This window comes from Alicyclobacillus sp. CIJ1, from assembly GCF_057538885.1.
Genome location: NZ_BAAJPH010000061.1, coordinates 1 through 53,296, shown reverse-complemented (window position 1 = coordinate 53,296; position 53,296 = coordinate 1). Strand labels below are relative to the sequence as shown.

Genomic DNA, 53,296 nt, shown 5'->3' with positions numbered 1-53,296 from the left:
AGTATGCGGATTGTCCGCACCATGGGCAGCCCGACACACGTCGGGCGGCCTAGCTACGGACAAGGCACTCAGAACTCGAACCAGACGAGCTCAAGCTCATCTGGCAGAGCCCGCGCGTCCATACCATCCGACGTACGGATGGTACGGAACAGAACCGCTGCGCCGTGGTCGTCTCGATAGACGACCGTGGCTCTTTCGTCCACAACTCCACGAATGCAATTGGAGTTGTGGTCGACGTAGAATTCCGTCCCGACGGGAGCCTCCAACAGCTCCCGCCAGGATACCTCCCGCTGCACGGTAGGCGTGTTGTAATCACTGTAACCGACCGCAAACGCAATACCATAAATAACATTCGTTTTCATAAAATTACCTCCCAGGCCGCACAATGGCGGCTTATTGTGTGCGTCATCCGCACCACGGGAGCCGGGACTACAGTCCCGACGCCTAGCTACGGACGACATGCAATCACGCGAATGTCTGGAAACCGTTGCAACCGACGATATTCCCGTCGGAGTCGCGCACCGTCTGCGGGCTCAAGACGTCCTTGCGACCCGCCTTGGCTGCGGCCTGCGCGACGAGGGTGCTAGCGACAAACACCGTGCCATCCTGTGGCTCAGGCAACCCCGTGATGTCGCCAAAGGCGACGGCGAAAACGGGGATGCCATCCACGTCACCGACCTGCACCGACTGACTAGCGACACGTGCAACCGTGCCGCTTGGCGGAATGTCCATGGTGCTCCCGTCCGGTAGAATCACGTTGATCGTGTGCGGCGTCACATTAACAAGCATTTGAGTTACCTACCTTTCTCCGAATTTTAGCGGGCTGCCTCATCAGCGCCGGGAGGCCATCTCCGGCGGACCATCGCGGGCCGGCTCAATCTTCGAATGGTGCAGGCGGCTCATCGATGCTCACCCATGGGTCCGGGAACTGTTCGAAGAGTTCCTGGATTTCCTGTGCGCACTTGTCGCACAGGTGGAACGTCTCGCGGCCCATCGTCTCATTTCGGGCCGCCTGTGCTGACCGGCGGAGATGATCGGGGGTCCAGTAGAGCGTGTGAGATGCTGGGTTCTGACAGGTCTCTGGCTCCCAATCAACCAAAAGCAACGCCTCGCGAACCGCCTCAATCTCGCAAACCTTCGCCATTTTTCATCCCTCCAGAACTCGGTCGAGGAACGACTCGACCTTGTTGTGCCACTCCAACTGATACTGGAACTGACCCTGCTCCTCGCTCAAGTCCCACTCCGATTCGAGGATTTGAGCGAGCGTCCAACGATAGTCATCTGCTTTGCGAATCTGATCAGCGAAGCGTTGCTCGACGTCCTCCAGGATTTCGTCGAGCGAGTGCCCGAGGAACCGAAACAACCCGGTCTCCTCAATCGGCGTCACCCGCACAATCTCTCGGGGAATCACGAGCACCGCGCCAGCGTCTGCGTCAAAGTCCTCGTCATCACTCAAGTCTGCCTCCATCTCAATGAGCACCGTGCCCTCAAGGTCGGCTCCCCGCGAGAGGAAGTACGCTTTGAGGTCATCGAGCGTCAGGCAGGCGCTGACCCCGCGGCGCACATCCTCGACCCAACCTGTCCCGTCGCACGCCTCACAACGAACCTCTTCTCCCCGGTGCCACCATTGACCTTCACCATTGCACTCCGGGCACGGGCGCTCAGTGTACGTCCAGCACCGAGAAACTTGGTTCTCAGGCTGGAGCAAGAGGTTCGGGTCACGGTCGACAGGTTGGATGCGGTAAGCCTTCACCTTCATCGTCCTCCTCATCGCCCCGTCCGTCGGGGTTTTGTTTGTTCCTTCTGATTCTTAGTATACTCGTTTCGTCGACGTTTGCAATAGTTTCGTCGACGTTTCCGAGAAAAATTTTTAGGCCCGATGCTGTTAAGCACCGGGCCTTGACCTCCACAACGTTGGGAGGGCGTGGATAGCCTCGCACGATACGTAGCGGGGCCAATTTCAAGCACGGCAAGTCATCCATCACGCAATGGTCTCGTCGTGCATGTCCATTATAGCACATATCCATATCGGTTACGCTTTGCTCTTTGCCACCGCCTGCTCAATGAGCGTCGAGACAAGCTCCGGCACGTCGCCGACAACCTTCTCCGCCAGCTTCACAAGGTTCGCGCTCTGCGAGAGGACGGCGTTCACCGCATCCTGCTTGACCTTGGCCGCGAGTGCGGCGTTCCAGACGCCGTTCGCCTTAGCGTCGGCCACGATGGTCTGGTTGAACTGCGCCACGACGCTCTCGGCAATGGACGCGAGCCCGTCGATGGCGTTCTGCGCGGTCTGCGAATGGATGTACTTCGGCACAACTTTGGTCGTCAGATACGTCAGCGCGCCGCCGACAGCAAGGCCGAATGCGCTCAGTACGTCCTCAAGGATTTGGATTTCCACACTGGTGATGGGTGCAGCCATCAGCAATCCCTCCCGAAAATGATGAAGGCCCCACGCTCATCTGCGTGAGGCCTGAAATATTTGTGCATAATGCCACGAAGTCCAGGCCTGAATTCCAGACCTGGACTTTCGGTGGCGTCAATGCAGTTCTTTCAATTTTTCATGTGCCTTCATCGTAAACGATCACCATGCCGATGTCAAGTGTGCGTCAATAAAAAGTTAGAGCAGCGCCTTCGCCGCGTTTAGCGCCGACTCTAGCGCATTGATAAGCGCCTGCACCTTGGCCTTGTCCACGGTGACGGTGCTGCCTTTGTTCGCGAGCGCCAACAGCGCCTCGTACATGGCCTGTGCGGTCTGCGGGCCGTAGATACCGTCTACCGTGAGACCGTGCTGCAACTGGAACGACTTGACCGCCGCTTGTGTGGCCGGGCCGAAGATACCGTCCACAGCGAGATGGAGTCCAAGGACTTTGTTCAAGTCCTCCTGCAATTGCTTCACGGCAGGCCCTGTGCTCCCAAGTTGGAGAATCGTCACGGTGTCACCTCCGTTGTTCGGTGATGGCGATGGCGACGGGTTAGGTGCGGGCGTTGCAGACGGCGCCCAGAATCCAGGGTCTGCGTATACGTCGCTCACGTCCACCTGCACGCCTCCGACCACGACATCGTAGGTGTGCTGGTACATGGACTTGTTCGCGTTCGTCTGGCCATTGCTCCACGCGCTCGTCTGCCAGTACCAGAGCTTGTTCCCGTAGGTGTTATATAGCGCGTCGATGACAATCACGTCGCCATACGCGCCGACTTTGTAGTCTGTGACCTTACTCAGCAGGACGCCGAAGTACGCAATGATAGCGTCCATGTCCGCGATGGCGGCGTCATAATCGACCGTGAAGGCGATAGCCGTTCCCTTGGGCGCGCCGATGGCTTGTGCGCTTGCAACAGCCGCTTGAGCATCATTCGCCGCCTGCGTCGGCGTAAAGTAGCCCACATAGGTCGGGTCACTCTCCCAGATGAGGCCGAGTTTCAGGCCGCTCGCACGGATAGCCGCCACTTCTTCATTTGTGAGAGACTTCGCCCAGTTCCCGAGATACCGCATGACGGCCTTGTACCCGGCGTCATAGATGGCTTTAGCCGTGGTCGCCGTGAGCCTCGTCGCGCAGTCCACGGCTTGATACAGGACCTTGTTCGACGGTTTCGGTGTCGGCTTAGGCGAGGGCGTCGGTTGAGGCGACGGTTTTGGAGTAGGCTGCGGCGTTGGTCTAGGCGTAGGAGTAGGTGTGGGCTGCGGTTGTGCCTGCTCCACGGTGATGGTCGTGCTGGCCGACAAGTTTGCCCACGTCGCCGTAAACGTGTATGTCCCCGGATTTGACGCCGACCAAGGGAATCCGTTCCATCCGTCGAACGAGATGGGGATGGATGAGGGCTGTTCACCGTTGATGGCGATGTCCACGTACTGGTTCAGGAGCGTTTGTCCGTTGTTGGTCAGGCTCACGCCAATGCCAATGGTCTCGTTCGTCGAGAACGTGGACTTAACGTTGCCATTCTCGTCCGTGGCGCGAATCTGGAGGGACAAACTCGGTGGAACGGCCCCTGCTGGATGAGGGGGGATGTCCATAACAGCGGCGTCGAGAAGATAGTTCTTCAGGAACGACTCACTGAAGTACCCGAATCCATTATTCCCGTATTCCGTCCCCCACGAGTTCTGGAACTTGTACAAGTAGCCATATGTGGGGTCAGGCTGATACCCCACCACGAGGATTTCGTGACCTACGCCCTGCTCAATTGTACCACCGTCCACCACGTACAGGCCGTCGTACACGGTGGGTTGATAGAGCGCGCTCGTAACCTGGATGGCTATGCCGACAGGCTTACCGCTATCAAGCGTGGCACGCAACGAGGCGGTCGTCGGGCTGATGACCGTGCAGGACGACGCCTGCATCACAACGTCCGACCATTGTGGCTGGACGTAGAGTGTGTTTTCGCTGAGCGGGTCAACACTCGAAGGCACGACGCCCCAGACCATCGCACCCGTTGCCACGGCCTCGAAGGTCGAGCCTTTGTCCGCCGTCAGGTCGCCTGTGATGAGGCGGCCCCAGTAGTACAGGCCATTCACGGACGGGTCCACGGGTTGCGGATAGCCGTACTTGTTCTGCAACCACCAAATGTAGTCTCGCACGGTACAGGCCGTGCAGGAGCCTTCCGCAAACTGGTTGACTACAGGGCCACAATACTGCGACAGGTCAACGCCGTTGCCAGATGACTCGGGTTGCGCTGTGACTGCAATGAGCTTCTGGCGTCGCTTGATGCGCTTGAGGTAGTCGTCTGTCAAGCGAAACGTGTTGTACTTGAGTGCCGCTTCAGGCATGATACGCCTGCGCCTCCTTCATGATGAGCTTGCCGTCGTCGCCGAGTTCCGCTTGGCCGCTTACGAGCAGTCGCCACTCCTCATCCGTGAGCAAGATGTCCACGCCGTCTTTCGCTACGAGGTCAGACAACCACTCAGGTGCCGTGGAGTGATGGACACCGACATGGCCGTCGCGGTGATGGCGTTCGCAGAGCACGATGAGGTTGCGGATGTCGTCAGGCGACTCGAAGGGTTGCCCCTTCATCTGCGCCGAGAATCCGTAGGCATCAAAAAAGCCGTTGTCCAGCAGGTATTGCACCTTAACTTGGTCAACAGCATTCCATGCGGCCCACTCGACGAGCCAGTGATGGACTTCACGGTTCTGATATGCTTCGGGCGGAGGATGATTCGGATACGCCTTCATCGCGCACTTGAAACACGGGAGGTTGAGTTCGTGGACGAGCTTATGCTTGTTTGCGCGGAACAGTTCGCTCTCCGCCCTCTGCGAGTGCTCCGGGAACACGACGTATTCCGTGACCTTTTCCGTCTGTTCATGCTCCTCCACGACGCGCTTATCGCTCATGCGCACGCCTCCCCAGTTTCGCTTCGATTTCGCGATGGATGGCTTTGAGTTCTGCGATTTCGGCTTTCTGCTCCTCGTGCATCCGCCGAAGTTCCGCGAGCTCGCTCATCACGGCGTCATGCGTCTCGTTCATCACTCGTTCCATTCGGTCGCCTTGCTTGGCTGTGGTGAGGTTAATCACAGGGAGCGCAACGGCTTGAAAAAATATGGATACTAGAAAGAGGTCCCATCCTTGCGCTCCATTCGGGCGCTGAAGCAGGATGGAACCCCACGTCATGACGCACAGGACCCAGAACAGCCACATCGAAGAGAGGATAATGGATAGGCGCTCAGCAAGCCATTCGTTGAATCGACGTATCACTTCCCACCACCCGCAATCCACTGGTGCAGATACTCGAACCCGAGAATAAACAGGCCCACAAGCGTCCCGACCGCGCCCGTGAGCCATGACCGCCAATGCGTGAGCTTATCCACCTTGCGGACAAGCTCCTCGTGTTCTTCCCTCGTCACGAACTTGTCCATCGTTCGGTCCTGCCTTTTGAGGTGATCCGATATGTCCTCGATTTTGTCCTTGATTTCGACGAGCGCCGCCTTAATCCACTCGTTGTCCGTCTCCAGAGAAGCGAGTTTCGCTTCATTCTCGCCCATTCGGATCACCCCTTGCCAACAACCTCGATATGGATGCGTGGGTCAAGCGCAAGCGTCGATGGCGTCTCGTCGTTGACCACAATCCCCGCCTGCCTCAGCGCCCATCCCACATACGTGGAGCAGTACCGCGTCTTGTGCTCCTCGTACTTTTTGCTGTAGCCAGTCAAGGCTTTCACGGCCAGCCAGAAGATACCGACCCAGTCGTAAGGAAAGCCATTCTCCTGCGTGAGCGCGTGAAGGAACTGCTGGCGCTGGTCGTAGGTCATGTCCACAACATGGCCGATGTCGTACTCGCCCGCATATGCGCCTATTCGCCCGGTTCCCGATACGCGCAGGCCCTGAGCTTCGGCGATGTTATTTCCTCCGAGATAGACCGCGACGTGCGTGTAGAGACGAGCGAGAGGAAATTTTTCCTCGCGATTGATTAGGAGTTCGCCGAATTTGATGGCGTCTGCAATCGGGTCCCACCAACGCCCGCGCACAAAGATGAGGTCTCCCGGCTCCAGCATTAGGCCACCTTCTTTGTCTCCGCCAAGTCGTCGATGACATATGCCTCGCTCACGAAATCCTGCCAATACTCAAACGGCATCCAGAAGTATCCGCCAATGCCCCAGTCCGTGCCCCACGAGTTTCGGATGAGGAACAGGCGCTTACCAACGTCCATGCCGACCGCCACCATCGCATGACCGCCGATTGGTTGCTCATAAGGAGCAGGCACGGAGAGGTAGCCTGTCTCTGCTGTGACTTCGGATTCGAGTTCGGAGAACACCGCTGCACCGAACAGGATGGGCATGTCGTTGCTGAGTGCGTCCATGGCGTAGTCCACGAGGCGAGAGAGCGGAAGACGACGGACGAGGTGAAGTGGCAACTGTGAGCCGGGTAGGAAGTCCTGCTCAGGCGGCTGATTCGCGAAGTCTGCTGGATTGTATGGGTCATCCTGCTCAGGCATAACGCCATACTCGGCGAGCACCTGCACTGCGTCCCAGATGGTCGCACCGGAGTCCTGGAATACGGTGTCCTCCAGTTTGCGTTCCTCGTAATACTGAGCCAATTCGCTGTACTCCACCCACTTGTGCCCGTGCTTTACACGCCACGCGGCGTACCAAGCGGTCGCGGCAAAGGCCGAACATGCGCCGAGGTCGCCCTGGTTGTACACTGGCCCGAAATACTTCCGCAGGTCCACTTCGACCTTGCCGTTGCCATGCGGATGATAGTACGGCACAGTCGCGGTCTGGAGATAGCGGTACTTCGGCATGTTGGCACTCTCCTTTCAGGATGAAGCCATAAAAAAGCGCCCCATGAAGGAGCGCTGAGGAAACGGGATATGCGGTTACTCAAGCCCTGGAATCGTATCAAGGTCTTGCGCGTAACTCTCGTAAGCTTTGAATGTACTCGATAGGCCAGCGAGATAATCTGCGTACTGCAATTGTTTAGTGCCGCCGGATGGATAGGCATTGTTGAGTGTCGTGTACAGGTTCGGCAACGCGTTGGCCTTGATGTCGTTGTAGGCGTTCTGCTGATTAGCATTCAACGTTGGATTGACCGCCGGGAATAGGACATTGAATACGGCGTCGGTCAGCAAGCTGATGACCGTTCCGATGTCGGCCAGATAAGTTTCGAGCGAGCCAGCGGAAAGCGAGTAATACGCCGCCAGGAAACTCTTTGACCCAGGGCCGACAGGCGCAATCATCGGCGTACTAGAACCGGATGGCGTGAACACTTGGATTCCGATGGGCAACGGTTGTGTCCCACCAATCGTCGTGGACGTCCCCACGCACCCGTCTGCGGACACGGACACAGGCACCGCATACGACGCGAGCGACGGATGAAGTTGAACCGTAATGCTGGCTTGGTTGTTGGCGAGCGTAGCGGTCTGCGTCCACGAACCGATGGTAAATGTGACACTGGATGGGGGCGAAGATGGCGGGTTGTTGAGGGTTGCGGTTAGTGTACCATTCACACTCGTAACAGTAATATATGGCAGTATTGTGATCGTTCCGTTTTGATAGACAGCGTATTGCCACTGGCTTGGCAGTTCCGGATAATCGCTGTCGTCGAGATAGACATAGTTCGGCGGAAGATACTCTGGCGGTGATGTTGCCACCGCAAGATTCGTTACTCGTCCTGTGGATGGGTCGTATTCAAGGATCACCACGTTCACCTCCAGTCACCATATGACATATACGCATCCGTTTTGACCGTTGGAGCCGCTAGCCCCGTTGGTGCTGAAGTTGGTTGAGTAATAATTTCCACCTGCTCCTCCGTTTCCATATGCACTTAGAACATATGGGGCAGTTCCTGCCACTCCTCCAGTCCCTTTACTCGATGAACTTCCGTTTCCTCCGTTTTGCCCGGCAACGCCGAACAAAATACTGTTACTTGCTACAGAAAAATTTCCGCCATTACCCCCGGTTCCTGGACTACTTCCGCTTCCTGTACCTCCTTGACCTCCTTGCGCTGTTGCAATGGTGTTGGAACCAATGGAGATGGACGTGTTCCCGCCGTTTCCTCCGTTACTCCCCTGAGTAATGCCTTGCGAACTCGCTGTATTAGGTCCGCCCGCTCCACCTGCACCGCCCGCTCCAACTGTGATGTTCAGCGTGGGTCCTCCCGATACAGGGAACCATCCGAATACAATTGCGGCACCACCGCCTCCGCCTGCTCCAGGAACGCCGTAGTACTGGCTCGTTCCAGATGGTTCATACACTCCTCCACTTCCTCCGCCACCACCTCCTCCGCCGACTAAAATGACGTATAAACGTGTGACATAGGTAGGTATAGTCAGGGATGTGCTTGATGTAAATTGGTAACAAGAACCTCCTATAGGTAAACTATTGAGAACGCTTTGCAAACTGGTCCATGTCCCAGGACTTCCTCCAGAGGTACATACCCAGACGTATCCTTGCTTGTCCAGTATGACGTCATTCGTGTTGTATGTTCCGCTCGATGGAGGCCCAGACGATATGATTCCGACGAACCGAAGCGCAGACAAGGACGAATTTAACCCGAGCACGCTCACTGTGTTCTGCAGAAGTGACGACCCAGTTGTGTTTGACGTAGGTGGCGCAGCCCCTGTGTTTACGTTGTTGTCCAGATAACTGGTTGTCGCGTTATCGTTGAGCGTAGCCACGAGTCCCGCGTTTCCAGACGTCGCAGTGTTCGTGGTTGGCATAGCAGGGCCGTTATATGCTGGGGTACCTTCGATGTCGATCGTAAGAGTGTTTCCGCTGACGCTGACGTATAGGCTTATTCCGGTATCAATTCTCGTAATTGTTCCACTTGACGATATTGTGGCGACTTGCTTTTCTGCTCCGCTTGCCGTGCCTACACCAAGCAAGATACCCGTTGCCCCCTGCGGCAAAGTGACCTGAAACGTGATCCAGTACTGATTTGCGGAACTGACCGTGATACTTGCTTCTGAACTTCCCGGAGATGTCGTTCCTGTCGGATACGTGTACGCATAGTTCACGTAATAAGTCCCTGCGCCAAGAGACGAGCCTGCGCTCGTAAGCGACAACGACAATGGTTGTGCTGGAGACGAATAAAACGGTGTCCTATAGATATTTCTTGCGACCACAGTTGACGGCCCAGTAGGGATGTTATTCAACAAGGACGCTTGGTTCGAAAGTTGCACAACGTTCGACATCGGTCCCGCTGTCGTCTCACCGGTTTTGTTGATAGTGCCGTTTGCATTCACGATGCCCGTGACAAACGTGACCTGATAGCCGAATGCTCCGCTCAAGTTTCCGTTCGTGACACCACTTGCAACAGAAACTGTTGGGGCCGCGGATGGAGAAGCAGTCGGCGCAGCAAGCTGCATCGTACCCGCATCCAAAGTCGCAGACAACGCACCTACGATTTGGTTAACATCCGATGCGTGCGGCAATCCGCCTTTCGGGACCTGGTAGAACGAATTTCCCATCTTGTCTCACCTCACACCGCCTGCAAATACACCGTCCACTGAATCACAAGCTGCTCGCCTTGGCCCTTCGTCACCGCCTGCGGAAACGTCACGTGGCCCCACAGGTTACCGCTGAAGAGCACCACCTGCGTACCGGCATTGTGCGCGTACTGGAGGCCGTTCTGGAGCGTCAGCGTCGTCGCGCCTGCGGATACCGTCTGCGCGATACTCGCGTATTCCGGATTCGTGCTGTCGTTGATGTAGAGCGTGTTGTACTGGCCAGGGACCGTTGAGCCGTACAGAGCTGGCGTGCCATTCGCCAGCGTGATGGACGTAGCGCCTGCTGTGACCGCGCTCGCAAGCGTTGTCGTCGTCACGTTGGCGTCCCAAAGCCCCGCCTCGGTATAGGTTCCGCTCGGGTCCGTCGTCTGGTACGCAACCGTCATCTGCGCCGCAAAGCCCTGGAACGGGCTCGAATACGTGAACGCCCGGCGCGTGTTGTAGACCTCTGCGAACATCGCGAGGTCGGTATGGCTTGCGGTGCCTGTCCCTGTTCCAAGTGAGATGTAGAGAGGCCTGCTGGTGAGTACCGACCCCGACTCCTGATTCGGCGGGGTCATGATGAGTTGAGCCAGCACCGCGCGCGCCCAATCTGTTGCGGTGTTGTGATACGTCTCATCGGACAGCACGCGACCACGCGCGTCCATGCGAATGACGCGGACCTCGCCCTTGATGCCAAGGCCGCTATTGCTCGCTCCACTCATCCGACCACCACCTCCGAGAACTGCACAGGCGCTGATGTTGCGGGCGCAGGTGCCATGCTAGCTAAGTCATACTGGCCGCCGTAGTCCCAGTTCCACGGCGCGACCGTATACCACCAGATGCCGTTCACCTGCGGGGATTGCCCGCTGCTGTTGGATGTGACGCTCACCTGAAGCTGCACGTTTTGGCTTGTGATTTGCGAGCCAGGTATCATCCACCACGAGTACCGCATGTCGTCCTCCGTCGTGACCGTGGTCCATACCGGGTTGATATACCCGCTCGTCTGCCACTGCGTGCCGATGAGCGGGTTGTACGCGCCGTTCTCGATGATGTTGCCCGTGTTGTCCTGGATGGAGAGCACAACGCCCGTAGGACTTGCCGTTGCGCCCTGGTTGATGCACGAGACGGAAACGAGGTGCCAGCCTTCGGTGAGGGTCACGGTATTCGACACCGGGAGCGATACGGATGCGCTCGTGATGACCGTAGCGCCGTCGATGAATAGGTTCGCGTAGCTATCGCCCGCGAGATACACGGTGTACGTTCCGTTCGCGGGAAACCACACCCACTTTCGCAGGAGCCATTCGCCAACAGGTGCAGACGACGCAGCGCCTGTGATAGGTCCCATCCACACTGCCGTTGAGTCCGTCCACGACGAAACGACCGTTCCTGTCGGCTCGATTTGCAGTGGCCACACGCTGTTGTTTCCGTAGGCCGTCGCAGGCGTTGGCATGACGTTGGATTGGACCTGTCCCAAAGGAACGGCCTTGGACCACGTAAAGAGGTCCGGTGCATACACGAGCGTCTGCGACGGGTCCAAGCGCGTGATGGGTGTCATCGCACCGCTCCCGACAGCCGCTGATAGCGAGACCGTGGTGTTCGGCGGCTTCTGTGCGTCCATACGCAGGAGCCAACACGAGCCGTAAGGCTCCGTGAGAAAATACGTCCCCGGCCCGTTCGTCGCCACGTACTCGCCCCAACCGTAGGAATACCCGAGTTGCACTAAAGTCGCTTGCACCACATCGTGCATGTCCACGTTGTCGTAGGGCATGCCGAACTGGACAAGCACCTGATTCGACGGCAATCCAGACGGATAGGCGCGGTTAAGGGTGGACTGCATGATTTGATAGAGGACACTATCATGCAGCGGCATGACAGCACCTCCTCAGAACGTCTCGACGACGTAGACTTGGAGCGCGCCAGATGTGGGAGCAGTCAAACCCGTGGTGATTCCAACCACAAGGCTATCAATGTGTGCTCCTAAGACCTGATACTGTTCGCTGGTTGCAATCCATAGGCCGTGACTTGCTGGAAGCCCAGAGTAGGCTTGCGCAGACTGGAGCGAGGCGTTGTCGTTGATGGCGCTATCCGACATGAACAGAGACACGTTCACTTGCTGGTTCAATGTGTTGTACACGAGGAACGTCCTTGCGCGCGCATTGCGTGTGAGTTTCCCCATCGCCGAGAAGTAGTACGTATTCGACGCTCCAAGCGATGAATATCCTGCGTTGATGATTTGTGTTGGCCCGTTGTACGTCGAACCAGCCGATGTGACGCGAAGGTTTCCTGATGCGTCCACCTGAGCAGGCTGAAATGACCCACTCGTATTCAAAAACCACGGCGTGACAACCGTGGCATAGCTTCCGTTGTTGTCTTGTACGGCAAGCGCCGCGTGGTTTAATTGCCCGGATGGTCCGGGGATAATCGTGTATTGCTTCGGTGCGGATATCGTCATGTCCGGCACCCTCCTCAAATCTCGAACGGAATCGACGAGAAGTTGACCGTGGTCTCAAACAGCCAGTCCTGTCCCGGCGTGGCCTGCACAATCTTGCGCTGGATGCGCGTCACGTAGAACGTCTTCCCGTCGTAGTCGCCCTGCATGCGCCGCTGTGACCGGAACGTGAAGTACTGTCCCACGCGCCAACCGCCGATGTAGGAGCGGAATTGGCCCTGAATGATGGGCATCGCGTACTTGTTGAGTGTCATCTGCGCGCGCTCCTGCGCAAGCGTCGGGAGTTCCGCGGACAGCGACGGGTCCATGCGATTGTACATGTAGATGCCGTCCGTCCCGTCGATGGACGCCATGTACGCCTGAGACTGCGGGTCGGATACGCCCACCACGGTCTGGGTCATCGGGTAGTACGTGACCTTGATGACCGCGCCGTTCGGCGGGGCCGTCCCGAACCGAATCGTCTGCTGCGAGAAGTTGACGTACACGGTGTTCGGTTGCGAGGGTCCGCCAGGCGTACCGTCGATGAGGTCGAGCGCAATCTGCTGCTGTACGCCGTTCACGCTCACCGTGATGTTGCTCACGTCGTTTGGCGGCTGATACCCGAGCGTGAATACCGTCGTGTTCCCGTCGCCCGTGAAGCTCTCCGTGTACAGTTGCTGCTGTGCGACGTAGATGCCCGTGATGTACACGACGTTCTTGATTTGGCTCGTGTCCTCGCTCAATTGGAGGTCTACCCATTCCGCGACCTGTTGCGGTGCGAGCGCAGGGTTCTCGATGAGGTCGTCTGCGTTCAGCGTGTTGTTCGTAAGCGGCGATGTGAAGTACTCCGTCTGGTAGAAGTTCACGTCGCGATAGAAGTCGATGTACCATCCCCATCCGGTCATGTCCGCAAGCTGAGAGATGACCTGCGACGGCGGGATGTAGACGAACTGCAGGATGGGCAGCGGAATCTGCGGGAACTGCTGGACGTTGTTCGTCGTGAACGTGCGCGTGTTGCCGGGTGTGTTGACGTACTGCTGGACGATTTGCTGGATGAGTTGTTGGACGGTGATGCCCTCGCTGTACGTCGAGTTCACCAAGTGGCGGTCGAACCACTGCGTGTAGTCGGAGCAGTTGCAGTGGTAGACCATCAGGTTCGGCTCCAGTTCCTCTTCCTCCGGGTTCTGCAGGATACCGCCGAACTCCCGCGTTCCATCGGCATTCAGGAACACGACCTCTTGCCCGGCTCTCGGTCTCGCAATCGGCCAGTACCACGTGCCGTTCTGGTACGTGCCGCGGATGTAGACGTCGAACCGGGCCGTGGTCTGTTGCACGCCGATGTCCTGGTCAATCTCGACGGAATCAAGCTCCACCCACCATGAGCCGTACTGGTTCGTTCCGCCGATGTACGAGACGCCTTCGATTTGGATGTCGACGCCCATCACCCATCACGTCCAATCGAAGTTCGCCCGCCGCTTGAGGTTCTGCACAAGCTCATTAGCCACCACCTGCGCGAGTTTTCTCGCCGTCGCGGAGTCCGTCAACTGCGGACCGTTCACGTTGACGTTGATGGTCATGGACCCACCTCCGCTGCCTCCGCCTAAACCACCCAGAGAACCGATAGCGCCGGGGTTAATGGGATACTGGTTCAGCGGCAAGACAACCTCCGGTCCCGCCTCGCCGATTAGCGCAAGCGTCGGAGACGTCACAAGACCGCCAGATGCCATCTTCGGCACATTCACTTTTGATGCGGCCTTCCCGCTGGACGCCGAAGGTGCCGCAGCCGCTGCCGCCGCATAAGCCGCGGACTGCGCTTGTGCGATGAGTTGTGCCATCTCCTGCTGCACCCGCTGGACCCACTCAGAGAAGATGCCCTCAGTTTCTTTGCTCCAGTTCTCTAGCGCCTTCTCCACCGTGCTCGCCCACTTGGTCAGTGTCGATGTGAGCGAGTTCAGCGCCTTGGACCACGCATCCTCGACCTGCTTAGCCCACGTGCTGATTTGCTTCTCCGTGTCGGTCGCCCACGTCTTAAACTGCGTCACTTGGTTGCTCGACCAGGTTTTCAAGGTCGTCTCCGACTGCGACGCGGCCTGCGTCACGTACTTCGAGGCCGTCGTCGACGTTGTCCCCGTGTTCTGCACGCTCTTGGCATATGTGTCGAGCGACTTCTGAGCAGTCGAGGCGGCTTCGGAGACCTTCTTAGACTCCGCGGATGTGGTTGATGTCTTCGAGGTGGTCTTTTCAGATGACGGCAGTTCCGACGGCAGGAATGGACCGTAGATAAGGTGAGTGCCGGTTGAAGACGCGAATGCGCGGTAGACGGCTTCCGCATAATTTTCGCGGTTCGCTAAGGCAGCTCCAGACCCGGCCTTCTCGTAGTTCTCCTCGAAGTAGACCGCGGCTTGTGCAGGGTTCATGGAGTTCAGTTTCGAGATGTTGACGTACTGGCCGGATTTGATTTCCGACCACAGGAACCCGAGCTGAGCGGCCAGATTGCTCGCAGACGTGTGATTCTTGCTCGCATACTGCACGAGTTCGGTGTACCTCGGTCCAAGCCACTGTGCGATGCCAAACGCTCCGCTCGATGGATTTACCGCAGTCGGGTTAAGGTCCGACTCCTGCATGAGGTTGCCCATGACGCCTGCGGCTGCACTTGCCGTCAGACCCTGCGACCGAAGGTAGTTCCAGATTTCCTGTGCAGTCGAATTTCCCTTCAGGTTTGGGAGCGGGACATTCGACGAACTCCCACCGCCTCCAAACAGATGGCCGAAGAATCCGCTGACGGACTTCCACAGGTTCGACGCCCAGTTCGACAAATTTTGCGTAAAGCTATCGAAGTCCGACGAAACGGCTCCCCACAGATTGCTGGCCCAAGATTGTAGGTTGGATGTCCACGAACTAAAGTCCTTTGACACGTCACCCCAGAGGCCAGCGGCCCATGCTCCAAGATTCTTCGACCACGCGAGAAAGTGCTGTGAAACGTCTCCCCACAGGCTTGCAGCCCACTGTTCAAGGTGCTGCGCCCACCCGGTAAACTGCTGAATGGTGTTATTGGCCCATGAAAGGATGCTCTGCGATGTACTGTTGACCCAGTTGGATATATTCGTTACCGTTTGGCTGACCCACGAAGATATGCTCTGCCCCGTAGAGGACGCCCACCGCAAGAGGTCTTGCGTGTGCACACTCACCCAATTCGCGATCTGATTACCTGTGGTAGACGCCCACTGTGCAATCTCTTGGACTCTCGATGATACCCACGAGGCGAATTCCGAAGCAGTCCAGCTCACCCATGAACTGATGGAAGACCATGTTTCGCTGGACCATTGGCCAATAGCATTCCACGTGCGCCCGGACCAATCCGAAATGGTTTGCCACGTTTGGGATGACCATGTGGCGATGCTCGTCAGCGTCCTACCCGACCAGTCGGAGATGGCGTTCCATGTTCGCTCAGACCAATCCGCAAACGACGACCATGTGCGCTCCGCCCAGTCTCCGATAGCCCCAATCGTTTGGGACACCCACTGAGACACTGCTTGCCAAGCTCGTTCCATCGCTGGACCAATCTGATTCCAGTGGTCCACAAGCTCATAGATGCCGACGCCAAGTGCAGCAATGGCGGCGATAACTGCCTCAATGGGTGCACCTATGGCCCCGAGCGCAGCAGCCAATGCGCCGCCAATGGCCTCCGCCACATCCGCCAAGGGACCCATCACGGCACCGAGACCGTCCATGAGTGACCCAAACAGCGCTCCGATTCGACTGAGTGGTTCGGCCAGCGATGAGAGAATGCTCCCCAAGCGGCTGAATAGGCTCACGGATTGCTCCGCCCCGGCCACTGCAGCTTCAGCGCCTGTTGCCGCCGCTTCACCCCCAAGTGCCACAGCACCTTCTTCGCCGCCACGACTCAGCAGGTTGAAGATGCCGCGCCCGGCCTTACCGACGAGTTTGCCGACGGACATGCCCTTTCCGACTTCGCCGATGAGTCCAGCACCAGACATCACGTCCGCCGCAAACGAAGCGGCTTTGAGCGCCGCAATTGCCCCGAGGATGGCTGCAGGCAGTGCGCCGAGGTCCTTCACCACGGCGTTCACGATGTTCCCCATCGCCTGGAACGGGTTCTTCGACTGGGTGATGGCGTTTGCCACGTCCGTCAGCGCCTTCGTGATTTTCTCCACCAACGGCGCTAGGGCGACGGCAAGCTGCGTGAACGCCAGCGAGAGCTTCTGCAAACTCGCTTGCAGCGTGAGGTTCTGCTGGACCGCCGCATTCAGTTGTTGCGGCGTCATGTTCATGTTGATGCCAGACGTCTGCTTTTGGAGCGTGCTCCAGTTCTGGAGCATTGGGGCAAGCTCACTTGTCCCCGTTAGGTTGAGCAATTCAGCCGCCTGCTGGCCGCGTCCCTGTGACAGTAGCTGCCGATAGCGGACGCCGATGGTGTTCAGGAGCATCCATGGGCTTGTCGTGAGGTCTTGGCGGGTGATGCCAAGGCTCTCAAGCAAGATGGCCTGCTGTGACAACGCGCCTGAGCCGACTTCAGGGGTGAACAACTTCTGCAGGTTGCCCTCAAGGTTCTGCAGGAACTGGACGCCGCTTGTCCCTGTCATACCCATGCTTGCGAGCATTGCATAGGACTGCGCGGCCTCGTTCACTGTCTGGTTGTTCAGTTGCATCATCTCTTGGATAGCCTGCAGGTTGTTCGTGCTGTTCGCGATGGACTGGATACCGTAGTATCCCATCATCGCGTTCATACCCCAGGTCAAGGTCTTCATGGGGAGTTCGCTGAGCGTTTCGTTGATTTCGCTCGCGGTTTTTGCCCACGCGGGAACAAGCAGTTCTTCAGGCGTGGTCGACCTTGCTGGCGTCTCCTCCTGCACTTGTGCCGTGCTTCCCTGCGCCTGTTGCGCCTGCCACTGCGCGTACTTCTGGAACTGCTCGTAGAACGCGGCTGGCGCTTGGAGGTCGCGGGCTTCTGGATTGGTTGCGCCCCACCCCAGATACGACTCCATCGCGGCCTGATAGTCCTCACGCAGGGCCTCGGGGATTTGGTCTTCCTGCAGGCCAAGGAACCACTTCTCGGCCTCTTCGGGCGAGAGATTCGGCAGGTTGACCGCCGCTGACGTGCTGCGCCTTCTGCTAGAAGACGACGACACGCCCGTCATGGCGCGCGTGATTTCCGCGATGGCGCTTGACTTCGCCATGTCCGTGATGTCTCGGAGTTCCGCGGCAATGGCGCTCAACTCCGACTGCACACCAGACAGCGCGTCTGACCAGTTCACGAACAGGTCTGTATTCGCAAGGTCACGAACGGACGCGACAGATTCCTGCACGTCCTGGAGTTCCGCATCCGTTGTCTCTGCGCCTTCTGTCCACTTGCTGAACGGGTTTGTGGTGTCCTTGGCTTCGTCATTCAGCGCCTGAAGCGTGTCCTTGAGCGTGTTGCCAGCATCCTGCGCCGCCTTGATGTCACCTGCAAGGTCCTTGAACCCTTTCGCCATCTCCAGAACGGCTTCCATGGGTCCTTGCAGACCCTCAAGGTCATCGGACAGCGTGCGCACGGAATCGGAAAGGCTCTTAACTGCGTCTACCAAGGCTTCGGCAGAATCCTGGAGCGCGGCAAGGGGGTCAATGTCCTCGAGAGAGGCAAGCGACGACTTCAAAACGTCCAGTACCGCAGCCAAGTCCTTGAGGACGGAACTTGCCTCGTCATCGGCGATGAGGTTCATTTTCAGGTCATATTGATTGACTTCGGCCACGTTCACTCACCACCCTTTCGCCGCGCTCGTTCTGCCAATTTCTCACGCGCAATGGCCTCTGCTGACAAGTAGATGAGCCATCTCTGCACCGTCTCGCCGTCAATCTCCTCGAGTTCTCGTGGCGTCAGGCCCATCTCCCGGCACAGCCGGAACTCGTTGTACTCACGAACCATCGCTTGCAGCGCCTGATTCTCCTGCGCCTGCTCCGTCTGTAGGTCCAGTTTCCCCGTCAGGATGTCGACGAGGCGGTCCCGGAGTTTGGGTCGAGGTTCACGCCCGCGAGGATGTCGCGGACCTTGTTCAGGATGCGGACGATGATGCGCCCGTCCACCATGTCGATTTGCTCCTGCGACGCCTGCGACGGAATCGGGACCGCACGCCCGTCCTCGTCCTGCACGTTCCAGTCCGACACCATGTGCGAGAGCATCGCCGTCGAGAGTGCGTCTTGCTCGTCCGGCGACAAGTCCTCACGCCCCGCATATCGTGCGACCTTTTTCATCAGCCCCCAAGGCGCACGGTCTCGAATCGTTGCATAGGCTCCTGGTTGCAGGTCACTCAGGTCAATGTGCATGCTATCCCTCCATTAGCTTACCGCCTGTGTCGTGTACGCCGTGCTCACGCTGTTGATGAGTTTCGCCACCATGACCGACCCGTCCGTGGCGTTGTAGATGGCGCTACCCGAGAGCGATACGCTCACATATTCGTCGCCGCGGTCAATGGTCGGCTTCGTGAACTGCACGGCACTCGACTGGAAGACCAATTGTGCTCCCGTTCCAGGTTGTGTGATGGTCAGAATGACCGGCACCGGTTGCTGAGACAACGCCAGCACGTACTCCGTGTCTGCGGTCATGTAGAACTCCAGTTCCCACGTCGCGCCAAACGGGCCGACGAAGATATCCCACGGCTTCTGGCTGTTTTGCGCCGAGAAGAGCGGATTCGACCCCTTGCGCTCAAGGTCAATCGACACCGACCGGAGCGTCGCGTCTGCGCTGCCGTTGAGGCTCAGTGACGCCTCCCAACCGAGGAAGTACGGGTTTACGCCAAACGTCTGCGAACTCGGCGCAGTGCCCGTCACCGACGGGAAGCCGATGAAGTGCGCCGTGTAACTGAGGCCAGCATCCGGCGTGAACTTGAGCGACAGCTTGTCGCACTTTGCCCCGGCCCACTGCCGATAACCGGCCACGTAGTAGTCGGAGATGGTGTAACTCGGCACCGTAGCCTGTGGAACGAACGTATGGGTGTAGGGAGCGGCACTCCCCGTCACCGTGTCCTGCCCGAAGATGGCGGCGAGGAAGTTGCCAAACGAGGACGGATAGGCGTAGCCATCCATCTCGTACTCCGCCGAGATGACGCCAAGGTATTCACCGAACAGGTCTACGGGCTGGCCGCGATACCCGGTATCAGCGACGAACTTCGGGTTATCCTGCGGCTTAAACGACCGAATCGGCACAAATCCCGTGGGTGCCACGGGTGTACCAAGCGTTGATTCCACGGCGAGGCCCAGATAGCTTAGTGACGTCAGTTTGGCTGGCATCGATTACTCCCCTTTCTTCGTCGACGCCTTGTCGTCTGGTCCTGCGACCTTCACGGCCTTGAACCCCGGATACTCCGGCACGAATGGCAGGTCGAGTTCGTCACCGGGCTCGAACTTCCACACCTGTCCCTCGTACATCAGGAGAACCGGATGTCCGCCTTCGTACTTGATGCGCATGTCCTCACGCTCCTTGCGCTTAGGCGTGTACCTGCTCCACCGACTCGATGTTGAACCGTGCGATGAGCCACACGGCGTCTTCAATGCGCTCATGTGTCTCCTCAATCGTGAAGTTCTCGCCGAACTTGATAGCCGCGCCCTGCGGATAACTCGGCGTCTGGAGTATCTTGTTCGTGCGGATTTTGTCCGCGATTTGGTCCATCCAGGCGTAGAACGTGTTGATGGCGACCTCGCCGATGTCACCCGTTGGCGAGCCAGGGATGACCGACGTCAAAACCGCCGTGATGGTGTATGTGATGAGCTTTTCCTGCGCGAACTGGCGGCGCTCCTGTGACCTCGGCGTCAGGATGAAGAGCAACGGCTGCTGATAGTCCTCAGCCGTGATAGGCTCGCCCATGACCACCGTCTGCACGAACGGAAACACGCTGGACGGGCTCGTGCTGAGCGGTGCCACCGAACACCCCGACGCATGCGCGTAGAGCGTCGGGCTTGCGAGCGTGCTCACGTACTGGCCGTTTGACGGGATGCAGTTGACGACCTGCACAACTTCGCTCGCCGTGCCGACGTCAAGCAGTGCCGCGCCTTGCGGCAGTGCGCCGCTCGTCGTGATTTGGTTGACGCCCGCATTGGCGCTGGCCGATAGCGTGGTCGAGTAGCCGCCGAAAAACTCGTAGGTCGCAAGCTGTTGGTCGATACGCCCCATGGCGACTACACCCCGCTTCCCGTGATCCAGCCGCTGATGACGCGCTCGAACACCTGCTGCAGGGCCATCTCATCGACGGCCTGCTGCAACGCAGCCTGTCGGAAGTCATTTGGCTGCGTCCCAGGATGACTGACGCGACCGAAGACGACGCCATGACCGACTTTCGGCCAGAAGAACGCTAGGGCCTTGGCTCGCCGCGGGAAGATGGGGTGCGGCCTCGTCCCGCCGATGACGTAGATGCCTTGCTTCGCCCCGAGCAAGCGCGCGCCGTACATCCCTATCTCGAACCGAAGGCTGTCCCGAAGCTGGCCGCCTGGGAGCATGGTCCCGTCGAACCGATAGTGCTTTCCGACTGGTGCGTTCTCCTTCAGGAACGGCGTCAGCGTCTCCGCCGTCTGCTCCACGAGGTCCTGCATCACGTTCCCTACGGTGTCGGCCATGAACTGGATGCGCTCGGTTACTTGGTCGTCGATTTCAATCTTCAGGAACACGTCAAATCACCCGCCTGAAGGGCCACAGGAGCTCGCGCACAAGCTGCATGTCTTCCGACTCCACCACGTTCATCGGCTGGACGCGACCGTTCATCATGATGCTCGAACCCGCACGCCGCTCCTTGATGAGATACGCCGTGTACAGGATGCAGGCCGTTGTTACGGCGTCCGGCAACTCCGACACGCGAACACCTGCGTTGTGCGCGTACTGCAAGGGTGACGCAAGCGCGATGGTATTGCCGTTGACGTCTGCCACCGTCGCTTCCTCGTACTGCACGCCGTCGTAAATCTTCAGCGTGTCACCGGGGTTCACGCCGAGCGCCGAGTCCACCGTGATGCTCGTGGCACCTGCGGAGACCGCTTGAGCGAGTTGCATGTTCGGGTAGCCTGCGACATAGGTCGTTTGGACGGTGATGGGTGGTTGTCCCCATCCGTAGTTGCCGCCATACGGGAAGTCATAGGCGATGTACTTGTGACCCATGCCAAGTGTCCCGAACAGGTCAATCAGTTGCAGGTTGATGGTGTGCCACGTGTCCAGTGCCGTTTGCCGCCACTGCGCCGACACGACTTGCTGAACCGGGAAGTGGCTTAGACGCACCTCAAGCCCCACTTGATTGGGCCGCGCCAGCGTCGTCTCCGTCCGCTGATGCGCATAGAGCGGCTGGAAACACCACTGGTCGATGGCCGAGGACGCCATCTGGATGAGGAGCGTAAGCTCCGACGTGTCCTGCGAGGCGTTCCCCGTCGGGACAATCGTCGTGATGTTTACGCCCGTCGGATGCGCCATGAACTCCTGTGCGGTCGTATAGAGGCGCATGGTCACTCAGCCGCCTTCGCGCTCGCACGGCCCTTCGTTGTCGGTTTGGTATCCGAGGTCGTCTCGGTTGCCTTTTCTGCTGGCGCATTGAACTGAATAGTCACGCCCAGTTCCTCGGCGAGCCTGCGCAACTCCTCTTCCTTCTGCCTGCGTTTGAGTTCGCGCATAGCTTCCGGCTCTGCGCAAGGCTCGAACCGATTGTGCACAGGCACTCCGTCCGGCCAGTCCACGACACCCTCAATAATGGGCACCGTCTTCACCGTTCCGTCCGGCATGGTGATGCTCATCTCACCGTCGCCGTCGATTACCGGGTGCTTGTAGTAGGCCATGATTCACGCTTCCTTTCCCACTCTTTTGCGCGTTCCTCAAGTTCCTTCATGTTCACGCCGCCCCAGTACTTGCGGTACGTCGAAATCATCGGATGGCCCGTTCCAAGCAGTTTCTCGGCCTCCGCGCGCGGAACCTCGACGATGTGGTCCTTCGCGTCGTACCGCACCCTCCCGTCGGCCGACGTGACGCCCCAACAGTTCTTGTCCTCGATGGCAAGCTGCACAGGCTCCATCGGATGATTGCCCATCGTCGTCTCTCCCTCCCTCGTCGCATGCGCAAAAAGAGAGACGCCCTAGCAACCATGTGCCAAGGCGTCTCCTGTGCGCTTAGTAGACTATGCGATTACGCCGAGATACCCGTGATGGCGAGATGCTGCGACGGCAGGAAGTTGTGGAGCGCGCCGAAGCAGCGAATCTCGGAAATCCACGTCGGGTTCGTCGAGATGGGCTGGTAGTCAATCTCCAGGTAGTCCATCGAGCCGACCCAGACCATCACGTCCGGCACGTTGTTGCCCACGTACCAGTCAGGCAACTGCTCCGTGAGGGCAATCATCGTGCCCTGCGGCAAATACGCATGCACGTCAACCGGGATAATCTTCGACGTGACCGGGTTCAGATACCGACTGACGCGGAAGTTCGCCGTCATCTGGCCCTGCGCATCGCCCTGATTGGCCGCGAACCAGTACGGCTGGCCCGTGTTGTTGCCGATGAGCAGGTTCGTGAGCGTCTGGATGTCGTGCGCCGAGCAGTACAGGTGGTCCGGATTCGCGAAGGCGTTGGTGAACGCATTCGAGAACGCTGTATTCACCGCGTTCAGCGTCAGCGCACCATTCACCTGTTGGATGGTCGCACCCGAACCCTGTGCGAAAATCCAGGACAAGATGCCGTTGAACGAACCATTGAGGCCGTTCGGACCCGAACCAACCGACGCGCTGTTATCCGTCGTCGGTGGCTGTTGGCCGCTCGTCGGGAGGCTCGTCACCGTGAGCGGTGCGCCCGTCGTCGCGCCAGCGAAATAGAACGGACCGCTTGCACTTGTGCCAAGGTACAAAGCCCACGCGATAACCGGGACAGGCCCGCTGTACGCAGGCGGCGTGAAGACCACACTGTTCGTACCGCCAGACGACGACGTGGTAGCAGTAAGCGGCGACGCATTCGGCAGCGACTGCCCAGCCGTCGTCTTCCCGTACTGGATGACGCCCTGGTTCGTCGGCATGCCCGTCGGAATCGCGAACGCCGTCACCGCCGTGTACACGCCGTACACCGTCGTCGATGCCGGGATGCTACCGCCTGTGGCGCTCGCCGTGAGCGTACCACCAGCAGGAGCATTTCCCATCGCACCGCCGATGGTCAGCGTGATGCCGTTCACCGGCGCGTTGTTGACGGTGTACACCTGCTGTTGCGAGCCCACGCCACCGAGGAACAGACGTTCCTCCTTGATGAACACGGCCTTCAGCAGGTTCGCGACCGCGACCGCGCGCGAGTCGATGTTGAAGTCACCCGACGGGCCTTCGCCCGCGAACAACTGCTCCATCGTCACCGGGTCGCTGGACGCGCCATACGACGTGAAGTAGGTCGTGACGTCTGCGAACTGCGTCGCGATGGCGGGTGCCAACTGGCCTTCCTGCGCGATGCCCGAGACGTTGTTCGTGTCGACGTTCGTCACGGACTTCGCCTGGAAGTTCCGGCCCCGACGGCGCAGACGCGGGATTCGGTTGCGCAGCGGCGAGAACGTCGGCTGCAGGAAAACCGCGTACTCCGCCAGGTCGTAAGGCTGCATCCCAGACGAGATGCCGAATTTCTTCAGGTCAGCAAGAACGTCCTTGTCGAGATTCGTGGGCTGAGGATTCGTGGCGAAAAAGCCTCGCAGCGCGGCAACCACCTCTTGCATTTCCGCGCCCAGGCTACCATACGGCGTGTATGGCATGATGGATTCCCCTTTCGTAGTGTGGATAGATGTCCTAGCTTGCAAGGCGTCTACCCGCACCACGTCCAGGCGTCATGTGCCTCTCAGGAGTGGTCTCAGCGGTGATGATGTGTTATCAAGCCCAACCGCGAGCTTTTGCGATGGCCGCAGCCAACACGCGCTCTTGGTCCTTGGGATTGAGCTTTTGCATCTCCTCACGCACGGCCTTCAATGCGTCCGCGCGCGATGAAGTGGTGTCGCCCCCGTTGATGGCGAAGAATTTCTCGGCCTCGAACACGAACGGGTTCGGTTGCGCCATGTGCTCCACTCGATTGATGCGCTCCACCAGCGGTTCGAGCACGCCCTTCACAACCTCACCCACGGCCTTGCCGAGGTCCACCGGGTCCACCGATGTCGAGGCACCTGCGGCCTTTGTCTGCTCCGCCACCATGGACTTCACCACTTCCGCAACGACGGCCTTGAAGTCGCCTTCGGTGAAGTCGATGTGACCGTCGCCCTTCGGTTTGCTCGCCGGTGGCACCGGGTCATCGCCGAGGTTCGGCTTCGTGGGCTCACGGTCGCTGTGGCCCATCTCGCGCTCGCCATCCTCAATCATGTCCATGAGGCGGCGAACCTCTTTCTTGAGCGCCGCAATCATCTCGCGCGGGTCAGCCCCTTCGACGCGAGAAGGTCCACCAGTGGGATTCGCGGCCTTGCCTGCGCTATCCCCACCGAGCGCCATGGCGCATTCCTCGATGCGGTCGCCAAGCGCCTTGTGCGCGTCACGCAGGTCACGGATGAGTTTCTGGCTCGTCGACTCCGCACGAGCGGTGTCCTCTGGATTCGCGTCCTTGAGGACGCCCATCTTGGCCAAGACCGCTCGGACGCGCTTTTCAATCTCGTCGTCCTGGCGTTTCTTGTCCGGGTCCTCGTCGCGCTCATCCGGTTCTTTCACCGGCTCGTCTTGCGCAGGTGCGGCCTTCTCCTCATCCGGCTTGGTGCTCATCTCCGGCTTCTTCTCCTCGTCTTTGCCCTCCGACTTCTCGTCGGGCTTCTTTTCGTCTTCCTTGTCGCCCTTCTTTTCAGTTTTATCGGCCTTGATGAGTTCGTCCTTGACGAACTTGTGCACCGTGTGCCCGCAGTCCGCGACGCCCTTCACGCGCACACCGCCCGGCAACTCCGTGCCGTCGATGCTCTTGGTCAGCGTCACGGTCTTCTTGCACTGCTGGCACAGGACCTTCTGGCCATTGGCAACCTCCATCGCGGCTTTCACGGCCTCGCTTGCCGCCGCCTTGATGAGGTCGTCCAGGTCGAGACCTGTCGCCTTTTCGGTCTCCTTGTTCTTCTCGTCGCTCACTTCAATCCCCACCTCCTTCGCCGCAGCGATGAGCTTGCGGCGTGCTTCGGCCTTCGCCTCGTCCGAGATATCCGTCTGGTCGAGACGGGCCAGTGCGTTGCGCACATGCGCCGGGTCAATCTTGCCGTCCTTGTCCTTGTACGGCAGGTGGCGCAACGACCGCGGTGTCGTCTTACCTTCCTCGTCCTTTTTGCCACCCGGCTCGATGTAGGCAAAGGACGAATCGGGCAGGTCGTTCACATACGCCGTTGACCACACGGCCTTCTCTCTATCGCCCTCCACTTGTTTCACCTCCTCCTGGGCGTCTTCCCACGGCGTCACGTCCTCGGGGTCGCCGATGATGATGTTCCCTTCCTCGTCCATGTCCCACGGCATGCGATAGATTTTCCGCCCTACCTGCACCGTGACGCTATGGCTGTCCTGCGTCAGCACAACAGGCTCATCGCCTTCTTTCAGCAGGTCCTCAATAGGCGGTTCATCCGCATCCCGTGGATGGCCGGGTTGCAAGATGGGATTGCCATCCTCGTCATACGGGCCTTCTCCGTTCTCGCCGTCGTCTTTGCTGGCGGCCTTGAGCACGAAGCCCGTCTGGCAGTCCAGCCATTCGTTATCGCCATCCGCCATCTTCTTCATGACGTCGAACTTCGCGCTTGGCACCGCAGGACGGTCCACCACGCTGATTTCGACAATTTCCCCGCCGACGATTCGCCCTCCAGGAGCTTGCGGGTCGCGCTTGATGACGGGGCGCTTGATGCCGATGGACAGGCCCTTGTACACGCCCGACTCAATCTTCTTGATGGCCACTGGGTCCACGATTTTCGCGCGAATCCACGGGTCGTCATTCTCGTCGAACTCCAGTTTGTCCGCGGCACCTACCGCAGACGGCGCGTGCATCTCGCGGATGTTCCCCCACTGGAACCATCCAGGGAGCGCTTGTTTGAGCCATTCCTTGTCGGCAATCTGCTGGTCGACGTCGAGTTCTTCCTTCGACGGCCTGCCGTAGATGACGAGGCTCCCGTCTTCCTGCTTCTCAGCCTTCAGGATTTCGGCATACGCGAACGCTTGTGCTTCGTTGGCAACAGCTACGTCCGCCATCTCCTCACCTCCTTCCCGGTCTCAGCGATTCCGCCCGACCGGGACTAACGTGCATCGGCAGTGCGGGTGCATCGGCGGCTTGACCACGCTTGGGTCCACGATTTGCCCGTGGAGCGCCGCGCATTTCTCGCACGTATGTTCGTCCATGACCGCCACCCATCGCATGCGCCCGTCGACCGTCTCGCCGGGATGCTCAGCCGCCCAGTCCTTCTGCGCTTCGGACATAGCGTCCGTGACCTCCGTGATGCCAATCTCCTTGGCCTTCCAGCCCTCACGAGCCTCTATCCAGTCGATGAGCGCCTGCGTCACCTCGCTTGGCTTGAGCCCTTGGCTTCTCAGCTTCTCAACCTCTTGTTCGAGGTCCTTGCGCCACGTCTCCGCGATGCCTTTCGCGCGCTCCACCGCAATCTTCGTCATACGCTCCATGGCGCGTTTGATGGGCTCGGGTGCTCTCGTCCAGTCGTTGTCCGGCAACACCCCGTAGGCCGCGAGATAGGCTTTCACACGGGCCTTTGCAATGTCTTGAGCCAACGTCGCAATCTCGTCGTCTGTGAGCGAGAACGCGCGCTTGACGTCCGTCCATCGCGTGAACGTCCGGTCTTGGAGGCTCTGACGCTTCAGGTGCATCAAAACGAGAAACGCCGCCATGAGTTCTTCCTCATGCTTGCGGCGTTCGTCGTCCTCATCTTCGGTTGTCGGCGTTCCAAAGACCGGCGTCGCCTTGGCCGTCTTCTCAGCCTTGTGCGTCTCCTCGTCTTCGTCGCCTGCCTCGTCTTCCTGGTGTCCGTTGTCGCTTCCTTCCCGGCCCTGCGGTTGCGATGGATTCGATTGCGGTGCAGATGGCTGAGGCGTGTTCGGGTCAGACGGCTTAATCTCGTAGATTCCCGAGGCCGTGATGAGCAGGTTCTGCTCCGGCAGGATGACCCCGGCCTTGGTCTCAATCATATGCCCCCATCCGGGCGCTTCACCGCCAAGCTCTTCGACAATCTGGTCGAGGCTTACCTGCCCGCTGCGGATGGCCTTGTCGTTTGCGTCATACTTCTCCGCCACGCTGTCGGACACGAGCTCCGTGAATCGGAACTCCACGAGATTTGTGCCCCAGTGGTCGCGGATGACGCGGTTCATTTTCTCTTCGATCCACTTGGCGAGCGGGATAATCCCGCGTCGGTACTCCAGGTCCTCTTGCGCGTTGGCGTGGCCACTGCCGCCCAGTCCGTGCTGACCCGACGGCGCAAAGCCCATCTCCTGCCGCGTCACGCCCATCGCGAGACATGCGAGGTCAATCACGTAGTCCGCGAACGTGCGGTCAAACGTGAACGGCTTGACGGGTTGCCACTTGGTTCCGTTCGGGACAGGATACACGCGCATCTTGTCCGCCACCGACCGCACCGCGCCGTTCAGAAAGTCCGCGATGTCCTGGATTTGCTCAGGGGTTAGGTTCTCGGGCGTTTCCAGGATGCCAATGGGCACCGTCGATTCGTTGTACATCGCCAAGTTGAACTGGTCGTAGCGGAGCAGCATGAGCATGAGCACCATGCACTGCTCGACGTGCGAGAACCCATACGGCGTGATGTTCCGCACGTTCCGCGGCCAGTAGTACAACTCTTCCTGCGTGAACGTCAGGCGTGGCGCACCATACGCGAACACCTGATACGCAGGCAGTGGAGGCGCGGGAATACGCCCGTCGAGGCCAATCAGCACCTTGATGTGCTCGCCGTCCACGCGACGCAACGCCAGGAGTTTCCCACCGAGCGTTTTCTGCGGCCAGATGGTCACCCAGTCCCCGACGTAGTACTCCTCGATGATGGCGTTGAGCCAGTCCGACCAACTGACCTCGCCTCTGCGCTCCCACGTCTTCCCGTCGCGTGTCGTGTAGTACGCCTCGGGATACGAGAAAAACTCACGCAACTCCTGGATGAGCGCACCGTACTTCTTTTGCAGGTTCTTCGTGCGCTCCCGTTGCGTACTACCAAGCGTCGGGTCCTGCAACGCCACCTGACTCGGCACGATGTCCCACTCAAGAGAGGTAAGCTGCGCCTTGCGGACCTCAATGGCACGGCGAATGAGAAACGTCACGTCCGCGAGCATGCGCAAGAGCTTGCCGTCGACACCACGGTCGCTGTCTGGCGTCGTCGGAAAGTTCCAGCCCACACGATAGACCCACTGGCGCGGCTCACCGCCAAGCGGGAAGTCGGTGCCTGGATTGCCGGGACCCATCTGTCCGACGACCGATACATCAGCCGATGGCGGCGTATAGTACGGTGAGGCAAACGGAGCGCCAAGCGTCGGATCAGGGCCGTTGTACCCCAGTCGTCGCCCGAATATCTCGACAGGCACTTCCGTCACCTCCTTTCACGCGGTATGATGAGGGCAAACGAACCAAAGATGGAAAGGTGGTGAGCAAGCCGTGAAGATTGCCGTCGGCATCATCTCGCTCATCCTGATGGTCATCGTCGGCCTGCAGACGCTCATCGTGGGCTTAGGCGGCTCCATCACACATTCGCAAGGCCTGCAGCAAGGCGGCGCAGTGGGTCTACTCGTCGCAGTCCTCTTCCTGCTCGGCGGCGCGTTTGCGTTCGGCGTGCCACTTGTCTCCGCCATCTGCCTTGTGCTCGCTGGCGTCTTCGGCATCATGGATGGCACCACGACGCCGTACCATGACCAGACGGTCTGGGGCGTCATCGCGCTGATTCTCGCAGTCCTCGCATTCTTCGCGTGGCGCGCCGACCGCAAGAAGAAGCGGATGGCCAGCGCTTCTTCGGCGCATGTTTAAGCAGAGGAGGCGGTAAATTATGGACCTAAGCAATATTCCAGCTTGCCCCCAATGTGACGGAGACGATTTTGATGTTCTTCCTGGTGGTGGCTTGATTCAGGCAGTAGAAACAAACCTCTTAACAAAACACAAAAGACCATCCGAACATGGCATTCTGGTTACGCTTGTGATTTGCAATAACTGCGGCTACATTCGGTTATACAGTAGTGGTATCACAGGTTAACAAATGCAAGGGGTCGAATCCGCGGCCCATCATCATCGCTGCGGACTCGGCCCGTTTGCTTTCGTCTCCTCTTCGACCATCGCGTCATAGATGGCGAGCAGGTGCTTCAGTGCCTCCAGCCGGTCATGGATTTCCGCCTTCAGTTCCGTGACCTCCCTCTTCAGCTTATCGATTTGCGCCTTCACGTCGTCTGACCTCACGATTCGTCCTCTCCTTTCAGTTGACGATAGAACATGCGCAGCCCCAGATACCCGGCGTCGACCTTGAGCATCCACACCGCAAGCGCCAAGGCAATCACGCAGTCGTCGTGGAAGCCTTCAGGTGCCGAGTATCGGACATTCCCGGCGCGCGTAATCTCGTACTGGTACGTTTGCAGTTCGTTGATGAGCACGGGCAGGTCTGGGAACGTGATTTCCCTCCGCTCAATCTTCATGGCCAAGTGCTCGATGAGTTGTTGCTTGGCCGTGTTCGAAAGCGAGTACCCTTCGGCCTGGATACCCATGCGCCTGACCTGCTCCAAGAGCGGGTCGCCCACGCCTGTCGCGTCCATCAGCAGACGGGCGTTGTTATAGCGCTGACAGATGTGCTTCACGCGCTCCAGTTGCAGCGCATAGTCGACCTGGTTGAACCTGTCCATCTTGACAACATGCGCGCGTGCGAGGTCCATGACGACGAGCACGGAGAAGTCCTGGTGCTTCGCCACGTCCCATCCGACCACGTACCGACGTCCAAGTTGCGGCTCCTCCTCTTGGCCCGAGATGCAGTCCCGGATACCGCGGAACACGCCCGCCGAATCCTCCAGAAACTCCGCCTCGTACTCCTGCCTGAACACGTCCGACGGGAGTGTCGCGCGTGCTTCTTCGACTTCTTCTGGCGGGATGTACGGATTCGCGAGCGTCGGAAACCGAAACGATTCCCATTCCGGGAACGCCGGGTCCTGCCCGCGCGCCCAGACGTGGTAGAACCAGTTGCGTCCCTTGGGTGTCGACACGATGATGGCACGTCCGGCCTTATCCGATAGCGTGGGGCGTAGCGCAGCCTCCCACGCCTCCTTCGGCACCATGGCCGCCTCGTCGACCACGAGAAAGTCGAGACCTTCGCCGCGCAGGGCGTCGAAGTTCTCGGTTGAGCGGAATTCCGTGATGCTCCCGGATTTCCACTCGATGCGCATGTGGGTCGTCGTTGCCTTTTCGATGGCACCGTGGAAGTTGCGGGTGATGATGCGATATGCGGTGAGTGTCTGCCGATACGTCGGCGCAACCCACCACGTCATGGCTCCAGGGTGTTCCCACGCCCACTTGGCGATTTCGTTGGCGCATGCGTATGTCTTGCCCCATCGCCGTCCGCATGTGGCAACACGGAACCTTGCTGTGCTTCGATGGAGGGCCACCTGACCACTGTGAGGCGTGTACAGACGCAGGCGAAGTTGCTTACTCGTCGGTTCCGATTTCGTCTTCGCCGACATTCCCACCGCCCCACTCTGCGACGTACTGCACGTTGAGGTTCACGCTGCCGCTGTGATGCGTATCCACCGTCATGCGGTCTTTTCGCGCCCAGCGTTCCGGGAACTTACGCTCTAGACGCCATGCTGCAGCCTGCCAGTTCTCCTCTGCTGCTCGGCCTATGATGATGAGGTCTCTCATCTCTGACTCAGCCAATGCTTTTTCTATCGCGTCAAGAAACCGCCTGTATATTCCAGATTTCTGGGCGTTTCCACGTTTCATCCACGTATACAACGTCTGTTTGGAGACGCCAGCATAAGCTGCAGCCGTTTCGATGTATGCGCCCGCCCGAATGGCATCGCATATTTTCTTTTCGACTTCAGGCGTGAGCTTGGTGGGTCTTCCACCCAGATTCTTTGGTCGTTCCATCTCACTTCACCTCGAAATCACTCCCGCAATACGGGCACCTAACAATCTTCCCGTCCTTTTCGACCTGGGCCTCCACCTCGTCAGCATCAAGTGGAGGGAACGCAGTCATCAACCGTTCGACTTCCGCCTCGTCGAACCCCGTGACTTCAATGTCAATCTCGCCCGTGTCCAATTCTTCGAGTAGGTCTTTGAGTTTTGGCAAATCCCAGTCGTTCTCGATTTTGTTGAGCGCTAGGTTAAGTGCCTTTTCGCGCGTCTCATCGAGGTCGACGACGACAACCTCCGTCTCCTCGACGCCCATCTCCTGCAGTACCTTGAGGCGCTGATGGCCGCCCACAACGTGGCCCGTGCGTTTGTTCCACACGATGGGCTCCACGAGTCCGAATTCCTCGATGGACCTTTTGAGCTTGTCGTACACAGGATCGCCGGGTTTAATGTCGAGGCGAGGATTGTAGGGTGCCGGTTTGAGCTTCGATACGTTCATCTTCACGAGGTTCATGACAATGTCAGCACCTAGCCTTCGTCCTCTCGCGGCCCGGATAGGAACATGCACCGGACCATGAGACATGTGATGGTTCGGTCTCCAGCCTTCCTCGCCCACACGCAGTCATAGCCCATGCGACATGGTTCGAGCATCCTGAGTCGCTTCGGCTTCTCCGAGGAGTTTGGCGAGCCTCTTGAGTCGTCTCTTGTTTGTTCGTCCACCTTCGCTTCGCTCCGTTTCCCAATCCAACCGCGCTTTCTGCGGGTCAATCTGCGTCGCCAGCCCGCTTTCCCGGATGTCCCACGCGAGCCAGCACCCCTCGCAAAGCGCGAATTCGTGGTCGTTGATGTCACACACTTCAGCGTGCTTGTCGCACCGCATGCACTTCAGGTCACGGAGTCCCACGCGGTCCACGGAGACCAGGTCGCGTCCGTGCATCTTCAAAGCGATTCACGCTCCCGAGCCAAACAAAATACCCGGCAGCGATGTGCTACCGGGTCACCACAAAGAGGAGGCGATGTCCATGACGATGGCACGATGTGCTGGCATCGTCGCCAGCGTTGGACGCCCGAGCCCGACCCCATCATCCGTGTTGTGATGGATTTCGGACGCCCAACGCCAGCGGCGAGAGTGGCATGTCGCCACTGGCGCTATATCGCAAAAGGAGGACAAGGGGGTTGGACCGTCGCGCGTGGCTCGTGGCGTTCGGTGCAAGTCCGCGCAATATCATGATAGACCAACCAGCAAAAAGATACATGCCATCCATTCCTGTGTTGTTCCGATTCCATTCCGGTTTCATTCCGCCTCAAATCGCCATCATCTGATACGCCGTCTCCAGCATCTCATACAGGCGCGTCTTGGATATGTACATGGTCTCGCAGATGTCGCGCCACGGAATCTTGTCACGATGGAACATCGTGAGCAGTTGCTGATACCGCGGCTCCAGGCACGCCACCGCGTCTTCAATCTCCTCGATTTCGCGCGTGACGGAACGCAATTCGCGCTCGATGCTGTCGTACTTCGCGAGGTATTCTTCGAGTGCGTCAAGCGACGCAACCAAATGCTCCGCTTGCCTATCGTAGATTTTGTCCTTGGCCGACGGCAACCCGAGCAGCATGTGCTCGTACTTCTGCGTGATAGCACTCAGGATGCCCTCACTCGTGAGCTCGTCCCGCAGGCGCTCGATGCGCTCCTCATACATCGCCTTGCGCCGTTCGAGATGCTGACGCCGCCGCTCAAGATAGTTCCACCGGCGCAGTTTCTGCTCCATCGTCACCGCTTCCGCCAACGCCAACACCACCCGTCCCTCCTCGAGGATGAATTTAGACGTACCGACTCGCACCCGGAAATCTCGCGACAAACTCGCGCCACACCTGCGGATAGTGCCGCTTCACGAATGCCCATCTGCCGAGTGCCAAGGTCATGTCTGTCGAGCCTGCATACGCCCCCACACGAATCGCCTCGCGCCCTCCCGGCCACTCCTTGTCGTACACCGGGTTGTACGGCAGGTCATTTGATACGATGTACGCCCAGATGTCCGCCGCCTGCCATGCTTTCAAAGGATTGCAGTGCGTCATTCCATCGTACTCCGCCTCGTAGATTTCCCCGCGATGGCCTAGGTTGTATCGACGCGCATTTGATTCCGATGCCCGAAGGCCCATGAAGCAAAGATCGCATCCCACATCGAGCTTCATCTTGCGCGCTGGCTCCTTGATGAGAATCCGTTCAATCTCGCCACGGTGAAGCGTCTTGGTCTGCGGCCTGTTCTTCCACATGTCCACGTAGTCGTAGATGTCAAGCAGCGTCATCGAAGGCTCGAGCCAGTACAAGTCAAGGTTCCATTCACGTTCAATGCGCTCGATAAATGCATAGGTGTCCGGAAATTCCGCGCCTGAATCAAAGAACGCCACGATGACATCTCGTTTCCGCGACCGGACGAGGTGGAGAAGGACCGTGGAGTCCTTCCCACCGCTCCAGGAAACATAGGGCTTTTTCGATTGCGCCAGCGCCTCGTCGATGACCTCAAGCGAATGCTCGAGTTTGCGTTGATACGCGGGCGACAGGCTGTGCAACCAGTACCGCTCCCGTTCATCCGGCCTCATCACCGCTCACCCTCCTGTTGGTCATCTGGTTTCGGCGCAGCTATGGTCTTGGGCGGTTTGCTTTCGACCTTCACACGCTTCGCCATTTCACATCACCTCCACGGCATAGGCCGTCTGCTTGCACGCCAGCACTTCGCATCCGTCCGGCCACGAAACGCGCATCATGTTCCGTGCCTCCCAATACGGAGGACGGACGGCTCCGTAATCATCACCTTCCGGGTCTGGGACGGGCCGCAGGTGCGAAAGGTCCTCCTCCGCCCGTGTTACGACCCACTCGCGCACCTTGCCCTTCCCTTGGCTGCGCTTTTTGCCGATATGCGTGATATTTCGGAGGAGATGTCGGATTTCATCCTCATCTCCGACGAGATACCACGTAAGTTGTGGTATGAGGTACACAACCACCGGCATTCGATACGCCTTGTACCGACCGGCAGAAGGATTGATTTTGCCTCGCCGACCTTGGAAGTCGACGTACTCCTCGGCGTACTGGGCGTCAAAGCGCTTGTTCCAGTACTCCGTGATCTCCATCACCGGCTTGCCGATGGCGAACGAACAGGCGTAATACCATTCGCCATTTGCTTCTCGCCGCTCAATCGGGAGCGGCGGCTGATAGATTTCCCCGTCAATCCCGCTTGTCGTAGCCGCTAGCCGCTCCGGCTCGTACTCGTAGATCCAAGACCACGCGAGCATGCTATCGAGTGGCAGGTACAGGTCAGATGTCGCTACCCGACCGTCGTACATATAGGCGTCAACCCGTAGCGGCCTCAAGCATCTTCACCAGCCCTTCGCGAGATTCCTCAAGGTACGCGATGTACTGCTGCAGGAACTCGTCGTACATCCGCTTCGTCTCCTTGGCCGTAGGACCCAGTTCCAACGCGCCACCCGTGACCATGGCAAACGGTTCGGGTTCGCTTCCCCGGGGTCGCCACGTCATTTCCACCGCGCACTTGCCGAATCCAATCCGGTTCTGACCTCCGATGTAGGGCGACCGGCTCCAGTAGTCGATGGCCGAAACCAATGCGCCCATCTCGAGGTCTGTGAGCCCCTTTACGTCCGTCTGTTGCCACAGCCTCGCCCCTGCCATCAGGCACTCCGTCGTATATCGCATCTGCTGCGGTCGCGCATCCCTCGTATCTCCTTCGGTCTTGTCGCTTGCCTTGCGCTTCTTCTTCGGCTCGCCCTCCGCGGGCAAGAGCGACAACTGGCCATCGGTCTTCGCGGCCTCAAGAGCCAGACGGTCGTCGTCCGTGTACAAGTACACGTTCAGGTTTTGGTCTTTCGCGTCGTCCTTGCGCGAATGGCTCCTTTCTGTCGTCATCTGGCGCCATGACAGCGCGTCTGGATTGCGAAGCGCCGGAGGCAAGAGGTGTTGCACTTCTTTGCACAGTGGATAGGCGTCGTGCACGCATATCTTTCCGTCAAGTAGCATGTTCCCCGCGCCTCCACCGAATATCGAGAGACCAGGTAGGGCCTCGCGTATCCGCTTGGCTTGGTCGATGTCGATGGACTGGTCGCCGCCGATGGCTCCGCCGCTAAAGAGCAGGTAGAAGAGCGGCAGCGGAATGCGAATGGAATCTCCTCGGCCTAGGACCTCAAGCAGATAACAGGCCGCGGCGTCCCTCAACGCTCCTCGCCACGCATTGCCGTGATACACAAACACCTCTACTGGCCTTCCGTCCGGGCTCAACACGTAGGTCGTGTCCAGATAGCTGTCCGGCCCGTGGGACTGACCGATATGCGACATGGGGGCCAAGAGCGTGAACACCGCCTCCAGCGTGCCTGTGTGTTTACGCATCCACAATCTCCTCCTCGTAGTCCTCTGACTTGATGATTCCGCGGACCTCAAGCGGCTTTTCGCGTTCAATCCTGTCTCTCACCAGCGCGATGATGAGGCTTGTCCGTTTGTACAACCGTTCCAACACGGTCTCGTGGTCTGCCGACTCGAGCAAGTGTGTCCAGAACACCCGTCGTCCATCGTCCTGGACCTGAATGATTTCCCCCGTCTCTGGGTCCACGCGCACCGCCATAGTCCGTGTGGTTCCGTCCCACATCCACCGCGGCTGGATGCTCGCGCAGTACAGCTTCGGCTTCAGCTTCTCGATGAAGTCGTTCAGGTCCATCGCGCGTTTGGCCGAAGACTTCACTGCCTGCTCAATGGTGCCCCACATAGACGGTGTGACCTTGAATCGCTTCGTGTCTCGAGAGCGATAGATGCCATAGACCAGGAGGGCACCTATCGCCGCATGCTCGTCCGATGTATCGAATCCGTAGTACACGCGCCTTACACCTCCACCGTTTCTTTCGCATCTTGGCGCTGCGCCACGAAAAGGGCGAGTTCCAGTAAACGTGACCCGCGGTATCTTGCTACCTTCGCATCGTCTCGTTCCCATGCGCCCATCCCGTACTGCAGAATCTTGTGGGCCTGATACTCGCCAGAAGCAATTTCGTCCTTTGTGAACGTCCGATACAGACATTCCACCACGTCGAGAACATCCGCGAAGACGTGAGGCTGCACGCGCATTTTCCGCTCCTCGAGCATGCACACCCACTCATCCCGCGAGTACCCAACCGTCGCTTTGAAATGCAGCCACTTCTGCCCGCTCACCGCAATGCAAAGCAGATAAGGGGTGGCCTCGGGCGGTTTGAGGAGTAGGCCTCGAATGTCTCGGCGGCTCAGAAGTCGCAATCCGCGCTCCGTCGCATAGAGCGTGTACAATCGCGTGTCGAACTTGTAGGAGAGCGCCCACGCACAGTAGTCGCACACCATATCGCTAGATGGCGCTTTAGCCCATGAGTGGTCCGTGAACGTGTCCTTGATGACCTTCTTCTTTGGCTTCCCAGTGCCGTATGCGCCGCACAGATAGCACCGGCCCTCAAGGGTCCCTGGGTCGAGCGGATGGTACTCGACGAGTTTCCCATTCGGCGCCGTCACGGGCGTCGACGCCATTGCTGCCTTGTAGAGCAGTTCTGTAGGTCCAACCACCGCCGTCGTGTTCATTGCGTCACCCTCCTCTCCTTGTGCGATTTCGGCTGCCACTGGTCCGGGTGCCGAAGAACGTACTCCAGCACCCGCACATCGTCCCCGACGACCAACGTAAGCTCCACCACTGTCGGCAATCCCTTGCGCACCTTGAGCGGTCGCCAATCATAGATGGCGATGTCGTCTTCCTCACCCATCAGTACTTCCTCCCTCCGTGCCGATACTCACGGTTCTTGTTGATGGCCATCTTGCGGAACAGCGCGTCTGCAAGGTTCAGGCCGTGCGCCGCTGCCGTGTCCATCACCCGGATGATGACGTCCGCCAATTCCTCAGCCACCTTGTCCTCGCCGTATCCCTTTCGGTCTGCCTCCAGCGCCTCGCTGACCTCGCTGTGGATGAGCGCCAGATGAATGGGCATCGGCACCTTCGTCTCGTGCCAGCCCTTGATGACCGCGGTCTCGTGCACGTCCTCGACAATCGCCTCGAATGCCGCGCGCATGATGTACTCGTCGAGCGTCATCGTTACAGTCACCTTTCGAGGCGCAATCAGATGGGCGACGACATGCGTCTCCTCGCCTGCATTCGCGTGTGGATTTGCCTCGACCACTGTCTCATCGTCCTCCTCAACCTTCGCACCCAATAGCGCCTCAGCCGTCTCCGTCGCCATGTCATGCGCCTCCGTCTCCTCCACAGTTTCCACAGGCTTGTCCTCAGCGTTGTGGATATCCTCGGTCTGTTCGGTCGCTTGAGTCTCTTGCGCCTCTTGCGCCACTTCGGTAGGTTCCGTAGATGCTTCGCGCGCGGCCTCAGCCTTCGCGTAGTCCTTGCCGAACTCGACTCGCATCGCCTCGTCCACGGCTTCATCGAAGGCCATCCCACCAGCCATGTAACTCGATATCTTCATCAGCACGCGGCCTTCTCTCACCATGTCGCGCAGGCCCCATTCGCGAAGGATTCGAATGAGCTCGTCGCGTTCAATGCCGAACTCCTTGCATATCTCCGGCCTGCGCATGCCCGCCACGCGCCGCTCCAGATATTCCTCCAGCGTCATCACAGGCGTCCTGATGTCCTCCAGAGTCACATCCATGGCCGCACTGTCCTCCCTTTTCGGTTCGCATAGTGGCCTTGTCGCGTTCTTCTTCGCCCCATCGAGTTTGTCCCCGTACTTCTCGCGCAGGTACGCCTCGATTTCCTCCGGCGACATGCGATACGTCACGACCGGGGACGGTTCAGGCTTGCGCTCGTCTTCGAGGCGAATGTTGCGTATCGGCACTCCGTTTCGTCCCCGCGCTATTGACAACATCCAGTCCGGCATCCAGCCCACCGCCCTTGATGGTGTCGCGGAGTATCCGCATCGCCGCCACGCACAGCCCGCACGCATCACTCACGTCGTACAGCCGCCCCTTGATTTGCCCCTTGCGCTTCCCCGTCTTGTAGTACTCCGGCACGGCAATCTCGTCGTACTCCAGCCCGTAGAGCTCGCACAACGCCCGCGCCACATCGTCCTTTTCCGCTCCGCCATGGCCCGCGGTGTAAAGTTTGAGCGCCTGTGGCGTGACCTCTATAACCGTGATACGGCGAATGTCCGCCACCAATCGCGCTGCCGTGTACATTTGGATGAGTTGACGTGCGACGTCACCGCTTCTCATCGCCATTGGTTTTTCCACAGCAACCACATGAGGACGAACGCTATCCACGATTTTTTCGACTTCCGAATGCAAGGCCGCAAGTTTCGCCCCGAATTCGACGTCGGCTGTCAGGTTGATGAGCCCTTGTCCTAGCCAAATGATGTCTCCCTCATCCGTCGATTCGATTGCCGCCCATCCCGCGTATCGCGTCCCGTGGTCAATTCCGAGAATGCGCACATGACCACCTCGTTTTAACGTATGTTTGTCACAAGTATCGCTACGAATCCATCAGGATGTTCATCCATGAGTTGATTGGCACGTGATTGCGCGTCCTGCGGATTCGCGTAAACATCGATGAGCGGCGGCATATCCTCCATCTCCTCGTACCACAGGCAAACTACATAAACTGAACTAAGCAGACTCATTCTACCCACCCCACCATATGAGTCGTCGGAAACTCGTCAATGTACTCCTTCTTCGCCATACTTCATCCCCGCCTCCTCAAGCATCTGCAACTTGCGTCCGCCGAGGATGGCTGCCGCCCTTTGACGCACATCACGGATGTCGTCAAGCACGTTGCTCATGGCCCCTCATCCTCCTCATTGCTCCGCATAGACGTTTCGGTTCTCCATTTCCACATGGCTCGCACTTTCACATCGGGTCGCATCCACCTTTCGGCTCGCTCGGTGTCCTTGGGCCTCAGAGATCGATTGGCTCGCTCGGCTCCATCGGTTATCAAGTCCTTAATGGCTCGCTCGCCGCCATCGGTACTCACTTGGTTCGCGGCTCGCACTCCAGGTCTGGGTCTCACGGTGTCCTGTGGCTCGCACCACTTCAACGGGTTTCACCCACAGTATGGCTCGCACCCAATACTCGGTTCTCAAACATACAACGGCTCGCAATTCCCTTTTGGGCCTCACATTACTCAATGGCTCGCACTATTCCTATGGGCCTCATTTCCTTTACGGCTCGCATACTTACTTCGGTTCTCACATCGTATACGGCTACAAGATGTCACCCTACGTGTTCTTCGACGAACTCCTCCCACGTGTAATACGTGGTGTGGCCCAGTTTCTCCAGTGCGTAGATGTCGCGCACCGGGAGGTCGAGTTCCATACGCCACACGACCCACAGGTGTTGCAGGAACACCTTCACCATCTTGCGCATTGCCGCTTGATGGATATGTCCAGGCGTCCAATCCCGATTTTCCTGGTAGTACCGCTTGGCGTCATCGTAAATCCTACGGTACGGGCTATTTGACTTGAGGAACTGCGTCCCAACCAGATACAACGTCGTTTTTAGACGCTTGTTGTAGTGCAATTTCTCTCCCTTCTGTGGCCGCTCAGCCTTCCCATCGACAACACCGTATCCAGCGTATCGCCACAGTTTCGACACCGTGTCGAACGACGAGATGTCTGGGATGAGGCCCAGGAGTTTGGTTGCGAGTGTAGGCCCAATACCCTTCACTGTCGACAGCCACGGCCACGCCGGGTGATTCTTGACTAACTTCCTCATGCGCGTATACAACTTATACTCGATGGCCCGCATATCATCGGCGAGGAACGCGAACATGTCGTCCTGGTCCTCGTCGTGTGTCTCATCCGACCCCTGGTTCATCGCGCGGACGCGATTCTCACTTGCAATCCTCAGTTTTTGCGATTGCTCGTAGCTGTCCGCCAGGAATCGGAGCAGTGCACTCGTCTGCTTGGACCTTTCGCGCACCTCTTCGATTCGAGCTTCGAACGCCGTCGCCTTATTCATCCCCATCGTCCTCCTCGCATGTGTATGTCATGCACGTTCCTTGACCCCATCCACCGCCGCGGCGTACTCTAACCTTGCAGCCTTGACCCGAAGTTCAGCAGCCTGGAGCCTGAGCAATCGTGCGTCGTGAATCCGCCAGTCTCCAGGCTCAACGTCAAGGTACTGCCGCTCGCGGAGCCGCCACTCCGCGAGTGCCGCATCAAGTTCCTTCTTGGCCGCCTCGATTCCCTTGAGGCGGTCGTCTTCGTGCCAGACAGCCGTCAGCCGCATCGCCATGTCCATCAAGCCCCTCTCTTCGCGTATTCCTTCGCCAGCATGATTCGCTTCACTAGGTCGTCCCACGTGTACGCCACGCGATACTTTCTCGCATCGCCCCACCTTGTGTACCCGGCCATCACCTCCACCGTCACGTAGTGCTCGCCCACGTAGTACACGCTTACCCATTCACAGCGCATGGACGCATTTCGTCCTTCATGTCCATCGGGCGACGTGCACCCGGGTCCGTGTAGCACCAGATACAGCGTGTCGCCCACCTCAACGTCCATCTTCATCGCGCTCACCTCCCGTTTTGTTCATGGCTGAATCTTGTTCCGCAAACGACTCATCAACGCATCCTCGAGTTCCTTCTGAGCGTTCGCCCAGGATTGCGGGTCCTTATCGAAAGCTCTTCCTTCGTCCATCTCATGCGCGTCCATCCACTCGACCGTCATGATGGCGTAGTTTGCAAGGTCCAGGAGCGTGTCGCGCAAACTCTCGCCCGCCATGTTCACGTCTGTCACGACGTGGATGACCTCGTGCTCGCCCGACGCATCAACGTGCTTGACCAACGTCTTCGCGCGGTTGATTTTGTCCATCATCCGCACGATGGCCGCGACCGCCCCGAACTCTCGCAACGTCTCGCGGAAACTGTCGCCGTAGAGGCGGTTTTTCTCGCGATAGAGCTCGTTTAACTCACTGATGATGGCGGCTCGAGTTCTCATCCCTCGTCAACCTCCACCTGACTTGCCCTCGGGCAGTAGTAGTACGTCACCTTCGCGCCCCGGCACCTCGACCAAGTACCGGTCCACTTGTGACACGTCCTGAGCCTTCAACCGCGCTTTTTCGTTGTTTGGGATATATCGCGACGCCTGTTTCCCGGCTTGCACGAACGCCGCAACCGTCCCTCTCTTCTCCACCCACGAGCCCTGGGCTTGGCTCGTCCACTTCACGCGCGTCCCCGGAAGAATGTTGCTCATATCTCCTCATCCCCCCCTCACAAATGGAACCCCACAACCCTCACCGGCCTGCCCTTCTCGTCCTCGAACACGATGCTCACCATCCCGTGGTAGCGTTGCTGAGCGCGTTCGAGGATTTTCTTGACCGCGTTGTCGACAGCTCGTTCGTCTTGGATTTGGCCGATGACCTTGCCGTTGACCTTCACGGTCCACATGCGCCGTCACCACGCTCCAGCCTAACCAATTCGGCGAAGACGGGAGCGATTTGTTCCGGAACTACGCCGTTCCCTAGTGCCTGTAATCGCTGACGCCTGTTCTTCGATTTCTTCGTCACACGAGGCGGTTCCCATTCAAACTGCTCTTGGCCAAACCCTGCTGGCCATGGCACACTTTGCAACTGGTCATTCTCCACATCGATGTCGGTCCATCCGACGGGTAGTCCCATCAGACATTCCACCCAATCCGGATTTAACTGCCCTGGATGACTAGGTTCCATCACTTGAGCCTTAAGGTTCTGTCTCTCGACGTCCCTCGCCCACGCCTTCGTCCCATATGCCGAAGACCCTTTATACTCGCTAGATTTTGGCGTTCCCCAAAGGATTGCATCATTAAGGTTCTGTGACCATCCTTCCTCGCGTTTGCGTTGAGCGCGCGAGGGATCATCGCCAGTTTGAGAATCAAGCACTTGCGGCGTAGGCAAGTAAGAATACCCGCTCCCGTCGATGCGGCGCACCCACGTCACATGCTCCATGCACGCCCCACCGTACATCAAACCCCATTTCGGCCAGGTCCCGGAGTACGGCTCCAAAGAACCGTCCAGATTCGCTTGATAGTAGCCCTGGTACGTTTTCGCCCACGAACCATCTGGGCCTAATCTCGCGAAGCACTCTCCGTAGCTCGGGCCAAAGATCCCGTTCGTCCTGAGAGGCTTTTCGCTTCCCTGCGACGCTATGGGGTTGGCACGGCCATCCTCCAGCAACGATGTCGATTTGCTCAAGTCCTGTCACCTCACGAACCTTGTCCCATGTGACTTCTCGAATGTCCGGAACAATGGGCACATCAGGGAATCTCTTTGCCAGAATCCGTTGACAATACGGATCGATTTCGCAAAACATGACGGTTTGAATGCCGTGCGACGAAGCCGCTAAGTCAATGCACCCTACCCCACTGAAGAGACTCAACATCTTCAACGAGCGCCTGTTCACGTTTACGTGTCCTCCTCACCAACCTGCTCCGTCACCTCGGTGTACACCGCCATCTCCAGACACAACCCGGCGAGAATCGCGAACACGAACCACATCCACCACACATGCACCGCCAAGAATCCGATGAGCGCCAGCAGCACAACGTCGAACCACGATACTACGAGCGAGATGGAGGCGTAGGACGGTTCGCTGATGACGAATCTCGGAACCGGGACAGCCACCGTCACGACGCTCCAGGTCGGATAGTCGTCGTCGAACAGGCTCATCGCCGCGCCTCCCATCCCCTGAGCTCCGCAGCCATGGTATTGAGCGACCGTTGCAGGGCCGCGACCGTGGCGGCGAGGTGGGCGACGTTTTCTTTCAGGTTCTCAAGGTCCTTGCGCATGGCCTCGTTCTCCTGGTGTTGCTCAGCGAGCATCCTTGCCCACGCTTCCATGGCGTAATGAATGGCCTGCAGTTGCGCTCGTGCATACCCGTCGACCGCATCATGTTTGGGATTGTGGTCGTCGCCTTCGTACACAATCATCACTCGCACGTTTCGCGCCTCCCTTTCTCGCCTTCGATTTGCGCCATTCGTGTCTGGACGCGCCAGCTTTTCCCCATCATCTGCACGCCCTCGCACATCTCGACGATTCGGTCCACGATGGCCGTGCCAACGCCAAACGTGTCGCTGTCAGACTCCACTCGGTCGTATCGGTCCCGTATGTCCCGGAGTTTCATGTTCGTCGTCACGATGAGTGGCCGATTGTCGTCATACCTTGCGTTCACGACCTCGAATACCATCTGCTTGACCCATGTCGTGACCTTTTCCTTGCCGAGGTCGTCGATGATGAGCAGGTCGCACCGCTTCAGCCTGCGCAAGACATCCGCTTCCGTCTCCTTCGCCGCGTCGTCGTATGTATGCCGGATGTCTGCGAGTAGGCTGCCAATGGTCCCAAAGACCACCCAGAAACCGCGCTTCAGCAGTTCCATGGCGATGGCAGCGGCCAAATGCGTCTTCCCCGTGCCCACGTCTCCTGTGAAGAGAAGTCCTTGTCCACTTCTCGGGTCGAACTCTTCCGCGAACCGCTTGGCACGTTCAAACGCCGACCGATTCGACTCGTTGACGACAAACGCTTCGAACGTCCTATTCCGCCACCGGGATGGAAGACCACTCGTCGCGAACAACTGCTCGATACGCATCTCGCGTATGCGGCGCTCCTCTTCCTCGCGCTTTTTTCGCTTGCGCTCGTTGACCTCGGCCCGATGCCTTTGGAACGCCTCACAGTCGCACACGAATGGCCCAAACGGTATTTCGCGCCCTCCGACTTGTACCGTGGTCATCTGCCTCATCGTCTCACCGCAGTAGGGACACTTATCCCTGCCCGTAGAACGCGCGTTCAAGCTCATCCCAGTCAACGTCCTCGCTATCGCGTCGGACAGGTGCTCCACGTGTCTTCACCCCTTCTTCCGCAGGCTTGTCCCGTGTTTTTGGGCGAACACGCCTCCCCTTCGGTTCCACCACTGTTCCTCGGCCTTCTCGTTGCCAAGTTTCGAGAATACGTTGGACGTATGACCACTTCCGGACGTTGTTGATAGCCGCTTCTCGTATCGCGTCGGTTATCCAGTCCTCTGGGTACTTGTCTACCGCTTCGATGAGCGCCTGTTGGATAGCTGACGTTAGAACGCCAATCTCTCCCTCATACGCTTGAGCTACCCTAGCCAGCCTATCGTCCGTTCGCTTTGGGTGGTATTGCTCGTCATATGCCACTCTTCCCTCGATGTGTTCACCTTCACCTTCGCGCGCGTGCGCGGTGGTTGTTGTGGTTGTTGTTGTATTTGTAGGTGAAGGTGAAGGTGAAGGTAAGGGGAACTGCGGGGCCCCGTGGGGTTCCGATGAACCCCCACTAACCCCCTCGGACCCCCGTGGGGCCCCGTGGGGATTTTTGATTTCCCCGTGGGGTCCCTTAGATTCCCCACGATTCCCCGACGGCGGCGCAGGCAAGTCGGAGTCCATCTTGTCCTTGCCGGGACGCCGTGAGCGATTCATGTGTGTTTGGTACTTGTACCACTTGTCCTCTGGTATGGCCATGTAGGGCTTTCCGTCGACTTCATAGAGCACGAGCAGTCCGACCTTCTCGTAGAGGCGTAGCGCATTCTCGATGACCTCGACTGTGACCATGTCGTTCATGGGGAAGACTTTGGCCTTGAGACGGCGCGGATGAGCCTCGGCCCTTCCCCAGTCGTCGAAAGTCGTGAGGAGCCATGGCCACAGCAAAGCGGCTAACGAGTCTTGCTCCGCCACCTCAGCGAGTTGTTCATCGATGCTCATGTCGCTGCTGATAAAGACCTTCCGCGCCATCTTTACGCCCTCTCAGTCATTCAGGTCGAACTCATAAACGTCTTCGTCGTATTCATCTCTGACTAAACCGGATAGATAGATGTTTCCGCCTTCGTCAGTAAGGAGAATCTTCGATTCAAACAAAGCGTTGGCTAGCCTATCGTGTGATCCGATCCAATTGGTGGCCTCCGTAATGTGGTCGAAGTATCGAGTGATGTTGTCGCCTTTGCAATACTCAGCCGACCACCAAGCAAGCATTAAAACCCTGCCGAGCATGCTGTGCGGAGGTTCACCAAGCAGTCTGGATAGCTTGATGATTTTTGGATGATGAGCGAGTTTTGACGGAACCAGCAGAACACTCATTCTTTTGCAGCCTCCTCGATGTACCTCACAACTTCTTTCACCGCCGGGAAGGGAATCGAAATCCCCTTCCCAGGCCGCCACTCCGACTCGCCGCGAGGAATGTACCAGTTTCGGATGTCCACGTACTTGTTGCCGTTCTTCTCGCATCGACTGACTACGATGGTGTTGTACTTACCGCGCATAATCTCCCCGACCGTCTCTTGCTTGTCCCAGAATGGCTGTTGCTCCACTCGTTGTCCCTCCATCAAAACTCCAACCCCTCGAACAGGTCCGCCTCTTCGGTCGTTTCGTGGGTCGTTTCGTGTTTGGTTTCGGCTTCTGTAATCTCGCTGCTGGCCGTCTGTTCCTCGGGTTTGCTCTCTTCGTTGGGTTTGGCTTCTTCAGGCTCTTCAACCGGCTCTTCGTCCACTGGACGCCACTCAACATCGATGGGGTCCTGTGCGTTTGTCGTATCCGCCGCCTTCTCGTCGGTCGTGACCGCCTTCTGCATCTCGATACTCAAGATTCCCCACTTCGCGAGCATGTTGCGGATGACCGTCTTGAGCGCCATCGCGTCGTAATCCTGTTCCCATACGCCGCCTTGTCGCGTCTTGCTAAACCTCTTGCGATGGCTTTCGATTTGCTCGATCGGCCAATACACGAACTTCTCGAAGCCGTTCACCAACCGGAAGTACCCTGCATATCCGACTACCTTGTCCGATTTTCTGGCGTCTGGATCGAACACAAAGTCCTCCGTGAGCGGGTTCCATGACACTAACTCGCCCTCGTGGATGGGCAGAGCATTGATTTTCGCGTACTTGCCGGTGCGAAGAGCAAGCTGGATGTATCCTCGATAACCCATCTGGAACTGTGCAACCAATCGATTGTTCTTGTTGTCTCGGTACGGCACAATCCACGCATACCCGAGGTTCTTGTCGATGGGCAGGTCCATCGTCGCCGCGACCATGCACGACGCGATGACGCTCATGGGTTCGCATTTCTGGAGGCTTGGGTCGCTATTCACAAGATTCACGATGCTCGACATGAACTGCGGAGCACGGTCCCGAAGAACCTCGTGAAACCTCGCCTGAATCGACGGAGCTTGCAATAATGCTTTAATGGTTCCTGTCACCGTTGAACCGTTTGCTCCGTTCGCGTGTGCTGGCTTATTCTCAGCCTGGCTTTGTGCGCGCTTCAGCAAAGCCTCATTTCCACCACTGACTCGTGCCATGAGTTACGCCTCCTTCGTTCCTTGAATCGTGAAGCGGCGTGTGTTGGTCTTTCGTAGATATCGCTCGTACACTTCGGGCATTTCCTGTTTGAGGGCTTTCGTGTCGAGCGAGGAATAAACGTAGGACTTCCAGTTCACCGTCCATGTCCCGAGGTGTCCTGCTTCGCACTCGCCAAGCATAGCCTTCAGGTGATTTTCGGCTTCCTTCTTCAAGGCTTCCGCCTGCTTTTCGAGTTCCTTGGCGTACTCGTACTGCTCAATCCACTTGCGAGCGTCGGAACTAAGTTCGATGGTTTCCGAACTCGTGGTTGCGTACTTTCGGTTCAGGAACTCTTGAGCCGCTTCGGAGCCATCGGGCTCGGGTGCCACGCGATTCTCCACGTGCCACCAGAACTTCTTCTCGGCTTCGATAAGCGCCTCGATGAACGGATCATCACGTTCGATGACCTTGTGAACGAAGCGCTGGCCACCGATGAGCGCTGCGATGTGCCAGCGCTCGTATCCCGTAACGGCCAAGTAGTGCTGGCACTGCACGTAGTACTCGTCGGGAATCTCGTCGCCTTCCCACTCACCTGACCGCCACGCACTAGATGTCTTCACCTCAAGTCCCTCACGACGACCGACCACGCGACGGTCAATGTTCGCGAGCATGAACGAATGCTCAGGATGCTGAAGCATCTGATTGACGCGACGAACCTTGAACCCGGTACGCGCCTCGAATTCGTTCGCAACAATCGGTTCGAGTTTGGTTCCCCAATACGCTGCCTCCCCAGGTTCATCAGGTTCGGCCTCACCGACCTTTTCGAGCCATACGGTGAACGGCGACCCGAACCGACTGAGACCGAGGATTTTAGGGGCGTCGCTGCCCCCAATTCCCCGACGCCGCCACTCAAGCCACTCCTGCCTTTCCATGTCGCGAGTCTTCACCAAAACCATGCTCATCTGCGCTCACCTCCTCCTCTTGGTCCAGGACCGGGAGCTTCGCACACTCTGGACACAGCCAGAACGACCCGTCCGGAACCGCCGTGTCCTCGTCGAGTTCCATACCGCAGCAGTCACAGGAAATCTCCTCGCCGTCTTCTTCATCCTCATCCGGCCATTCATACGCCCAAGGCATGTCCTCCTCGGGTGTCATGAGCCGCCAGCGGTCGTAACCCGGAAGTCCGCTCATGCCTCAACACTCCCTTGTGCCATCGCCTCGGGCGTGGTATAGTCGTCGCCAGAAGCGGTGTTTTTGAAGCCTTCCGTTTGCTGTTGGGCCAGCAAACGACGAAGAGCGCAGTAGTCGTGATACAACGCGAGTAGGTCGTCGTACATGTGTTGGTACGCGGCGGCGGCACCCGCCTTGTACCCTGACGACCATGCGTCGGTATCACGCACTGCGCTCTTCCTCATGTTTTGGGACAGGTCACGAACGTCCGTCAGAAAACGCTCATACTGAGCTTTCCACGCCTCCAAACGAAACTCCACATACGCTTGTGTGACCGCCATGTGCTTTCCCTCCTTCGCATTTCGCTCGATTCCTACCGCCTTTTGTCACGCATAAGCGTGGTAGTCTGTACGTGTCAGCAGATGCAGGTAGCGACGCAGCGCCCGCATGTGCTCGATGAGCCAATCCAGCATCTCCATGCCTCCGCACACATCCACCCAACGCTGCAAGGTCTGCGGGTCGATGTCCTGGCCAGCCTCGATGCGGCTTACCACGTTTCGGTCTGCGCCAATCTCCATCCCCAACTCCACTTGGCTGAGACCGGCCGCCTCCCGCAGCAAGCGGAGGATGATGTGCCCTTTCGGTTTCCTCTTCACCGCCTCTGCTCACCTCCTCTCAACTCATCTCATCTCGCCCGCAACAGGCACCCTCGCCTGTGGCTTGTCCAACCTCGGCTGGCCCGCGGGCCACCTCAACTAACCTCGAAAGGAGAATCCTAATGCACCGCCTCGAAACCTCAACGTTCACCCACCTGACACCTCGCGCCCGGACTATCCTCGACTTCATCCGTGAGGCCTTGGACGACCTCGCCGAGGAACTTTCCGAGAATGATCGCGACGTCCACATCGAACTCAAGATTTCGACCCGCTCCTGTGGCGCGCGATGAGGTCGACAACCTGGCTCGCGACTTCTTTGGCGCGGTCGATGTTCCATTCGCCGAGGTCGGTGAGTCGGCGTAAGCCCAACGCGACTTTCACACATTCGGTCACGGCACTGACTTGCATGTGCCGCGCCCGCGTGTGCTCGGAGGCCAGGATACCCGCGGCCTTCAACTGCTCCTCGATGTAGGACCGGAGCTCCGCTGAGGCCCGGTAGGACGCCCGCCCTGCCTCCAGCATCGCTAGGCGTTCTTGGAGGCGATGGACCTCGGCTCGCAGGGTCTCCAACTCGGCTTCAGGCGCGCTCACGCTTCGTCACCTCCTCGTCGTCCTCGTACAGATCCGTCACCTCGCACCCAAGCGCCTTGGCAATCTTCGATAGGGTCTGAATGCTTGGCCTCTTAATCATCCCGCGGTCAATCTTCCAGACGACTGACTGAGCTAATCCGGAGCGTTTCGCCAGTTCGTAGAGAGTCATCCCTTGTTTCTGGCGAACCTCCTTCACTTTGACCGCCATTCTTATCACCCCCGAACCTATCTATATTGTATTCCTAAAGAGTAAGAATGTCAACCTCTACGAGAAATTATTGTCCCATAAAATTTGCTCTGTATAATTCTCCGTAGAGAACTACAGAACGGAGGCGAGAATGCACGTGGATGTTGCAGCCCGTCTCAGACAGGTCCGTGAGAGCCGCGGCATAAGCCAGTACCGTCTTTCCAAGTTGTCTGGGGTTGCTGCATCCGCAATCAACAAGGTCGAGTCCGGTGTCACCAACCCAACTGTTGAACTGATGGAACGCCTCTGTTCTGCGCTCGGCGTCACCTTGTCGGAGTTCTTCTCGGACGAGCAGCCATCGTCCGACCGAATCAGCCGGCTTACACCAGAGCAACGCCAAGCGCTGGAGAGGTTTCTTGAGACGCTAGAACGTTCCTAGGAGGTAGCCGTATGGTCTACGTCGAAGTTGACTTCGACCAATTCAAACAAGTCGTCGAACGTCAATCTTTGTCTCATGCGGTTTTTCATAAGATGGAATCGGACGGAAGCTCGATATTATTCACTGTCGTCAATGGCGTGTTGATTGTTTGTAGAAGCAAAACACCTTTCGATCTCGGAAATCCTATGAAATTTTCCACAACATCAGGAGGTTCTATCCCAGTAACTTCGGCGAAAATCGCCAAGTTCTAAGCACACGGTTGCCCGTCATTCTCCATCGCGGTACGCTCTAACCACGCGAGCAGCGCGTCCCGCGGGATGAAGATACGTCGTCCTTCGCGAACAGCCGGGAATCCTTTTCGGCGCGTCATGTCGTAGGCTTTTGCCCGGCTCACTCGAAGGAAATGAGCTAAGTCGTCAACAGAGAGGATGACGGGCAATTCATGCTTGTTGGTGATATTCGACCTTTTCATGCGCCTTCCTGTCCTCCCAGAGGACAATTGTCCTCGAAAAATTGAGGCCACGGAACGCCCACGACGCGAGATATCTTCTGCGCGGTTTCCACCGATATGGTCTTGCCGTACTCAGCCTTCGCGTATGTCACACGCTTCAGGCCGCAACGAGCCGCCATCTCTTCTTGAGTAAGACCGTGTTCAATTCGCCACTTGGCCAGCCACCATCTCCTCATCTCACCGCCCCCTTTGTCCTCTCACGTCACATTATACGTCCTCCAGATGGACAGTCAATACATTTTGTTACGCTACGTAACATTGTGTTTCCTGTGACGCCACATCACATACAATAGGGATAGGTGATGCAGATGACCCTCGCAAAGCGGTTGCGGGTGTTGAGACGACAAAAAGGTGTGACGCAGGAGCAGTTATGTAGAGAGCTTGGAATCAATCGCTCGACCTACGCGAAGTACGAAACCGGTGATAACCAGCCGGATACGGAGACGGTCGCCCATTTAGCGGACTACTTTGGCGTCACCACGGACTATCTGTTAGGCCGGACGAGCTTGCCAAACGGATATGCGGTATCAGATATTCCTGCCGAAAAAGAGGCGTTCATCGAGTGGGTCATGGATAATCTCGACGACAAGTTCTTCTGGGAATTTAACTCGTCCGATGAGGACCAACGCGAAGCTTTGCGAAAGGCCATCGAGTTCGACTGGCAGCAGATACGACATCTCACTTTGCAGCGCACGCGGCGAGCGAATGGAGGTCGGAAGTAAGTGTCCTCGACCATTCTTCGAACCTTTGTCGAGACCCCGATTACGGTTTCAAACGAACTTGTGGAGTTCACATTGCTTTCTTGCACGCGCGAACTCATGTCGTGCGCGGACTTCTGTCAATGGAAGATGTATCGCGCGAATAAAGCTTGCGAACAGCCGACTTATCCATCCAGGGTTCATCCACCCGAACATGTGTGGGATGTTCTTCGTATCCAATACATGCTTCACAACAAGTACGATTGGACTTTGGATATGCCGTCGTTCTTTCTCAATCACAACCCGACAGCGTTTCTCTATGACGAGAACCTTATCGAACTCTCACCTTATCATAAGGTGCCTTACCAAATCCCTTTTTGCGAAAACTTGCAGCCATCATCTTCGCGACATGTTAAGCCAGGAACCCGTGGTGTCCGCGAAGAGCGAATCGGCTATCCAGAGGGCCATGAGGTGCGACAAATTCGGTTCAAGATTGCTGTGCCGACACGCAACGTCGGTTCGCTGACTGCAACCATGTCGTTTTGGCTGGTGTTTGAGATGCGCGACGGTTTGTTTCAATGCGTCGATGAGTCCTATCTCGACGTGCTGTCCATTATGTCGCGCATTGCCGATGTTCGTGCTGGCCGCGTAAAAGGGTTTTTCTAAGTTTTCTCTTCTTTTTTTCGCTACAAAACAGAACATATGTTCTAGAGGTGAGTGCAATGGACATTGACAAATGCCTCGAATCCTTCCTTGCCAAGCATATGGTCTGGCGCTCCCCACGCGACATCGACCTGGACGCCATGGCACGAGAGCTCGGTGTATACGTGAGCCGTAACCCATATATGTCTGGGTGCGTTTGTGTCGCCGAGGGCCTTTGGATAGTGTTTGTCCGCACAGACACCGACGAGCGCGAACAGCGCGTGGACCTTGCCCGCGGGCTCACGTATTGCTGGCTGTGCACCTACCTGTCGGAACTGTGGCGCGAATTGCAAGAGTCTCAGGTCCTCGACTTGTCTTCACATATCCTCGCGCCAGATTACATGCTCGCGGAATGCGAGGGTAGGCCTATTCAAGCTTTGGCCGATGAGTTTCGCGTCCCATTGGTATGGATGGAACGGCGAATGGACTTGTACCAGGGTTCTCGTCATCTGCAAGGAGGGGTTTGAGGTGCGCGGACACGTTCGCAAGCGTGGCAACTCGTGGTCGGTCGTGGTCTACTTGGGCTACGACGAACAGGGGAAGAAGCGCTACAAGTGGCACGGGGGCTTCAAGACGAAACGCGAAGCTGAGCGATTCTTGGCGTCCATCGCCGAAGAGGTGCACGACAAGACTTACGTTGTGCCGTCCAAGATGCCATTCCGCGAGCTTTTCGAGGCGTTCCTGGAGTTCAAACGGTCAAAGGTCAAGGAGTCGACCATCAGGCAGTACCGATGGTACGTGGAGCAGTACGCAATGGCCGACATCGGTCACATTCCGATTTGTGACCTCAAGCCCACGCACTTTGTGCGTTTGTACAACCGACTCCGTGACGAGCACGGCTTGACGCCAAACACTTTGCTCATCGTCCATATCGCATGCAAGCAGGCGATGAAGGCCGCGGTGAAATGGGGATACCTTACTCGCAATGTGATGGATGCAGTCGATGCGCCAACGCCGAAACGGCCCAAACTGCAAGTGTGGGACGAGGAACAACTGCGTACTTTTCTCTCTGCAGCGATGGAACACCAATATGGGATTGCGTTCTTGTTGTTGGCGACGACCGGGATGCGGGTAGGCGAGGTCTTAGCGTTACGATGGCGCGACGTGGACCTCGAGAACGGTGTGATTCACGTCACCCAATCCGTTACGCGCGTCCAGAACAAGCTGTTGGTTTCGTCACCGAAGAATGCAGCATCGAATCGAGCGATCGCTATCACGCCGGACGTCGTAGACGCTCTTCGCCGACACAAGCGAGCACAAAACGAGGTTCGTCTGCTCATGGGACAAGCATGGCAGGACAACGACCTTGTGGTGTGCCGCGTAGACGGGTCATATGCCTTGCGTGAGACGTTGGACGCGGCCTTCAAGCGTATCATCAAGAGGCTCGGCTTGCCCCGGATACGTCTTCACGACCTTCGGCACGCGCATGCCACCATTCTGCTCAAACTCGGAGTTCACCCGAAGGTCGTGCAGGAACGTTTGGGGCACTCCAACATCTCGACGACACTCAATACCTACAGCCATGTCCTGCCTGGTCTCCAGGAAGCAGCTGCGTCCGCGTTCTCGGATTTGCTTCGCCTTGATAGCGTTGTTTCGGATAACGAAGATTAGCAAGGGATTTGCAACTGGTCGTTTGCCTGTGCACGAATGTCCGAAAAGCCTTGATATAGTGCGTTTTTTGAGGGCACGCAAACAGGATGATACGACGTTGTTCAAAGGCTCATTT

The 53,296-nt window shown here is 58.1% G+C and carries 73 protein-coding genes; 7 read left to right on the top strand and 66 right to left on the bottom strand.

The window, feature by feature from the left end:
• Nucleotides 1-68 precede the first annotated feature (68 nt).
• The 30 genes from AC27E8_RS01430 to AC27E8_RS01285 all read right to left on the bottom strand — a co-directional run bounded on the left by AC27E8_RS01430 (nucleotide 69) and on the right by AC27E8_RS01285 (nucleotide 28,839).
• Nucleotides 69-362, bottom strand: a complete 294-nt coding sequence (locus AC27E8_RS01430; RefSeq protein ID WP_487097936.1) for a hypothetical protein — start codon at nucleotides 360-362, stop codon at nucleotides 69-71.
• Between the two features lie 103 nt (nucleotides 363-465).
• Nucleotides 466-789: a hypothetical protein gene (locus tag AC27E8_RS01425; RefSeq protein WP_487097937.1), complete on the bottom strand. Its 324-nt coding sequence runs from the start codon at nucleotides 787-789 to the stop codon at nucleotides 466-468.
• An 85-nt stretch (nucleotides 790-874) separates the two neighbouring features.
• The gene (locus AC27E8_RS01420; protein ID WP_487097939.1) at nucleotides 875-1,144 is read right to left on the bottom strand and encodes a hypothetical protein; all 270 of its coding nucleotides are present in this window, start codon (nucleotides 1,142-1,144) and stop codon (nucleotides 875-877) included.
• Between the two features lie 3 nt (nucleotides 1,145-1,147).
• Nucleotides 1,148-1,759, bottom strand: coding sequence for a hypothetical protein (locus tag AC27E8_RS01415; RefSeq protein ID WP_487097940.1), 612 nt, complete (start codon nucleotides 1,757-1,759; stop codon nucleotides 1,148-1,150).
• Nucleotides 1,760-2,032: 273 nt separating this feature from the next.
• The gene (locus AC27E8_RS01410) at nucleotides 2,033-2,419 is read right to left on the bottom strand and encodes a hypothetical protein (protein ID WP_487097941.1); all 387 of its coding nucleotides are present in this window, start codon (nucleotides 2,417-2,419) and stop codon (nucleotides 2,033-2,035) included.
• A 198-nt stretch (nucleotides 2,420-2,617) separates the two neighbouring features.
• A complete protein-coding gene (locus AC27E8_RS01405) occupies nucleotides 2,618-4,759 on the bottom strand; it encodes a glycoside hydrolase domain-containing protein (protein ID WP_487097942.1) in 2,142 nt (713 codons plus the stop codon).
• Nucleotides 4,752-5,321 carry a hypothetical protein gene (locus tag AC27E8_RS01400; RefSeq protein ID WP_487097944.1) on the bottom strand — a complete coding sequence of 190 codons (570 nt, stop codon included), beginning with the start codon at nucleotides 5,319-5,321 and terminating at the stop codon, nucleotides 4,752-4,754. Before AC27E8_RS01400 ends, AC27E8_RS01405 begins: the two co-directional genes overlap by 8 nt.
• Nucleotides 5,311-5,682, bottom strand: coding sequence for a hypothetical protein (locus tag AC27E8_RS01395; protein WP_487097946.1), 372 nt, complete (start codon nucleotides 5,680-5,682; stop codon nucleotides 5,311-5,313). The genes AC27E8_RS01400 and AC27E8_RS01395 overlap by 11 nt, the downstream gene beginning before the upstream one ends.
• Complete coding sequence (locus AC27E8_RS01390; RefSeq protein WP_487097947.1) at nucleotides 5,679-5,969, bottom strand: hypothetical protein; 291 nt, start codon at nucleotides 5,967-5,969, stop codon at nucleotides 5,679-5,681. Before AC27E8_RS01390 ends, AC27E8_RS01395 begins: the two co-directional genes overlap by 4 nt.
• 5 nt (nucleotides 5,970-5,974) lie before the next feature.
• On the bottom strand, nucleotides 5,975-6,478 hold the full coding sequence (locus tag AC27E8_RS01385; RefSeq protein WP_487097949.1) for a hypothetical protein: 504 nt from the start codon (nucleotides 6,476-6,478) through the stop codon (nucleotides 5,975-5,977).
• Nucleotides 6,478-7,224: a C1 family peptidase gene (locus AC27E8_RS01380; protein ID WP_487097951.1), complete on the bottom strand. Its 747-nt coding sequence runs from the start codon at nucleotides 7,222-7,224 to the stop codon at nucleotides 6,478-6,480. Before AC27E8_RS01380 ends, AC27E8_RS01385 begins: the two co-directional genes overlap by 1 nt.
• 75 nt (nucleotides 7,225-7,299) lie before the next feature.
• Nucleotides 7,300-8,130, bottom strand: a complete 831-nt coding sequence (locus AC27E8_RS01375; RefSeq protein WP_487097953.1) for a hypothetical protein — start codon at nucleotides 8,128-8,130, stop codon at nucleotides 7,300-7,302.
• A 6-nt stretch (nucleotides 8,131-8,136) separates the two neighbouring features.
• On the bottom strand, nucleotides 8,137-9,141 hold the full coding sequence (locus tag AC27E8_RS01370; protein ID WP_487111320.1) for a glycine-rich domain-containing protein: 1,005 nt from the start codon (nucleotides 9,139-9,141) through the stop codon (nucleotides 8,137-8,139).
• Nucleotides 9,142-9,902: 761 nt separating this feature from the next.
• Nucleotides 9,903-10,634, bottom strand: a complete 732-nt coding sequence (locus tag AC27E8_RS01365; protein WP_487097956.1) for a hypothetical protein — start codon at nucleotides 10,632-10,634, stop codon at nucleotides 9,903-9,905.
• Nucleotides 10,631-11,782 carry a hypothetical protein gene (locus tag AC27E8_RS01360; protein WP_487097958.1) on the bottom strand — a complete coding sequence of 384 codons (1,152 nt, stop codon included), beginning with the start codon at nucleotides 11,780-11,782 and terminating at the stop codon, nucleotides 10,631-10,633. The genes AC27E8_RS01365 and AC27E8_RS01360 overlap by 4 nt, the downstream gene beginning before the upstream one ends.
• Nucleotides 11,783-11,794: 12 nt before the next feature.
• Nucleotides 11,795-12,364, bottom strand: coding sequence for a hypothetical protein (locus tag AC27E8_RS01355; RefSeq protein ID WP_487097959.1), 570 nt, complete (start codon nucleotides 12,362-12,364; stop codon nucleotides 11,795-11,797).
• 14 nt (nucleotides 12,365-12,378) lie between these two features.
• Nucleotides 12,379-13,782 carry a hypothetical protein gene (locus AC27E8_RS01350; protein ID WP_487097961.1) on the bottom strand — a complete coding sequence of 468 codons (1,404 nt, stop codon included), beginning with the start codon at nucleotides 13,780-13,782 and terminating at the stop codon, nucleotides 12,379-12,381.
• A 6-nt stretch (nucleotides 13,783-13,788) separates the two neighbouring features.
• The gene (locus AC27E8_RS01345; RefSeq protein ID WP_487097962.1) at nucleotides 13,789-18,093 is read right to left on the bottom strand and encodes a phage tail tip lysozyme; all 4,305 of its coding nucleotides are present in this window, start codon (nucleotides 18,091-18,093) and stop codon (nucleotides 13,789-13,791) included.
• Between the two features lie 2 nt (nucleotides 18,094-18,095).
• Nucleotides 18,096-18,266, bottom strand: a complete 171-nt coding sequence (locus AC27E8_RS01340) for a hypothetical protein (protein WP_487097964.1) — start codon at nucleotides 18,264-18,266, stop codon at nucleotides 18,096-18,098.
• Between the two features lie 56 nt (nucleotides 18,267-18,322).
• The gene (locus AC27E8_RS01335) at nucleotides 18,323-18,664 is read right to left on the bottom strand and encodes a hypothetical protein (RefSeq protein ID WP_487097966.1); all 342 of its coding nucleotides are present in this window, start codon (nucleotides 18,662-18,664) and stop codon (nucleotides 18,323-18,325) included.
• Nucleotides 18,665-18,676: 12 nt separating this feature from the next.
• Complete coding sequence (locus AC27E8_RS01330) at nucleotides 18,677-19,627, bottom strand: phage tail tube protein (RefSeq protein WP_487097967.1); 951 nt, start codon at nucleotides 19,625-19,627, stop codon at nucleotides 18,677-18,679.
• A gap of 3 nt (nucleotides 19,628-19,630) precedes the next feature.
• Nucleotides 19,631-19,804, bottom strand: a complete 174-nt coding sequence (locus tag AC27E8_RS01325; protein WP_304459009.1) for a hypothetical protein — start codon at nucleotides 19,802-19,804, stop codon at nucleotides 19,631-19,633.
• A gap of 19 nt (nucleotides 19,805-19,823) precedes the next feature.
• Nucleotides 19,824-20,507: a hypothetical protein gene (locus AC27E8_RS01320; protein WP_487097970.1), complete on the bottom strand. Its 684-nt coding sequence runs from the start codon at nucleotides 20,505-20,507 to the stop codon at nucleotides 19,824-19,826.
• A 5-nt stretch (nucleotides 20,508-20,512) separates the two neighbouring features.
• Entirely contained in the window at nucleotides 20,513-20,998 is a 486-nt protein-coding gene (locus tag AC27E8_RS01315; protein ID WP_487097972.1) for a hypothetical protein, read from the bottom strand.
• A 1-nt stretch (nucleotide 20,999) separates the two neighbouring features.
• The gene (locus AC27E8_RS01310; protein WP_487097974.1) at nucleotides 21,000-21,815 is read right to left on the bottom strand and encodes a hypothetical protein; all 816 of its coding nucleotides are present in this window, start codon (nucleotides 21,813-21,815) and stop codon (nucleotides 21,000-21,002) included.
• Nucleotides 21,816-21,817: 2 nt separating this feature from the next.
• Nucleotides 21,818-22,144 carry a hypothetical protein gene (locus AC27E8_RS01305; RefSeq protein WP_487097975.1) on the bottom strand — a complete coding sequence of 109 codons (327 nt, stop codon included), beginning with the start codon at nucleotides 22,142-22,144 and terminating at the stop codon, nucleotides 21,818-21,820.
• Nucleotides 22,120-22,392, bottom strand: coding sequence for a hypothetical protein (locus tag AC27E8_RS01300; RefSeq protein WP_487097977.1), 273 nt, complete (start codon nucleotides 22,390-22,392; stop codon nucleotides 22,120-22,122). Before AC27E8_RS01300 ends, AC27E8_RS01305 begins: the two co-directional genes overlap by 25 nt.
• Before the next feature lie 95 nt (nucleotides 22,393-22,487).
• Nucleotides 22,488-24,071, bottom strand: coding sequence for a hypothetical protein (locus tag AC27E8_RS01295; protein ID WP_487097979.1), 1,584 nt, complete (start codon nucleotides 24,069-24,071; stop codon nucleotides 22,488-22,490).
• Nucleotides 24,072-24,186: 115 nt separating this feature from the next.
• Entirely contained in the window at nucleotides 24,187-26,502 is a 2,316-nt protein-coding gene (locus AC27E8_RS01290) for a hypothetical protein (protein WP_487097980.1), read from the bottom strand.
• A gap of 21 nt (nucleotides 26,503-26,523) precedes the next feature.
• Nucleotides 26,524-28,839 (bottom strand): phage portal protein, encoded by a 2,316-nt coding sequence (locus AC27E8_RS01285; protein WP_487097981.1) that lies wholly within the window; start codon nucleotides 28,837-28,839, stop codon nucleotides 26,524-26,526.
• A 70-nt stretch (nucleotides 28,840-28,909) separates the two neighbouring features.
• Here AC27E8_RS01285 and AC27E8_RS01280 point away from each other — a divergent pair, with 70 nt between their 5' ends.
• Nucleotides 28,910-29,275, top strand: coding sequence for a hypothetical protein (locus tag AC27E8_RS01280; RefSeq protein ID WP_487097983.1), 366 nt, complete (start codon nucleotides 28,910-28,912; stop codon nucleotides 29,273-29,275).
• Nucleotides 29,276-29,530: 255 nt separating this feature from the next.
• On the opposite strand, the gene AC27E8_RS01275 is transcribed toward AC27E8_RS01280, so the two are convergent.
• The 34 genes from AC27E8_RS01275 to AC27E8_RS01110 all read right to left on the bottom strand — a co-directional run bounded on the left by AC27E8_RS01275 (nucleotide 29,531) and on the right by AC27E8_RS01110 (nucleotide 49,241).
• Nucleotides 29,531-29,698, bottom strand: a complete 168-nt coding sequence (locus AC27E8_RS01275) for a hypothetical protein (protein WP_487097984.1) — start codon at nucleotides 29,696-29,698, stop codon at nucleotides 29,531-29,533.
• Nucleotides 29,695-30,963, bottom strand: coding sequence for a terminase large subunit domain-containing protein (locus AC27E8_RS01270; protein ID WP_487097986.1), 1,269 nt, complete (start codon nucleotides 30,961-30,963; stop codon nucleotides 29,695-29,697). The genes AC27E8_RS01275 and AC27E8_RS01270 overlap by 4 nt, the downstream gene beginning before the upstream one ends.
• On the bottom strand, nucleotides 30,929-31,369 hold the full coding sequence (locus AC27E8_RS01265; RefSeq protein ID WP_008340835.1) for a hypothetical protein: 441 nt from the start codon (nucleotides 31,367-31,369) through the stop codon (nucleotides 30,929-30,931). Before AC27E8_RS01265 ends, AC27E8_RS01270 begins: the two co-directional genes overlap by 35 nt.
• Nucleotide 31,370: 1 nt before the next feature.
• A complete protein-coding gene (locus AC27E8_RS01260) occupies nucleotides 31,371-31,868 on the bottom strand; it encodes a ParB N-terminal domain-containing protein (RefSeq protein WP_487097987.1) in 498 nt (165 codons plus the stop codon).
• A gap of 790 nt (nucleotides 31,869-32,658) precedes the next feature.
• A complete protein-coding gene (locus tag AC27E8_RS01255; protein ID WP_304459224.1) occupies nucleotides 32,659-33,150 on the bottom strand; it encodes a DUF1492 domain-containing protein in 492 nt (163 codons plus the stop codon).
• A 25-nt stretch (nucleotides 33,151-33,175) separates the two neighbouring features.
• Nucleotides 33,176-33,955 carry a phosphoadenosine phosphosulfate reductase family protein gene (locus AC27E8_RS01250; RefSeq protein ID WP_487098039.1) on the bottom strand — a complete coding sequence of 260 codons (780 nt, stop codon included), beginning with the start codon at nucleotides 33,953-33,955 and terminating at the stop codon, nucleotides 33,176-33,178.
• 87 nt (nucleotides 33,956-34,042) lie between these two features.
• Entirely contained in the window at nucleotides 34,043-34,696 is a 654-nt protein-coding gene (locus tag AC27E8_RS01245) for a hypothetical protein (RefSeq protein ID WP_487097989.1), read from the bottom strand.
• A 7-nt stretch (nucleotides 34,697-34,703) separates the two neighbouring features.
• Complete coding sequence (locus AC27E8_RS01240; protein WP_487097991.1) at nucleotides 34,704-35,750, bottom strand: hypothetical protein; 1,047 nt, start codon at nucleotides 35,748-35,750, stop codon at nucleotides 34,704-34,706.
• The gene (locus AC27E8_RS01235; protein WP_487097992.1) at nucleotides 35,743-36,231 is read right to left on the bottom strand and encodes a hypothetical protein; all 489 of its coding nucleotides are present in this window, start codon (nucleotides 36,229-36,231) and stop codon (nucleotides 35,743-35,745) included. The genes AC27E8_RS01240 and AC27E8_RS01235 overlap by 8 nt, the downstream gene beginning before the upstream one ends.
• A gap of 5 nt (nucleotides 36,232-36,236) precedes the next feature.
• The gene (locus tag AC27E8_RS01230) at nucleotides 36,237-36,953 is read right to left on the bottom strand and encodes a hypothetical protein (protein ID WP_487097993.1); all 717 of its coding nucleotides are present in this window, start codon (nucleotides 36,951-36,953) and stop codon (nucleotides 36,237-36,239) included.
• Entirely contained in the window at nucleotides 36,950-37,132 is a 183-nt protein-coding gene (locus tag AC27E8_RS01225; RefSeq protein WP_487097994.1) for a hypothetical protein, read from the bottom strand. Before AC27E8_RS01225 ends, AC27E8_RS01230 begins: the two co-directional genes overlap by 4 nt.
• On the bottom strand, nucleotides 37,132-38,208 hold the full coding sequence (locus tag AC27E8_RS01220) for a hypothetical protein (RefSeq protein ID WP_487097995.1): 1,077 nt from the start codon (nucleotides 38,206-38,208) through the stop codon (nucleotides 37,132-37,134). The genes AC27E8_RS01225 and AC27E8_RS01220 overlap by 1 nt, the downstream gene beginning before the upstream one ends.
• A complete protein-coding gene (locus AC27E8_RS01215; protein WP_487097997.1) occupies nucleotides 38,165-38,800 on the bottom strand; it encodes a crossover junction endodeoxyribonuclease RuvC in 636 nt (211 codons plus the stop codon). The genes AC27E8_RS01220 and AC27E8_RS01215 overlap by 44 nt, the downstream gene beginning before the upstream one ends.
• 224 nt (nucleotides 38,801-39,024) lie before the next feature.
• A complete protein-coding gene (locus AC27E8_RS01210) occupies nucleotides 39,025-39,147 on the bottom strand; it encodes a hypothetical protein (RefSeq protein ID WP_487097999.1) in 123 nt (40 codons plus the stop codon).
• A 430-nt stretch (nucleotides 39,148-39,577) separates the two neighbouring features.
• Nucleotides 39,578-40,324: a TIGR-Tas system RNA-guided endonuclease gene (gene tas / locus AC27E8_RS01205; protein WP_487098001.1), complete on the bottom strand. Its 747-nt coding sequence runs from the start codon at nucleotides 40,322-40,324 to the stop codon at nucleotides 39,578-39,580.
• Nucleotides 40,325-40,351: 27 nt separating this feature from the next.
• Nucleotides 40,352-40,600, bottom strand: a complete 249-nt coding sequence (locus AC27E8_RS01200; RefSeq protein ID WP_487098002.1) for a hypothetical protein — start codon at nucleotides 40,598-40,600, stop codon at nucleotides 40,352-40,354.
• Nucleotides 40,601-40,605: 5 nt separating this feature from the next.
• Nucleotides 40,606-40,875, bottom strand: a complete 270-nt coding sequence (locus AC27E8_RS01195) for a hypothetical protein (RefSeq protein WP_487098003.1) — start codon at nucleotides 40,873-40,875, stop codon at nucleotides 40,606-40,608.
• A 21-nt stretch (nucleotides 40,876-40,896) separates the two neighbouring features.
• Nucleotides 40,897-41,304, bottom strand: coding sequence for a hypothetical protein (locus AC27E8_RS01190; RefSeq protein WP_487098005.1), 408 nt, complete (start codon nucleotides 41,302-41,304; stop codon nucleotides 40,897-40,899).
• Nucleotides 41,305-41,310: 6 nt separating this feature from the next.
• Nucleotides 41,311-41,559, bottom strand: a complete 249-nt coding sequence (locus tag AC27E8_RS01185) for a hypothetical protein (protein ID WP_487098006.1) — start codon at nucleotides 41,557-41,559, stop codon at nucleotides 41,311-41,313.
• Between the two features lie 17 nt (nucleotides 41,560-41,576).
• The gene (locus AC27E8_RS01180) at nucleotides 41,577-41,753 is read right to left on the bottom strand and encodes a D-aminoacyl-tRNA deacylase (RefSeq protein WP_008340813.1); all 177 of its coding nucleotides are present in this window, start codon (nucleotides 41,751-41,753) and stop codon (nucleotides 41,577-41,579) included.
• Between the two features lie 462 nt (nucleotides 41,754-42,215).
• Nucleotides 42,216-42,722 carry a DNA cytosine methyltransferase gene (locus AC27E8_RS01175; RefSeq protein WP_487098040.1) on the bottom strand — a complete coding sequence of 169 codons (507 nt, stop codon included), beginning with the start codon at nucleotides 42,720-42,722 and terminating at the stop codon, nucleotides 42,216-42,218.
• 23 nt (nucleotides 42,723-42,745) lie between these two features.
• Nucleotides 42,746-43,009: a hypothetical protein gene (locus tag AC27E8_RS01170; protein WP_487098008.1), complete on the bottom strand. Its 264-nt coding sequence runs from the start codon at nucleotides 43,007-43,009 to the stop codon at nucleotides 42,746-42,748.
• A complete protein-coding gene (locus AC27E8_RS01165; RefSeq protein WP_487098010.1) occupies nucleotides 43,006-43,278 on the bottom strand; it encodes a hypothetical protein in 273 nt (90 codons plus the stop codon). Before AC27E8_RS01165 ends, AC27E8_RS01170 begins: the two co-directional genes overlap by 4 nt.
• Nucleotides 43,269-44,066 (bottom strand): ATP-binding protein, encoded by a 798-nt coding sequence (locus tag AC27E8_RS01160; RefSeq protein ID WP_487098011.1) that lies wholly within the window; start codon nucleotides 44,064-44,066, stop codon nucleotides 43,269-43,271. The genes AC27E8_RS01165 and AC27E8_RS01160 overlap by 10 nt, the downstream gene beginning before the upstream one ends.
• A gap of 31 nt (nucleotides 44,067-44,097) precedes the next feature.
• The gene (locus AC27E8_RS01155; RefSeq protein WP_487098013.1) at nucleotides 44,098-45,084 is read right to left on the bottom strand and encodes a DnaD domain-containing protein; all 987 of its coding nucleotides are present in this window, start codon (nucleotides 45,082-45,084) and stop codon (nucleotides 44,098-44,100) included.
• 12 nt (nucleotides 45,085-45,096) lie between these two features.
• Entirely contained in the window at nucleotides 45,097-45,426 is a 330-nt protein-coding gene (locus AC27E8_RS01150) for a hypothetical protein (RefSeq protein ID WP_487098015.1), read from the bottom strand.
• On the bottom strand, nucleotides 45,423-45,656 hold the full coding sequence (locus AC27E8_RS01145) for a PC4/YdbC family ssDNA-binding protein (protein ID WP_487098017.1): 234 nt from the start codon (nucleotides 45,654-45,656) through the stop codon (nucleotides 45,423-45,425). Before AC27E8_RS01145 ends, AC27E8_RS01150 begins: the two co-directional genes overlap by 4 nt.
• A gap of 14 nt (nucleotides 45,657-45,670) precedes the next feature.
• Nucleotides 45,671-46,636, bottom strand: coding sequence for a recombinase RecT (locus AC27E8_RS01140; protein ID WP_487098019.1), 966 nt, complete (start codon nucleotides 46,634-46,636; stop codon nucleotides 45,671-45,673).
• Nucleotides 46,637-46,639: 3 nt separating this feature from the next.
• Nucleotides 46,640-47,578: a YqaJ viral recombinase family nuclease gene (locus AC27E8_RS01135; RefSeq protein WP_487098020.1), complete on the bottom strand. Its 939-nt coding sequence runs from the start codon at nucleotides 47,576-47,578 to the stop codon at nucleotides 46,640-46,642.
• Nucleotides 47,526-47,807, bottom strand: a complete 282-nt coding sequence (locus AC27E8_RS01130; protein ID WP_487098021.1) for a hypothetical protein — start codon at nucleotides 47,805-47,807, stop codon at nucleotides 47,526-47,528. The genes AC27E8_RS01135 and AC27E8_RS01130 overlap by 53 nt, the downstream gene beginning before the upstream one ends.
• Entirely contained in the window at nucleotides 47,804-48,127 is a 324-nt protein-coding gene (locus AC27E8_RS01125; RefSeq protein ID WP_487098023.1) for a hypothetical protein, read from the bottom strand. Before AC27E8_RS01125 ends, AC27E8_RS01130 begins: the two co-directional genes overlap by 4 nt.
• Before the next feature lie 45 nt (nucleotides 48,128-48,172).
• Nucleotides 48,173-48,442, bottom strand: coding sequence for a helix-turn-helix domain-containing protein (locus tag AC27E8_RS01120; protein WP_008340795.1), 270 nt, complete (start codon nucleotides 48,440-48,442; stop codon nucleotides 48,173-48,175).
• Nucleotides 48,443-48,697: 255 nt separating this feature from the next.
• Entirely contained in the window at nucleotides 48,698-49,033 is a 336-nt protein-coding gene (locus AC27E8_RS01115; protein ID WP_487098025.1) for a hypothetical protein, read from the bottom strand.
• Complete coding sequence (locus AC27E8_RS01110) at nucleotides 49,020-49,241, bottom strand: helix-turn-helix domain-containing protein (RefSeq protein WP_487098026.1); 222 nt, start codon at nucleotides 49,239-49,241, stop codon at nucleotides 49,020-49,022. Before AC27E8_RS01110 ends, AC27E8_RS01115 begins: the two co-directional genes overlap by 14 nt.
• A 130-nt stretch (nucleotides 49,242-49,371) precedes the next feature.
• Between AC27E8_RS01110 and AC27E8_RS01105 the strand changes: the two genes are divergently transcribed.
• Together AC27E8_RS01105 and AC27E8_RS01100 are read left to right on the top strand one after the other, a co-directional pair.
• Nucleotides 49,372-49,659: a helix-turn-helix domain-containing protein gene (locus AC27E8_RS01105; protein WP_487098027.1), complete on the top strand. Its 288-nt coding sequence runs from the start codon at nucleotides 49,372-49,374 to the stop codon at nucleotides 49,657-49,659.
• A gap of 11 nt (nucleotides 49,660-49,670) precedes the next feature.
• Complete coding sequence (locus AC27E8_RS01100; protein WP_487098029.1) at nucleotides 49,671-49,910, top strand: hypothetical protein; 240 nt, start codon at nucleotides 49,671-49,673, stop codon at nucleotides 49,908-49,910.
• Here the strand turns inward: AC27E8_RS01100 and AC27E8_RS01095 are convergent.
• Nucleotides 49,907-50,131, bottom strand: a complete 225-nt coding sequence (locus tag AC27E8_RS01095; protein WP_487098031.1) for a helix-turn-helix domain-containing protein — start codon at nucleotides 50,129-50,131, stop codon at nucleotides 49,907-49,909. The two genes, AC27E8_RS01100 and AC27E8_RS01095, sit on opposite strands and share 4 nt — an antisense overlap.
• Nucleotides 50,128-50,346 carry a helix-turn-helix transcriptional regulator gene (locus AC27E8_RS01090; protein ID WP_487098032.1) on the bottom strand — a complete coding sequence of 73 codons (219 nt, stop codon included), beginning with the start codon at nucleotides 50,344-50,346 and terminating at the stop codon, nucleotides 50,128-50,130. Before AC27E8_RS01090 ends, AC27E8_RS01095 begins: the two co-directional genes overlap by 4 nt.
• A gap of 126 nt (nucleotides 50,347-50,472) precedes the next feature.
• Between AC27E8_RS01090 and AC27E8_RS01085 the strand changes: the two genes are divergently transcribed.
• Genes AC27E8_RS01085 through AC27E8_RS01070 form a run of 4 tightly spaced genes read left to right on the top strand, consistent with a single transcriptional unit; the run spans nucleotide 50,473 to nucleotide 53,181 of the window.
• Nucleotides 50,473-50,892, top strand: coding sequence for a helix-turn-helix domain-containing protein (locus AC27E8_RS01085; RefSeq protein WP_487098033.1), 420 nt, complete (start codon nucleotides 50,473-50,475; stop codon nucleotides 50,890-50,892).
• Entirely contained in the window at nucleotides 50,893-51,534 is a 642-nt protein-coding gene (locus tag AC27E8_RS01080; protein WP_487098035.1) for a hypothetical protein, read from the top strand.
• A gap of 56 nt (nucleotides 51,535-51,590) precedes the next feature.
• On the top strand, nucleotides 51,591-52,037 hold the full coding sequence (locus AC27E8_RS01075) for a hypothetical protein (RefSeq protein WP_487098036.1): 447 nt from the start codon (nucleotides 51,591-51,593) through the stop codon (nucleotides 52,035-52,037).
• A 1-nt stretch (nucleotide 52,038) separates the two neighbouring features.
• Nucleotides 52,039-53,181, top strand: a complete 1,143-nt coding sequence (locus tag AC27E8_RS01070) for a site-specific integrase (RefSeq protein ID WP_487098037.1) — start codon at nucleotides 52,039-52,041, stop codon at nucleotides 53,179-53,181.
• Nucleotides 53,182-53,296 lie beyond the last annotated feature (115 nt).

Bases quoted from the DNA above. Each gene is read 5' to 3' on its own strand.
- AC27E8_RS01210 (WP_487097999.1), bottom strand. From the start codon at position 39,147: ATGAGCAACGTGCTTGACGACATCCGTGATGTGCGTCAAAGGGCGGCA.
- AC27E8_RS01110 (WP_487098026.1), bottom strand. From the start codon at position 49,241: ATGGCGGTCAAAGTGAAGGAGGTTCGCCAGAAACAAGGGATGACTCTC.
- AC27E8_RS01305 (WP_487097975.1), bottom strand. From the start codon at position 22,144: ATGGCCTACTACAAGCACCCGGTAATCGACGGCGACGGTGAGATGAGC.
- AC27E8_RS01100 (WP_487098029.1), top strand. From the start codon at position 49,671: ATGGTCTACGTCGAAGTTGACTTCGACCAATTCAAACAAGTCGTCGAA.
- AC27E8_RS01300 (WP_487097977.1), bottom strand. From the start codon at position 22,392: ATGGGCAATCATCCGATGGAGCCTGTGCAGCTTGCCATCGAGGACAAG.
- AC27E8_RS01265 (WP_008340835.1), bottom strand. From the start codon at position 31,369: ATGGAACGACCAAAGAATCTGGGTGGAAGACCCACCAAGCTCACGCCT.
- AC27E8_RS01075 (WP_487098036.1), top strand. From the start codon at position 51,591: ATGGACATTGACAAATGCCTCGAATCCTTCCTTGCCAAGCATATGGTC.
- AC27E8_RS01370 (WP_487111320.1), bottom strand. From the start codon at position 9,141: ATGCCAACCACGAACACTGCGACGTCTGGAAACGCGGGACTCGTGGCT.
- AC27E8_RS01365 (WP_487097956.1), bottom strand. From the start codon at position 10,634: ATGAGTGGAGCGAGCAATAGCGGCCTTGGCATCAAGGGCGAGGTCCGC.
- AC27E8_RS01320 (WP_487097970.1), bottom strand. From the start codon at position 20,507: ATGGGGCGTATCGACCAACAGCTTGCGACCTACGAGTTTTTCGGCGGC.
- AC27E8_RS01270 (WP_487097986.1), bottom strand. From the start codon at position 30,963: ATGTCGGCGAAGACGAAATCGGAACCGACGAGTAAGCAACTTCGCCTG.
- AC27E8_RS01155 (WP_487098013.1), bottom strand. From the start codon at position 45,084: ATGGCGCGGAAGGTCTTTATCAGCAGCGACATGAGCATCGATGAACAA.
- AC27E8_RS01140 (WP_487098019.1), bottom strand. From the start codon at position 46,636: ATGGCACGAGTCAGTGGTGGAAATGAGGCTTTGCTGAAGCGCGCACAA.
- AC27E8_RS01295 (WP_487097979.1), bottom strand. From the start codon at position 24,071: ATGCCATACACGCCGTATGGTAGCCTGGGCGCGGAAATGCAAGAGGTG.
- AC27E8_RS01290 (WP_487097980.1), bottom strand. From the start codon at position 26,502: ATGGCGGACGTAGCTGTTGCCAACGAAGCACAAGCGTTCGCGTATGCC.
- AC27E8_RS01085 (WP_487098033.1), top strand. From the start codon at position 50,473: ATGCAGATGACCCTCGCAAAGCGGTTGCGGGTGTTGAGACGACAAAAA.
- AC27E8_RS01355 (WP_487097959.1), bottom strand. From the start codon at position 12,364: ATGACGATATCCGCACCGAAGCAATACACGATTATCCCCGGACCATCC.
- AC27E8_RS01160 (WP_487098011.1), bottom strand. From the start codon at position 44,066: ATGACCACGGTACAAGTCGGAGGGCGCGAAATACCGTTTGGGCCATTC.
- AC27E8_RS01250 (WP_487098039.1), bottom strand. From the start codon at position 33,955: ATGAGGCCGGATGAACGGGAGCGGTACTGGTTGCACAGCCTGTCGCCC.
- tas (WP_487098001.1), bottom strand. From the start codon at position 40,324: ATGAATAAGGCGACGGCGTTCGAAGCTCGAATCGAAGAGGTGCGCGAA.
- AC27E8_RS01380 (WP_487097951.1), bottom strand. From the start codon at position 7,224: ATGCCGAAGTACCGCTATCTCCAGACCGCGACTGTGCCGTACTATCAT.
- AC27E8_RS01180 (WP_008340813.1), bottom strand. From the start codon at position 41,753: ATGTGGACCGTGAAGGTCAACGGCAAGGTCATCGGCCAAATCCAAGAC.
- AC27E8_RS01105 (WP_487098027.1), top strand. From the start codon at position 49,372: ATGCACGTGGATGTTGCAGCCCGTCTCAGACAGGTCCGTGAGAGCCGC.
- AC27E8_RS01130 (WP_487098021.1), bottom strand. From the start codon at position 47,807: ATGAGCGGACTTCCGGGTTACGACCGCTGGCGGCTCATGACACCCGAG.
- AC27E8_RS01185 (WP_487098006.1), bottom strand. From the start codon at position 41,559: ATGAGCAACATTCTTCCGGGGACGCGCGTGAAGTGGACGAGCCAAGCC.
- AC27E8_RS01360 (WP_487097958.1), bottom strand. From the start codon at position 11,782: ATGCCGCTGCATGATAGTGTCCTCTATCAAATCATGCAGTCCACCCTT.
- AC27E8_RS01390 (WP_487097947.1), bottom strand. From the start codon at position 5,969: ATGGGCGAGAATGAAGCGAAACTCGCTTCTCTGGAGACGGACAACGAG.
- AC27E8_RS01150 (WP_487098015.1), bottom strand. From the start codon at position 45,426: ATGAGTGTTCTGCTGGTTCCGTCAAAACTCGCTCATCATCCAAAAATC.
- AC27E8_RS01190 (WP_487098005.1), bottom strand. From the start codon at position 41,304: ATGAGAACTCGAGCCGCCATCATCAGTGAGTTAAACGAGCTCTATCGC.
- AC27E8_RS01350 (WP_487097961.1), bottom strand. From the start codon at position 13,782: ATGGGCGTCGACATCCAAATCGAAGGCGTCTCGTACATCGGCGGAACG.
- AC27E8_RS01200 (WP_487098002.1), bottom strand. From the start codon at position 40,600: ATGGCGATGCGGCTGACGGCTGTCTGGCACGAAGACGACCGCCTCAAG.
- AC27E8_RS01425 (WP_487097937.1), bottom strand. From the start codon at position 789: ATGCTTGTTAATGTGACGCCGCACACGATCAACGTGATTCTACCGGAC.
- AC27E8_RS01175 (WP_487098040.1), bottom strand. From the start codon at position 42,722: ATGTTGAGTCTCTTCAGTGGGGTAGGGTGCATTGACTTAGCGGCTTCG.
- AC27E8_RS01420 (WP_487097939.1), bottom strand. From the start codon at position 1,144: ATGGCGAAGGTTTGCGAGATTGAGGCGGTTCGCGAGGCGTTGCTTTTG.
- AC27E8_RS01405 (WP_487097942.1), bottom strand. From the start codon at position 4,759: ATGCCTGAAGCGGCACTCAAGTACAACACGTTTCGCTTGACAGACGAC.
- AC27E8_RS01230 (WP_487097993.1), bottom strand. From the start codon at position 36,953: ATGAACACGACGGCGGTGGTTGGACCTACAGAACTGCTCTACAAGGCA.
- AC27E8_RS01335 (WP_487097966.1), bottom strand. From the start codon at position 18,664: ATGCACATTGACCTGAGTGACCTGCAACCAGGAGCCTATGCAACGATT.
- AC27E8_RS01225 (WP_487097994.1), bottom strand. From the start codon at position 37,132: ATGGGTGAGGAAGACGACATCGCCATCTATGATTGGCGACCGCTCAAG.
- AC27E8_RS01400 (WP_487097944.1), bottom strand. From the start codon at position 5,321: ATGAGCGATAAGCGCGTCGTGGAGGAGCATGAACAGACGGAAAAGGTC.
- AC27E8_RS01195 (WP_487098003.1), bottom strand. From the start codon at position 40,875: ATGAAGATGGACGTTGAGGTGGGCGACACGCTGTATCTGGTGCTACAC.
- AC27E8_RS01090 (WP_487098032.1), bottom strand. From the start codon at position 50,346: ATGAGGAGATGGTGGCTGGCCAAGTGGCGAATTGAACACGGTCTTACT.
- AC27E8_RS01310 (WP_487097974.1), bottom strand. From the start codon at position 21,815: ATGCGCCTCTATACGACCGCACAGGAGTTCATGGCGCATCCGACGGGC.
- AC27E8_RS01330 (WP_487097967.1), bottom strand. From the start codon at position 19,627: ATGCCAGCCAAACTGACGTCACTAAGCTATCTGGGCCTCGCCGTGGAA.
- AC27E8_RS01125 (WP_487098023.1), bottom strand. From the start codon at position 48,127: ATGGCGGTCACACAAGCGTATGTGGAGTTTCGTTTGGAGGCGTGGAAA.
- AC27E8_RS01385 (WP_487097949.1), bottom strand. From the start codon at position 6,478: ATGCTGGAGCCGGGAGACCTCATCTTTGTGCGCGGGCGTTGGTGGGAC.
- AC27E8_RS01095 (WP_487098031.1), bottom strand. From the start codon at position 50,131: ATGAAAAGGTCGAATATCACCAACAAGCATGAATTGCCCGTCATCCTC.
- AC27E8_RS01135 (WP_487098020.1), bottom strand. From the start codon at position 47,578: ATGAGCATGGTTTTGGTGAAGACTCGCGACATGGAAAGGCAGGAGTGG.
- AC27E8_RS01170 (WP_487098008.1), bottom strand. From the start codon at position 43,009: ATGAGCCTGTTCGACGACGACTATCCGACCTGGAGCGTCGTGACGGTG.
- AC27E8_RS01245 (WP_487097989.1), bottom strand. From the start codon at position 34,696: ATGTACGACGGTCGGGTAGCGACATCTGACCTGTACCTGCCACTCGAT.
- AC27E8_RS01260 (WP_487097987.1), bottom strand. From the start codon at position 31,868: ATGAACCTCGTGAAGATGAACGTATCGAAGCTCAAACCGGCACCCTAC.
- AC27E8_RS01325 (WP_304459009.1), bottom strand. From the start codon at position 19,804: ATGCGCATCAAGTACGAAGGCGGACATCCGGTTCTCCTGATGTACGAG.
- AC27E8_RS01415 (WP_487097940.1), bottom strand. From the start codon at position 1,759: ATGAAGGTGAAGGCTTACCGCATCCAACCTGTCGACCGTGACCCGAAC.
- AC27E8_RS01340 (WP_487097964.1), bottom strand. From the start codon at position 18,266: ATGGTTCGTGAGTACAACGAGTTCCGGCTGTGCCGGGAGATGGGCCTG.
- AC27E8_RS01240 (WP_487097991.1), bottom strand. From the start codon at position 35,750: ATGCGTAAACACACAGGCACGCTGGAGGCGGTGTTCACGCTCTTGGCC.
- AC27E8_RS01410 (WP_487097941.1), bottom strand. From the start codon at position 2,419: ATGGCTGCACCCATCACCAGTGTGGAAATCCAAATCCTTGAGGACGTA.
- AC27E8_RS01430 (WP_487097936.1), bottom strand. From the start codon at position 362: ATGAAAACGAATGTTATTTATGGTATTGCGTTTGCGGTCGGTTACAGT.